Below are 54402 nucleotides of genomic sequence, written 5' to 3'. Positions count from 1 at the left end.
CTCGACATGAGTTTGATCGGGCAGCACCAGCCCGTCGCGCGGCTCGACAATATCATTGAAGATCAGGCTGAGACGCTTGGCATCGGAAGGCAGGGAAGGCACATCGGCACTTGTCAGCGTCACGATATGGCTGGGCCGGTGCTGCCCGATCTGCTCGGCCAGTTGCGAAAGCGGGCTGACGACGATATGCGGCATATCTAACCTTTGCGCGCCCTTTCCAGTTGCGAAAACCGCGCCAGAAACTCTTCCTGTATTTCCTGCGTCGGGCGCGGTTTAAGCGAAAGCCCTTCCGGATCGAACCCGCGCGGACGACCAAAATATTTGACCGCTTCGCTTTCCGTGAAGCCTGCAAGTTTTGTGGCTTCAAAATAGGCGGCGATCCGGTCGGCACGCTTGATAAGCTTTTTCAATATTGCGGTGGGCGTGGGCGGGAGCGAAAAACGCAGATGAATGGCGCTTTCAAGCCGCGCTTCGATCAGTTTGTAATTGCCGCCCATTACCGCCTTGAACGGCGAAATCATGTCGCCGATCACATATTCCGGCGCATCGTGCAGCAATGTCAGCATCTGCCATTCTTTGCTGGCATCAGGAACGAGCCGGTTGAAAATCTGCTCGACCAGCAGCGAATGCTGCGCCACGCTATAAGCGTGTTCGCCCACCGTCTGCCCGTTCCAGCGCGCAACCCGCGCAAGCCCATGGGCAATATCCTCGATCTCGATGTCGAGCGGCGAGGGGTCGAGCAGGTCCAGCCTGCGACCGGACAGCATACGCTGCCAGGCGCGTTCCTTGCCCGATGAACGGTCGATTGCGGCCATCAGGCGTTTCCCGTATCCGTTTCAGGAAATCCGAAGCCGACATGCGGCGGCAGGCTAAGCGTGATTGCGCTGTCACCAGCCATGATCGGCGTGCCGGAATCAAGTGCATCCTTCACCCGGTCGATGCGCACCAGAGCCAGACCGAGACCATCCGCTGAACTGCCGAGCGTGCCGATCTCGCGCTCGCCCACCTTGACCGGCGTGCCCATGGCGGGCAGGGCGCTTTGCGCTTTCGCCACCAGAACGCGGCGCCGCGCCGTGCCGCGATGTTGCATCCGCGAGACGACTTCCTGCCCGACAAAGCAGCCTTTGGGAAATGTCACCCCGCCGGTCTGGTCGAAATTTACATCATGCGGAAAGACATCATTATAGGCGAAATCGGCTTCGCCTTCGGCAATGCCATATTCGGCGCGCAGCCTGATCCATGCGCTTTCATCGCTGGTCCCATCAGCCCGGCCATAGATGCGCAAGACATTCAGCTCTTGCGGAAAGCGCGAATCACGCTTGATTGAATCATCTTGTGAAGGGACGGAATCATTTTGCCAGCAAACGCTCACAAGTGATTCCGGCAATTGAGTAATTTCGGCCTTGGCGCGCAGGCGATAGAGCGTCATGCGCTTGATGAAATCGCTGGCAATGCTTGCGGGCATATCAAAACGCAGCCCGTTTTCGATGCGCGATACCAGAAAGTCGAACAGGATTTTCCCCTGCGGTGCCAGCAACGCGCCGGGTTTGAGTTCATCGGGGCCAAGCTTGTCGAGATTGGTGGTGATCACGGCTTGCAGGAATTTTTCCGCATCTTCGCCCGTGATATGAACCAGCGCTCTGTTGGAAAGATTTACCGTTCCGGCTACCATTGTCATTGCTTCTTCCTTGCCTTTGCCGCCATCGTTACGTAAGCCGCATCGAAGAGGCTCGCAAGTCCCAACAAGCCAGCAGGAGACCACAATGGCTGAAACGTTCGATACGATCCTGAAAGGTGCAACCCTCGTCAATCATGACGGCACAGGCCAGCGCGACATCGGTATTCGTAACGGACGCATAGAGGCGATAGGTTCTCTGGGCTCAGCATCCGCCGGTGAAGTTATCGATTGCACCGGCCTTCACATCCTGCCCGGCGTGGTCGATAGTCAGGTTCATTTCCGCGAGCCGGGGCTGGAGCATAAGGAAGACCTCGAAACCGGCTCCCTTGCCGCTGTTCTGGGCGGCGTGACGGCGGTTTTTGAAATGCCCAACACCAAGCCGCTGACCACTTCCGCCGAGACGCTTGAAGACAAGATTGCGCGCGCTCGTCATCGCATGCATTGCGATTTCGCCTTCTGGGTCGGCGGAACCCGCGACAATGCGAAGGATGTGGCGGAACTCGAACGCCTGCCGGGTGCCGCCGGTATTAAGGTGTTCATGGGCTCATCGACCGGTGATCTGCTGGTCGAGGACGATGACGGCGTTCGTTCCATTCTCGAAAATACCCGCCGCCGTGCCGCCTTCCATTCGGAAGACGAATTCCGCCTGAAAGAGCGCGAGGGCCTGCGCGTTGCGGGCGATCCGTCCAGCCATCCGGTCTGGCGTGATGAGGTGGCCGCACTCCAATGCACGCAGCGCCTGGTGCGCATCGCGCGCGAAACCGGCGCGCGCATTCATGTGCTGCATATTTCAACGGCAGAAGAAATCGACTTCTTGCAGGCGCACAAGGATATGGCGACCTGCGAGGCCACCCCGCATCACCTCACATTGTCGGCGGATGATTATGCGACGCTGGGCAATCTCATCCAGATGAACCCGCCGGTGCGCGACAAGCGCCACCGCGATGGGGTCTGGAAAGGTATCGATCAGGGTATTGTCGATGTGCTTGGTTCCGACCATGCGCCGCATACGCTGGAAGAAAAGCAGAAAACCTATCCGGCTTCACCGTCCGGCATGACGGGCGTGCAGACGCTGGTGCCGATCATGCTCGATCATGTGAATGCGGGAAAACTGTCGCTTGAGCGCTTTGTCGATTTGTCGAGCCATGGCCCCAACCGTATTTTCGGCATGGCGCGCAAGGGCCGTATTGCGGTGGGCTATGATGCCGATCTCACCATCGTCGATATGAAACGCCGCGAAACCATCACGCATGAGCAGGCAGGCTCAAAGGCAGGCTGGACGCCTTATCATGGCAAGAGCGTCACCGGCTGGCCGGTGGGCACTTTCGTGCGCGGTATCAAGGTGATGTGGGAAGCGGAAATCGTCAATCCGCATCAGGGCGAGCCGGTCGAGTTTCTGGAGGCTCTACTGTGCAGGTGATCTACTGAAGAATACGTTCAGGCAGCAAGGTTCCGGCGATGATCTGCTCGCGCATTTTCTCGATCAGTTCGAGCGCGCAATCTTCGCCTGCCTCGCGCATAAGCTCGGTCAGAGCCGTGGTGAAAGCAGCTTCGGCCAATATTTCAGGCTCGATACCGTCTGAAATTCCGTCGGCCCAGGCTTCGTTCTGATATTCGATCGCGACCAGCTTTTTTTCGCGGGCAATCATTTCGTCCAGATCGGCTGGCATATGTTCCATCGACTTCATGCTGTCTAATGTCTTTCTGCTGCGCGGCCCGTTTCTCGCTTTTTATGAGAGATGAAAGCGTCGCAGCCAATGTCAGTTTAAGAGAGTGTTAACAGAATAAAGCGGATTTGGATGATTTAATTCGCGTCAATCCGCACAAGAGTTATGAATTGGTTAATTGCCATAACGCGAGATGATCTCGTTCGACAAGCTTTCTCCCTCTTTCATATAGCGATCAATCGCCGCAAGGGCAGAGGGGGTGCAGCGGGTATAATTGTCGCTGAAAACGCGATAGCCGTAGTTGAAACTCGAAACAAGCTGCAACTTTTCCGCTTCGGATGGATTTTCGGCAGCGATGATCGCATCCATCCGGTCGCGCCATTCGCTGCCGGTTTCCCCACAAAGATTGCGCAGATAATGCAGCGAGCCCAGAACCTCGGCGACCCGGAGCAACTTTCCGTCATAGGGCGCATCCTGTGCGGACAGGGCCGGGTACACCGTCCCCAGCCACATTCCAACCGCCAACAGGGAAAGCCAGTTGCCTTTCAAGTGTTACCCTCTCGCTCTTCCGGTTTGTTGCGCAGAATAGAGGCTGCTTCATGGCGTGAGAAGGCTGAAACTATCATGGCCCGTCTTCGCGTTCGGCAACGCAACGCGCCACATCCAGCGTACTCTCGGTCACATTCACCTTCGCCATTTCTTCAATTGTCAGCCAGTGAATCGAAACGGCGTCGTCACCCGCCTGCTCAATGCCTGAAAGATCAAAGGCGCGAAAGACGGACAGATAATAGCTTTTTTCATAAGCCTTGCCCTCAAGCGCCAGATCGACGGTGATGAGATGCGCCAGCGAACCCGCATCAAGCGCCGTTTCTTCCTTCAATTCGCGAAGGGCTGCTTCTTCGGCGGTTTCCCCGGCTTCGACGCTGCCGCCCGGAAAAGCAAGCCAGTCCTTCCACGGTTCCTTGCCGCGCCTGACGAGCAGAAAGCGCCTGTCGCGACGGCAGACAAGCGAGACGCCATGGATTTGCAAAGGAAGCGGAGAAAGCGGAACGGTAATCATGATCCAGCTATGATCGCGCTGCACGGATTTTGCAATACGACCATGGCTTGACCCATGAGGAAAAAGCCTGAACATGAGCGCCATGTGTGGACGTTTTTCTTTAACTGCAAGCCGGGAAGAGGTTGAAGCCTTGCTCGGCGCGATGATCGCGGAGGATTTTCCTCCGCGTTACAATATTGCGCCTACCCAGCCGATCCTCTCCATTCTGGCTGGTGAAACCCCGCCGCCCGGCAGCAATCGCCCCGACAGGGCAGGGCTGCTGGTGCGCTGGGGCTTTGTGCCCTCATGGGTGAAGAACCCCAATGACTGGCCGCTTGTGTTCAATATTCGCTCGGAAACGGCTGCGGAAAAGAACTCTTTCCGGGCTGCTCTCAATCATCGTCGTGCACTTGTGCCTGCTTCCGGCTTTTATGAGTGGCGGCGCGTGGGCAAGAACAAATCGCAGCCCTACTGGATCAGGCCGCGCAATGGCGGCATCGTGGCTTTTGGCGCGCTGGTGGAAACATGGAGCAGTGCCGATGGATCGCAGATCGATACGGCGGGTCTTTTGACCACGAGTGCCAATAATTTGCTGCGCCCGATTCATGCGCGCATGCCGGTGGTGGTGCAGCCGGAAGATTTTGCGCGCTGGCTCGATTGTAAAAATTTTCTGCCAAAGGAAGTGGCCGACATCATGCGGCCCGTTCAGGATGACTTTTTCGAGGTCATTCCGGTGTCCGATAAGGTCAACAACGTGGCCAATACGTCACCGGATTTGCAGGCTCGCGTGGAAGAAGACTTGACGGCGGAACCCGCGCAGCCAAAAAGAAAGAAAAGCTCTGAACCTGAGGCGGATTCGGGCGACCAGCTTTCCATGTTCTGATTTCACTTTTATTTTCGGGGAATGTCCGTGTATTCAGCCGCCCTGTCCGGGTTTCTTCTTGGTGCGTCGCTCATCATCGCCATCGGCGCGCAAAATGCGTTCATCTTGCGTCAGGGATTGTTGCGCCAGCATGTCTTCATTCTGTGCCTGATCTGCGCATTATCCGACGCCCTGCTGATCGCAGCCGGTGTCGCGGGGCTTGGCACGCTGATTGCGCAATCGCCGCAGCTTATTGCATTTGTCACTCTGGCGGGTGCGGCTTTTTTGTTCTGGTATGCTTCGGTGGCCTTTCGCCGCGCATTCCACCCCGAAGCCATGCAGGTCAGATCGAATGGCAGTGTAAGCCTGAAAGCCGCAATCGCGACCTGTCTGGCGCTGACTTTCCTCAACCCGCATGTCTATCTCGACACGGTGGTGCTGCTCGGCAGCCTGTCGGCCCGTTTTGAGGGCCTTGCCCGCGCTGCCTATGCTGCGGGCGCGGCCATTGCATCATTCGTGTGGTTTTTCTCGCTTGGCTACGGCGCGCGGCTATTGCAGCCCGTCTTCGCCAGGCCTGCCGCCTGGCGTGTGCTTGATTGCATCATCGGCGCGGTGATGGCGCTGATCGCTATCAGCCTTTTAACCCGGTTTTTTAACGGCTAGGATCGAGCGGCGATGATTGTCGTTGCGCGCTTCTTCCTTGCTCTCCGCCTTGTTCAACAGGGCGGCAACCAGAACGGCAGGTCCGATTTCGCGGTACTGGTCGATCAACTGGTCTTGCCGCGGCTGCGGCTCACTTTTACGCATTGGTCCATCCTCATCCAAACTACTCCTCACTATTTTGTGATGGATTGAGACGGAATGAAGGCTGATTGAGGCCGGTTTTACGGTATTCGAGTTAACGCTTCGCAAGATTTGGAAGGGTTGCTAAAATACCACAGGACGATTGGGGGCAATGCTGCCATTTTGAGGGCGTTTTCTAAAAGTCCTTGACGTAAGCCGATGGCGCAGGGATAAGTGTCTGCATGAAAACGCTGACCGCAATCATTTGTACTGGTTCGATTATTATTGGCTAGCAGCTTGCTGGCCCGGCCGTTTTCGTCTCCCCTTGCATTAACAGGATGATAACGCCCCGGCCAGTCGGCTGCGGTTTTTCGTACCCGTATTTCAGGTCTTTTGGGGAATTAGAATGGCTGATGCGCCGCAACTTCGCCTCTATAATACGCTGACCCGCACGAAGGAGGATTTTGTCCCCCTCGAAGCGAATAATGTGCGCATGTATGTCTGCGGACCGACCGTCTATGACCATGCCCATATCGGCAATGCAAGGCCGGTAATCGTTTTCGACGTGCTGTTTCGCCTGCTGCGTCATGTCTATGGTGCGGAGCACGTCACCTATGCACGCAACATCACGGACGTCGATGACAAGATCAATGCGCGCGCCGCGCGTGATTACCCCGGTCTGCCCTTCAATGAGGCGATCCGCAAGGTTACAGAAAGCACCAATGCGCAGTTTCAGGCCGATGTGAGTGCGCTTGGAAATTTGCAGCCCACCGTGCAGCCGCGTGCGACCGAGCATATGGACGAAATGCGCGCGCTCATCGACCGGCTCGTGCAGCGCGGTGTCGCCTATGTCGCGGAAGACCATGTGCTGTTTTCTCCATCGACGATGAATACGCTCAAGGGACCGCGTTATGGCGCGCTTGCGCGCCGTTCGCTCGATGAAATGCTGGCGGGCGCGCGGGTGGATGTGGCGTCTTACAAGCGCGACGAAATGGATTTCGTGCTGTGGAAGCCGTCCAGAGAGGGCGAACCGGGCTGGCCGTCGCCTGCGGGAATCCAGACATTTGGCCGCCCCGGCTGGCATATAGAATGCTCGGCCATGTCGATGGCAAAGCTTCTGGAGCCATTTGGCGGCGGTCTGAAATGCGACGACCCGGAAAAAAACCAGTTCGACATTCATGGCGGCGGCATCGATCTGGTCTTCCCGCATCATGAAAACGAGATCGCCCAGTCCTGCTGCGCTTTTGGCACCGAACGCATGGCAAGCGTGTGGATGCATAACGGCTTTTTGCAGGTCGAAGGGCAGAAAATGTCGAAATCACTCGGCAATTTCATCACCATTCGCGATGTCCTCGACAGCGGCCTGCCGCACTTAGGCGATTGGGACGACAAGAATATCCGTGATCGCTGGGTGGGGCTGGCCGCGCGCCTGTCCATGCTGCAAACCCATTATCGCGAGCCGATCAACTGGACGGCGCAACGTCTGGCGGAATCTGCCGAGGAGCTTCATCGCTGGTATGGCCTGCTGCGCAGCGAAGGTTTTGCTTCGCCACAGCAGGTTTGCGCAGACCATGAAGCTGTCGCGGCATTGGCGGACGATCTCAACACATGGGCTGCGATTACGGCCCTGCGCAAAGCCTTCAAGACGAAGGATGCGGCGGCACTGGGCGAGGGCATGGCGCTGATGGGGCTGCTCGATATGCATTTCGTAACGGCCTCGGACCTGCCGATTTTTGCAGGAGCGAATGTGGATGCGGCCTCAATCGAAGCGCGTATCGGCGAGCGCCTGCGCTTGATCGCAGAGAAGAATTGGGCGGAAGCAGATCGCATCCGTGACGAACTTCTTGGCGAGGGTGTGCAGTTGAAGGACGGCAAGGACCCTTCTACCGGCGAACGCATCACGACATGGGATGTGGTAAGCTGACCGGATCATGGAAAAGGAGGAGACCATGACGCTCGATAACAAACCGTTTTATAGCGGCGGATGCCAGTGCGGCGCGGTGCGCTTTCATATTGAAGGTGCGCTCGAATCTGCTTCCATTTGCCATTGCCGCATGTGCCAGAAGGCGTTCGGCAGCTTCTACGCGCCGCTCGCCTCCATTGGTGAAGCAAAGCTCACATGGACGCGCGATGAGCCGAAGCGCTTTCAATCGTCCAACCATGTCAGCCGTGGTTTTTGTTCCGAATGCGGAACGCCTTTGACCTATGAAGCACCGGACGGCGTGGGACTGGCAATCGGCGCTTTTGACAATCCCGAAGAGGTCGTGCCGCTCGTGCAATGGGGCATCGAAAAGAAGCTGTCCTATGTTGATGGCCTTGCAAATCTGCCCGGTAAGGAAACCGAGCACGATCCGAAAAGCATCGAATTTGTAAGGACCATGGTGTCCTACCAGCATCCCGATCACGATACGGACAACAATTAAAAGCATGACCCACCGACAGGCAGGCAACATGGCACGCGAACGCCTCTATATCTACGACACGACCTTGCGGGATGGGCAGCAAACACCCGGCATCGATTTCTCGGTCGAGGACAAGAAAGCCATTGTCGCGCTGCTGGAAGAACTCGGCGTCGATTATGTCGAAGGCGGCTATCCCGGTGCCAATCCCACCGATACGGCATTCTTCAAAAAGCGGCAGACCAGGCGCGCGAAGTTTGCAGCCTTCGGCATGACCAAGCGGGCGGGAATCTCCGCTTCGAACGATCCGGGACTTGCGACCTTGTTGCAGGCGTCGAGCGATGCCATCTGTTTCGTCGCCAAAAGCTGGGATTATCATGTGCGGCTCGCGCTTGGTTGCACCAATGAGGAAAATCTCGAATCGATCACCGCCTCGGTAATGGCCGCGCGCATGGCGGGACGCGAGGCGCTGGTCGATTGCGAACATTTTTTCGACGGCTACAAGGCAAATCCGGAATATGCGCTGGCCTGCGTGAGTGCGGCCTATGCCGCAGGCGCGCGCTGGGTGGTGCTGTGCGACACCAATGGCGGCACGCAGCCTTCCGAAGTCGCCAGTATCGTCAAGGCGGTCTGTGCTGTCGTGCCGGGCGAAAGCCTTGGCATTCATGCGCATAATGATACGGAACAGGCGGTTGCCGTTTCGCTTGCCGCCATTGATGCGGGTGTGCGGCATGTGCAGGGAACGCTCAATGGAATTGGCGAACGATGCGGCAATGCCAATCTCATCTCCCTGATCCCCACTCTGGCGTTGAAACCTTATTGGGCCGATCGTTTTGAACTGGGCGTCACGCCGGAAGCCTTGAAGGCGATTACGCGGATTTCGCGCGCTTTCGACGATATTCTCAATCGCGCGCCTGCTGAACAGGCGCCCTATGCAGGCACATCGGCCTTCGCCACCAAGGCAGGCATTCATGCCTCGGCGCTTCTCAAGGAGCCGCAGACTTACGAACATATTCCGCCGGAAACAGTCGGCAATCGCCGCCGCGTCATGGTATCCGATCAGGGCGGCAAGTCGAACTTTATTGCAGAGCTTGAGCGGCGCGGCATTCATGTCGCAAAAGACGACGCCCGCCTCGATATGCTGATCTCGCTGGTCAAGGAACGCGAAGCGGAAGGTTACGCCTATGAAGGGGCCGATGCGAGTTTCGAGCTTCTGGCGCGTAACATGCTCAATCCACAGCCGGAATTCTTCAAGGTGGATTCCTTTCGCTGTCTGGTCGAGCGCCGTTTTGATGCCAATGGCGCGTTGAAGACCGTTTCGGAAGCGGTGGTCAAGGTCGAGGTGGATGGCGAAACGCATATGTCGGTTGCGGAGGGGCACGGCCCGGTCAATGCGCTCGATATTGCCTTGCGCAAGGATCTAGGCCGCTATCAGGAAGAAATCGCCGATCTCGAACTGGTCGATTTCAAGGTGCGCATTCTCAATGGCGGCACGGCGGCGATCACGCGGGTACTGATCGAATCGGGCGACGCCACCGGCGCACGCTGGCGCACGGTGGGCGTTTCCGACAATATTATCGATGCTTCTTTTCAGGCCTTGATGGATTCCATCAATTACAAGCTGATGAAAAACCGCGCACTCGCCGGAATGATAGCAGCGGAATAGATGGTTCGATCAGCTTGATTGATGTATCAATCAGTTTAATTGAATGGATTTTATCAATCATTGGGCGCATAGCATGCTCAACAGGTTTCTCGAAATTGCGGCATCCCAAGAGCCGGACCCAGCGCGGAGATTGAAATGACCGACCAGACCATGTCCGGGACCCGCCTTTCGGACGGGACGCGGGGCTTTCTCATGGCTCTGGCTGCCTATGGACTTTGGGGCGCATTGCCCTTCTATCTCAAGGCGCTTTCTCATGTGCCCGCGCTTGAAGTCGTGGCGCATCGCATCGTCTGGTCCGTGCCTGTCGCGCTGCTGCTTCTGGTGCTGATGGGCCAGTTCAAGGATATTTTTGCAACCCTGCGCCAGCCGCGTATGCTGGCCATGGCGGCGCTGACGGCAACGCTCGTCTCGGGCAACTGGACGGTGTATATCTGGGCAGTCGCGCATGACCAGGTTATGGCGACGGCGCTCGGTTATTATATCGGCCCGCTGGTCAACGTGGTTCTGGGCGGTCTTTTCCTCGGAGAGCGCTTGAACAGGACGCAATATATCGCGGTCGGCTTCGCCTTTGCGGCGGTGATGCTTCTGACGATCGAGGCCGGGGGGCTGCCCTGGATTTCGATCATCCTGCCCGTGACGTTCGGCCTTTACGGGTTTTTCCGCAAGTCCCTGCCGATGCCCGCCTTGCAGGGCTTCACGCTTGAAGTGCTGATCCTTGGTGTTCCTGCGCTCGGCTATATTCTGTGGCTCGGTATGAACGGGCAGGATCATTTCGTCGCCGGTTCGTCATCCGACATTTCGCTGCTGCTGCTGGCTGGTCCCCTCACGGCCATTCCGCTCATCCTCTATGCAGGCGGCGCGAAACTGCTGCGCTATACGACGCTGGGGCTGATGCAATATATGACGCCGACGATGCTGTTTCTGTTTGCGATCTTCATTTTCAACGAGCCGTTCTCGACGGCGCAACTCGGCGCATTCGTACTGATCTGGACGGGGCTTGCGCTCTATACATGGTCGATGGTGCGCGAGCATCGCCGTAACCGCATACGGGTAGAGCAATAGGTTTCACGCGCCCGGACGGCTTCTGAAACCTATACAGTAGCCAGCGCCACGAATTCCTCGACGCTGAGCGTCTCCGCACGGCGCGTTCCGTCGATGCCGGTTTTTTCCAGCAATTGCGCGCCGCCAACCGGCTTGAGGCTCTGCCGCAGCATCTTGCGGCGCTGGCCGAAGGCGGCTTGCGTTATCTGGCCCAGCCTTGCAGCACTGCATGGCAGAGGCTCCTCGCGCGGTACGATATGCACGACCGACGAAGTTACTTTTGGCGGCGGCGTGAAAGCCTGCGGAGGAACGTCGAAGGCGATTTTCGCCTGTGTTCGCCAGCCGGCGAGGACACCGAGCCGTCCGTAATGATCGCCATTGGGCAAAGCCACAATACGTTCGGCGACCTCACGCTGAAACATCAGCGTCATCGAAGAATAAAAGGGTGGCCATGGTTCGGCCAGCAGCCAGTTGAGCAGCAATTGCGTGCCGACATTATAGGGCAGATTGGCGACGATACGCGGTTTCGGCCCATCGGGGAACAGGGTCGTGAAATCCTGTTCAAGCGCATCGCCTGAAATGATCCGCAATCGCCCCGGATAATGCGCCTCGATCTCAGCAAGCGCAGCAAGGCAGCGTTCATCGCGCTCGATTGCGGTCACGTAAGCGCCTTGTGCAAGAAGCGCGCGGGTAAGCCCGCCCGGCCCGGGACCGACTTCGATCACCGGCTGGCCTTCGAGATTGCCCGCTTGGCGTGCGATTTTCGAGGTCAGGTTCAGATCGAAAAGAAAGTTCTGGCCCAGTGATTTTTTGGGCATCAGGTCGTGCCGCTCAATGACTTCGCGCAGCGGTGGCAGATTATCGATGCTCATGATTCAACCCCGCTGCATTCTCGGCCTGTTGATGCGCAAGACGGATAGCGGCGATGAGACTGTCGGGACGTGCGACGCCCTTTCCGGCAATGTCGAAAGCAGTGCCGTGATCGGGCGAAGTGCGGATGAAAGGCAGGCCGAGCGTCACATTGACCGTTTCGTCAAAGGCCAGCGCCTTGGCGGGGATCAGTGCCTGATCATGATACATGCAGATCGCAGCGTCATACGTCGCGCGCGCTGGCGCATGAAACATGGTATCCGCAGGCAGCGGACCCCGGGCATTGATGCCTTCGCGCTGCAATTCTTCAATCGCCGGGCGGATGATGGCGTCATCTTCCTTGCCGAGCGCACCGCCTTCGCCTGCATGCGGATTAAGCCCGGAAATGGCAAGGCGAGGGGAAGCGATGCCAAAGCGTTCTTCCAGCTCCCGCGCAGTGATATGCGAGATCTCGATGATGTCTTTCTTTGTCAGCGCGATCGGCACCTGCGCCAGCGGTATATGGATTGTCACAGGCACGGCGCGCAATTGCGGCCCTGCAAGCATCATGACCGGCGTGACATTGCGGCCCAGATGACGGCTGGCCAGTTCGGCGAGGAATTCCGTATGGCCGGGGTGGCGGAAACCCGCTTCATAAAGTGGCTTCTTGGCGATCGGACAGGTGACGATGGCGGAAGCTTCGCCGCCCAATGTGAGCGCGACTGCCCGTTCGATTGCCTCTATGGTTCCCGCCGCGTTTTCCGGCAATGGCGTGCCGGGGTTTTCTTTGTGGCTGTTTGCCAGTGGCAGAACGGGAAGTTGCTGCGTGAAAATGGCGGCGGCTTGCGATGCAGAGCTTATCACAGCAATGCAAATATCGAGACCGAGATGACGCGCGCGCGCCGCAAGCTGCTCAGGATCGGCAATGAGCATGAAGGGGGGCAATGCGAATTCGGCACGCCTGAGCCATGCCGCAAGTGCAATATCCGGCCCGATGCCGGAAGGGTCGCCAATGCTGACGGCGAGCGGAAGAACAGGCTGCTTGCTCATTTCCAGAGCATTTCCTGTTTTGCTTCAATCATGGGAAATGCTCTGCCTATCTGTTGCGACGCGCATCTTGTTCCGAAAACCGTTTCACACTTTTCGGATCAGCTATATTAGCGGTTTACGATCTTGGCGTCCTTGCGCAATTCCTCAAGATATTTGCTGCTCATCTCTTCAGCTTTCTTTTCCTGCCCTGCGGCGGAATCGACCCCTTCCATGGAGAAGACAAGCTGGGCAACGCGGTCATCCGATACCTGACGGGTTGCGCAAACGGCTAGGAACTCGACGCCTTTTTCCGTATCATGCGGTGGCGTGGTGCGATTGACGCCGGTGGCCTTGATGTCCTTGGCCCATTCCGGCGGAAGCTGCTGCTCGATGATGCGGCCAAGATCGCGCACGGTCACATCGATTATGCCTTTGGCCTGCTGACGGGTGGTGTCGCAGGTCTGGAAACGTGAACGCACAGCATTTGCATCCTGCCTGCGCTTGGCAAGGGCTGCGGGCGAGCGCTTGGAATTGGGTACGACAAAGATCACTTGCTGCAAGTGATATTCCGTGGCGACTGGCTTCTTGCCGCCATCCTTGAGCATCCGCTGTACGGCGTCCTGCTCACTGATCATTCCATCGGAACGAAAACGTGCGCTTACCAGCCGTCCCCAGCCCATCTGGACCATGATGAATTTCTTGAAGTGGTCGGGCGTGATTCCCGCCTGATTCATCAGCTGGTTAAGCTGCGTCACGCTCATCTTGTTGCGGGTCGCAAAGCCCGCATAGGCCTGATCCACTTCCTGATCGGAAATATTGATCCCGCGCGTTTTCATCTCCACGCGCTTGAGCATGTCATCGGTCAGTTCCTGACGGGCGATCTGGTTGAGATTACCGCCCTTGCGCTGCAACTTCAGAAAAGCCACGCGACGCTGAATGTCGCCGCTGGTAATGGCATTGCCCGAAACGATGATCTTGACCTCTGTTCCACCGCTGGCAGCGAAGGCCGGATCAAGCGTCACGGCTGTTCCAAGTGCCGTCAGACATACCGCAGCACCCAGTATGGAGGCAAAAAGAGGTCTTGCAAACATCATCGTTCTGTCCCGATTCCTTCAGGTCGGCAATGCGACGCCTTACCGGATGTACTTAATTCTGATTAGTCCATGCCGCATTTACTATAGGGCAGGCATGCCGAAAACCAATCCTGTTCCGACTTCTGTATAGAATAGGCAGTGCGGCGAAACAATGACCTTTGGCATGCAGCAGCAACGGAAAGACCGGTAAATGAACTATATCCGGTCTTAGAATGTCTGGCTGCCGCTGCCTATATCGCCAAGCGTGCGGAACGATATATTAAACCCTATACTATGCGAAGCCTTGTCTTCACCGGGATTGCGCGTCTGCACATAGGCCATTGAATAGGTGAAGCATTCATCGTCATAGGCAAGGCCCGACGAAGCACGCACCAGAGTATCGGACACCAGATCGTAAGTCCCTGAACCGAACACGCTCCAATTGGTATTGATGCGCGCTGTCGCAGATCCCTTGATTTCCTGCCTGACTTCCGAATAGCCATAAGCGGGCTGCGGCGCGATATAGGCATATTGGGCCGAAACAGTCAGGCGCTTGAAGCTTTGCTGTGCTTCCAGCTCGCCACGCTTGATGTCGAGATCATCCTTGTCGAACCGTCCGCGCGCTGCCAGCGAAAGCCCGGTCGAATTGGCAGTGCCGATCATTGCGACATAGTCGGAGCGCGCATCTTCCAAACCGGAATCGGCACCTACATTGACGAAGTCGCTGGTGCCGAACGAATTGACGCCGCCCAACTGGAATGACTGACCGGCAAGGGCATAAAGCGCCCAGTCGCTATTGTCGAAGTTGCCCGAATAGCGCAGTCCCAGATTGGCGCGTGTGCCGCCCTCGACGCGATCATAGCCGGAGAACTTGTCGCGTGAAAACAGATTGGTCGCGTCAAAGACGAAGCTTTGCGCATCTTCATTGGGAAGCTCGCCCGCATAGCGTTCATTATTGCGCATGAAGACCTGCGCGATGGGCTCCAGAATATGCGTGGAGCTGGTGCTTGAGAAGAGGATCGGCCAGCGCAGTTCCAGTCCCGCCGTGGCCATGGCGCGGAATGCTTCCGAGCGCACCGAATCTGCGGCAAAACCGGCAAGTGTCGGATCAAAATTCGTATTGGCGCCGATTGCATCGCCGCGCAATGCAAGAAGCGGCGTAATGATGAGCCCGGCGGGTGTGATGAAGGTGCGCTTCCACTCCGCTTCCTGGGTCAGCCGCATATTGGTGCCGCTGAAACCGGGAATGCGGGGATATGCAACATTGTCCGGTGTATGATTGGCGTTCTTGCGGTAGAGCACCTGCAAATTCGTATTGAAGTTCAGCTCGCCGCCATAGACGGAGTCGGGCAGGGTGTAGGAATAGTCGAGACTCGGGAAAACCCATGGCTGCCTGGAATGCATCTCATTGGGATTATCCGGCAGAATCGATTCCTGCACATTGAAGCGATAGAAATTCAGATCGAAATAATTGCGGTTATTAACACCGGTCAGATAGATTTTCGAAACCTGTGTCGCGCTGGAATAACCTTCAATATCATAGGTGCGGCTGAAATTGCGGTCGGTCTGCGCCATCACGTCCCAGCCGAAACGCCAGCGCGAATTGATCGCGAAGTCGCCCTTTGATGACACCATGCCGCGATTGTCTTCTTCACGGTCGATAGTCCTCAGGTCGAATTCTTCAGGCTTGTTCTGGTGAATGCCCGCAATACGCAGATTGTAGGTGCCGTTTTCCAGGCGATGACGCCATTCCGCTTCCGTCAGGAAGCCCTGCTTGGTGTAAGCGGTGGTGGAAAGGGTCACATCATAATTGGGTGCAAGCGCCCAGAAGTAGGAATTCTTGATGCCGAAGCCCAGATCTTCCTTGTATTTGAAACCGGGGAACAGGAAGCCGCTTTTGCGCTTGACGGTGGGGTCGGCCATTTCAAAGGCCGGAAAATAGGCCAGAGGCATGCCGAAAAGCTCAAAGCGCCCGCGCTCGAAGCGAACCGTCTTCGTCGTGCTGTTCCAGATGATCTTGCGGGCCTTGATCTGCCAGAGAACCGGCTTGTCCGGGTTCTTTTCGCAGGCCTCGCAGGCCGTGTAGACGCCATTGTTGAAGGCCGTGATCTCGCCATTGCTGCGCTCGGCGCTTTCAGCAGCAAATCGCGTATTGTCGGTCGTCTCGACGCGCAGGCCATTGACGAAGCCGTCGCGGAAACTGTCCGTCACATCGATATGGTCGGAATAGATACGGTTGCCGTCGCGCTCGATGATTTCGACATTGCCCGATGCCGTCATGCGCCGCGTCTGCTGGTTATAGGTCACCTGATCCGCAACGAGACGGTTGCCGTCATATTCGATGCGCACCTTGCCCTGTGCCGTGACGACACTCACATCGCGATCATAGACGAGTTCATCCGCCTGCAGGAGCATGCGTGCATTCGGATCGGTCTGATACTCGGTGCCAAGCGCTTCCTGCGCCTGGGCAGAAGAAGGAAGGACAGCAGCAGAAACAAAGGGGAGTGCAAGGGCGCACATCAACGCCGTCCCGCGCGCAAGACGCGAGAACGAATGAGGCAACACCATGCGGGCATTACTCAAACCCACTAACCATCCTCCTTATGCAGCAAAAAGGAGACACCAAAGAACGTCGCGATGACAACCGGAACCCAGGCAGCCACGAACGGCGGAACGAATCCCGCATTCCCGAATGCCTTCACCAGCACCGAAACGACATAAAGCATGAAGCCGGCAACAACGCCACCCAGAATCATTGCTCCTGACTGACCAAATCGCACAAATTTCAGCGACACTGTTGCCGCGATGAGCGTCATCGCCATCAGAAGCGCAGGCAATGCCAGAAGTGACTGGTATTGCATGTCAAATGCATTGGCGGAATAGCCGAAGGAACGGGCTACTTCGATCTTGTGACGCAATTGCGTGAAGGGAATCGTATCGGGCGAGGCGAGTTTTTCTTCCACATATTCCGGCCGCAGCTGCGTGGGAATATTCAGGCTTTCAAGCCTGACCGGCTCCTGCCCATAGGAAAAGCGCGTGACATCGCTCAGTTCCCAATGGCCTTGCCTGAGCCGGGCCACGCGCGCATCATAGCGTTGCCTGATCTGCTTCTTGCCGTCGAACTGAATGAATGTCGCATCGGCGAGGGTGGCCCCGCGATCCAGAATGCTCTTGGCGCCGATGATCGTCTCGCCTTCGTCCGTCTTCTGGCGCAGCCAGGGATCACGCAGGGCGGAGACATCCGTGACCTTGCCGCTCTTCCATGTGGCGGCGATTTCTTCCGCCTTGGAAAAACCATAGGCGGCGAAGGGATTGAGGATGAAGATCGTTGCAAGGCCGAACAGCAGCGCGCCGAAACAGGCGGGCAGCAGGAATTGCCAGGCTGAAACGCCGACCGAGCGCGCGACCACAAGTTCATAGCGGCGATTGAGTGAGATAAGCGTGGCCATAGCCGAGAACAGGGCAACGAATGGGATCATCTGCTGCATGATGAAAGGAACGCGCATGGCGGAAATGCCCAGCGCGGCCCAAACCGAATATCCGGGCAGATTGGCAAGCTTGCTTGCATTTTCCGTGAAGTCGAGCAGCAGCGCCAGCGCGAAAATTCCGAGCAGGAAGTAGAAGGTGATCTGCACATAACGCAGGAAGAAATAGCGGCCAAGCGTCCAACCGATCATGCCCGGCCTCCTGCATCACCGCGAAATCGTCCTGTCAGGCGATTGTAAAGATCGGAGAAACCACGCCGCAGACGATCGAACCCATCGAGAAGCCGGTCATTCCACTTGTCTGGAAGTCCTATTCGTCGGCCTGTCGCCAGAGTGAAACCGGTCACAAGAATAACGCCGAGCGGCACCAGATACATCACCGCGATATAGGTTTCGTCCTTGTCCGCCCTGTCGGCTGCAAAATAACCGGCCCAATAGACCAGAAGCGCCGTGCTGATTGCCGAGAACGATGCCGATATGCGTGCTTCGCGATGCGAACGCGAATCGCCTGCAAAGGCGAGGGCGATCAGCGCAAAGACAACGGGATAGAGCCACTCGGTCAGCCGCCGATGCAGCTCCGCCTTGTAGCGCAATGGCCGCGTTTGCAGGATCGGGTCGTTGGGATCGGGATTGATCAGATAGGACAGCGGGCGGTCTTTTGCGTAAATGACCATTTCATCGCCCGCAGAGGTAAACTGGCTCAGGTCGAACGCATAGGAATTGAACTTGATGAGCGAAACGGTGCCGTCTGAAACGTCGCGGCGCTGGACTTCGCCGTTCTGCATCAAAAGCATGTCGCCTGCAGGCGTGCTCGCGATAGCGCCGTCAGATGCATAATAGATCAGATCGAGCGACGGATCACGCGAATCGGCGATGAACAGCCCGCCAATGCTGCCATCGGGCTGGCGTTCGGCGATCTGGATATAAAGATTGTCGGCGAGCTTGCGAAAGCTGCCTTCCTGAATCACCACATTGAGCAGATCGGCGCTGGCATTGGCGATCATGGCGCGCATGTTCATGCGGGAATAGGGATCGACATAATTGGCGATAAGAAACGAAACCACGGCAATGACGGCGGCAAGCAGCAGGATCGGGCGCATGACGGCGCTGCGCGGTGCTCCCGACGCATTGATGACCACCAGTTCCGAATCCTGATTCATGGTCGAAAGCGTCTGCGTGATCGCGATAATCAATGCAAACGGCATGACCAGTGGAATGGCGGAAGGGATCAGCAGCGAGCTGAACTGCACGATGGTCTGGAAGGATTGGCCGCTGGTGGTGAGAAAGTCGATGCGCTGAAGCACCTGCACCGTCCACGTAATGCCCACTGCGGCCCCCAGCACCGCAAAGAACATGATGGCCACGCGGCGCAGGATGTACAACTCGATCAATCTCATAGGTGGAGTCTACATCCCGGTTTCGTTGAAGGGCCTGCCTGAAAAAACAGTGCCGATAATCTAGCGTATATTCTAATTGCGGTTGGCTAAAATTAACCCAACAAACGCGGTTAACAGATTACTAAATATTCTCCGCCGGAGCCAGCTTTGAAGAATGTTAAAGGGATCGGGCGAATTGGAGCAACCTGTTTTTGTTCGGGATGGGAGATGTAGAACATATTCAGTGAGACCTCGCGCCAGTTAACGCAAACTTGAATTTGATGCTGCGGCGCTCTTGCCGTTTCGCCATATTCATTTCACATGAGTAAGGAAAAGTCGCGACACATTCGTGTCATCTCATTGTCTGGTTCCAGTCTGGAGTTGTTATGTCCAAACGTCCTTCCATTTCTTTTAGTGAATTTTCCGCACCGCAAAAAGGCGTAAGCATCGTTCTGGTCGCCAAAGGCGGGGGCTTCACGGATGAGGCGGCGCAAGCGGCGGGCGGCGCAGATAAAATCCGGCGCATAATCGAAGTTTCAGGCTTTTCCGGTGCGCTGGGCAAAACTGCCGAGGCAATAGAAACATCTGGCGACGATGTGGAAAAGATCGTTCTTGTTGGCGTCGGCGAACCGGGCAAGCTTGGCAATGATGACTGGATCAGGATCGGCGGCGCGGCTTTTTCGCGAATCGGTAAATCCACGCGCGCGACCGTGACGCTGGCTCTGCCTGAAACCACGATTGCCGGTGACGAAGCCGCCGATGTGGCACTCGGCATGATTCTGCGCTCTTATGATTTCAATCGCTACAAGACCCGCAAGGATGAAGAAAACGGTGAGCCGAAACATGCGGCCAAGATCAGCCTTTGCGTGGCGGATACCGCAAGCGCCAAAAAGGCGCTCGAAGTCGCGGAAGCGGTTGCCGATGGCGTGCTGAAAGCGCGCGATCTGGTCAATGAACCGGCCAATATTCTTGGGCCTGTTGAATTTGCCGAAGAAGCGGAAAAGCTCGAAAAACTTGGCGTGAAGGTCGAGGTTCTGGGCGAAAAGGAAATGAAGAAGCTCGGAATGGGCTCGCTCCTTGGTGTTGCGCAGGGTTCTGTGCGCCCGCCACGCCTTGTGGTGATGGAATGGCAGGGGGCCAAAGGCAAGGATCAGCCGGTGGCCTTTGTCGGCAAGGGCGTGGTTTTCGATACGGGCGGCATCTCCATCAAGCCCGCATCCGGCATGGAAGAAATGAAGGGCGATATGGGCGGTGCCGCAGCCGTGACCGGCCTGATGCGCGCGCTTGCAGGACGCAAGGCGAAGGTCAACGCCATCGGCGTGATCGGCCTTGTTGAAAATATGCCCGACGGCAATGCGCAGCGTCCCGGCGACATTGTAACTTCCATGTCAGGCCAGACCATTGAGATCATCAATACGGATGCGGAAGGCCGTCTGGTTCTGGCCGATGCGCTCCATTACACCAATGACCGCTTCAAGCCGCGTTTCATCATCAATCTTGCAACGCTTACCGGCGCGATCATGGTGGCGCTGGGTACGCATCATGCGGGCCTCTTCTCCAATGACGATGAACTGGCCGACCAGCTTTATGATGCCGGGCAATCAACGGGCGAGAAGGTGTGGCGCATGCCGCTTGGAAGCGAATATGACAAGATGATCGATTCCAAGTTTGCCGATATGAAAAACAGTTCGGGCCGTTACGCTGGCTCGATCACGGCGGCGCAGTTTCTCAAGCGCTTTGTCGGCGAAACGCCATGGGCGCATCTGGATGTTGCAGGCACGGCGATGGGCTCGCCTGCCAATGAATACAACCGGTCATGGGCTTCGGGCTATGGCGTGCGCCTTCTCGACCGCCTCGTGCGCGATCATTTTGAAAGCTGAAATCGATTCAGGAACAACAGGTTGGAGCGGGGAAGTGAATCACTTTCTTCGCTCCGCTTTATCCTGTACGGATAGGCATGGCTGAAATCCTCTTTTATCATCTGACCGAATCCACTCTCGATGAGGCCCTGCCGGGCCTTGTCGAGCGTTCGCTGGCGCGCGGCTGGCGGGTGGTGATTCAGGCGGTCAGCGAGGAGCGACGCGATGCTCTCGACAGCCTGCTCTGGACCTTTTCCGACACATCCTTTGTGGCGCATGGCACTGACAAGGAGCCTCATCCCGAGCATCAGCCCGTATTGCTCACCACATCGCAGGCCAATCCCAATGGCGCGACGGTCCGCTTTCTTGTCGAAGGAGCGGCGCTGGAGCAGGCAGGGGATTATGAACGGCTCGTCGTCATGTTCGACGGTCACGATCAGGACCAGCTTGAGCAGGCGCGCGCGCAATGGAAAGCCTTCAAGGCGGAAAGCCACGATTTGACCTATTGGCAGCAGACACCGGACCGTCGCTGGGAGAGAAAAGCCTGATGCGCGCAATTTTTGTTGCCATGATCATTGCGGGATTCGGCCTCGCGCTGGGCTATCCATGGTATATGCGCCATTTTACCGGCAGCGAAATCGGTCGCTGGACCATCCTTGAAAGCCGTGGCAGCGGTTTTAAAACGCAGGAAATACGCCTCTCCGAAACCGACGCGCCGGTGCGTATTTTTATAGATGCCACGCCGCTGCCCGGTTACATCCCGGCCGAACGCCGCTCGGCACTGACGATTGCTGTCAGCCGTGATGGTTTTCCGATTCTGTCCAAAGGGCTGGATTTCGCCTCGACCAGCAGTTCGATCAATTCGGATCGCCCGCAGGACGGTTCCATATTGCGCCAGAGCGCGGGCGACATCGATCCGGTCCTGCCGGGGCTTTATGCTTTCCGCGCCGTGCAAGGCAATACGGATGGCCTGCAACTTTCAAAGGCTGATCTGGTCCTGCGCCGTGGGGCACAGGAAGCTGATGAAACCTATACGACGATTGGCCTCGTGCTCGGAGTGCTCGGCGTCTATGCTTTGATGCGGACGCGCCTGCGTCGGCCTCGCGGCTGATTCAATCGGCCATAGCCTCTTCATATTCGGATGACATTTCCAGCCATGCATCTTCTGCCTGTGCAAGACTGGTTTTGGCGTCGCTCATCTCCTTGTTGATCCGGATCGCTTTCTGCGGTTCCTTCTCATAGAGCGCAGGGTCTTCGAGTTGTGCGGCGAAGCCCTGAATCTGTTTCTGCAATTTCTGGATCAAGCTCTCGGTTTCCTTGATCTTTTTTTGCAAGGGCGCCAGCGTTTCGCGCTTTTGTGCGGCCTGCTTGCGCTGCTCCGCCTTGGTAAGCTTCGGCCCTTCGTCGCGTTGCCCCGCAGGCTCTCCTCTGGAGTCGGACAACACGATCTGGCGATATTCATCAAGATCGCCGTCAAAAGGCTGCACGCCGCCTTCGCGCACCAGCCAGAGGCGCTCCATGGTCGCTTCGATCAGATGCCGGTCATGGGCAATCAGGATCACCGCGCCATTGAAATCATTGAGCGCGTGAACCAGTTCTTCGCGGCTGTCTATGTCGAGATGGTTGGTCGGCTCGTCAAGGATCAGCAGGTTGGGACCATGGAAGGTAGCCAGCCCCATGAGAAGCCGTGCCTTTTCGCCGCCCGATAAATCCCTGGCCGGTGTCAGCATTTTTTCGGTCGAAAGCCCCATTTGGGCAACACGCGCGCGCACTTTCGCCTCCGGCTCGGTGGGCATCAGTTTGCGCACATGCTCGATGGCGTTGTCTTCCGGTATCAGATCGTCAAGCTGATGCTGGGCGAAAAAGGCAACTTTGAGATTGGGCGAAAGCGTCAGCTTGCCTTTTTCCGGGGACAAGCGCCCGGCGATCAGCTTGGCCAGTGTCGACTTGCCGTTGCCGTTGGAGCCAAGCAGCGCGATGCGGTCATCATTGTCGATACGCAAGGTGAGATCGCGCAAGACCGGCTTGTCCGGCACATAGCCGACATCTGCATTATCGAGCGCGATAATCGGCGATGCGGTCTTCTTTTCGGCATCGGGAAAGCGGAATGGCTGCACATTGCTTTCGACGTAAAGATCGATGGGCTTGAGCTTTTGCAATGCCTTCAGGCGTGATTGCGCCTGCCGGGCCTTGGTCGCCTTGGCCCGGAAGCGCTCGACAAAGGATTCCATATGCTTGCGATGGGCTTCCTGCTTGGCATGGGCCTTTTGCTGGAGTTCGAGCATTTCATGCCTTTGCCGCTCGAACTGATCGTAATTGCCGCGCCAGAAGCTGATCTTCTTCTGATCGAGATGCATGATCGACGAGGTGGCCGAATTAAGCAGATCGCGATCATGGCTGATGATGATGACCGTATGCGGATAGCGCTTCACATAATCGACGAGCCATAACACGCCTTCAAGGTCGAGATAGTTTGTCGGTTCGTCAAGTAACAACAGGTCGGGCTGGGCAAACAGCACTGCCGCCAGCGCAACGCGCATACGCCAGCCGCCGGAAAAGGCCGAAGCCGGCTGCCGCTGCGCCTGTGCATTGAAACCGAGACCCGAAAGGATCGCGCCTGCGCGCGCCTCCGCCGAATGAGCGTCAATATCGGCAAGGCGCGTATGAATTTCCGCGATCCGGTGCGGGTCGGTCGCAGTCTCGGCTTCTTCGAGCAGCGCCGTGCGCTCCTTGTCAGCCTTCATCACGATTTCAATGAGTGCTTCTTCCGTGCCCGGCGCTTCCTGCGCCACCTGACCGATGCGGGTGTTTTTAGGCAGCGAAATGCTGCCCGTTTCGGGCGCAAGATCGCTGGTGATCACGCGGAACAGGGTGGATTTGCCCGTGCCGTTTCGCCCGACGAAGCCGGTCTTGGACCCCGCTGGCAGCGTCACGCTGGCGTGGTCGATAAGGAGGCGCCCGGCTATGCGAACGGATATGTCATCAAGAATAAGCATGGTGAGGCTCTATCGCATGGCTTTCGATAATTTCGCAAGGGAGGGCGCGAGTCACGACGCGCAATTTTCATAAAGACGGGTACTTCCTGCAAGAGTGCCGTGCCGAAGCACTTGGCAACCGGGCCTATCGACGGTATAGAGCCTCATTTCCTCCTTTTCCCATCAAAGGTATCATAATGGCAATCGAACGTACCTTCTCCATGATCAAGCCCGACGCGACCCGCCGCAATCTGACCGGCGCAATCACCGCCAAGCTCGAAGAGGCTGGCTTGCGCGTCGTCGCTTCCAAGCGCGTCTGGATGAGCCTGCGTGAAGCTGAAGGCTTCTACGCTGTTCACAAGGAACGCCCTTTCTTTGGCGAACTGACCGAATTCATGTCTTCCGGCCCGACCATTGTTCAGGTTCTCGAAGGCGAAAATGCGATTGCCAAGAACCGTGAAGTCATGGGCGCAACCAATCCCGCCGATGCTGCTGAAGGCACCATCCGCAAGGAATTCGCCCTGTCGATCGGTGAAAACTCGGTCCACGGCTCCGATGCTCCGGAAACCGCTGCCGAAGAAATCGCCTACTGGTTCTCGGGAACCGAAATCGTCGGCTGATCATACGATATTGATAAAAAAGCCCGGATTGATCCGGGCTTTTTTGTGTCAATTTATGTTTTGAATCAAAGGCTTTGGGCGAGGGTGGCGAGTTCTTCACCATTCTCATCCACAAGCACGAGCTTGCCGGTTTCCATTTTATAGGAACGGGTCTTGCTGAGAGCATCGAGGAACCTGCGCTCCTGGTTCATGAGGGCAGGCGGGCATTGCATATAGGTCGAACCGATTTCGGCAAAAGAAATATTCCTGCCCGATATGGCGGTCTTGCTGAAATAGCGGTTGCAGCCGCCCGATCCACTGGCCGCGCCATCGGCGGTGACTGTCAACGTGGTTTCCGCATCGTCTATGACGCCGCCCCCCAGAATATCCTCGGCCAGCCAGTCCTTGCCTTCAATGCTGACGGCAGCGACATTTTCTGCGCTCTTGCGCACCATCACCACTTTGATGTCAACCGGAAGCGTCGGCTTCCCGGGGTCGATGGTGTATCGCTCGTCACTGACAAACCAGAGCGTATCCCCGGCAGAAATACGCGCCTGAAGCGCATAGGTATGACCCGGCTCTATCTGGCTGGTGTCAAAATTGATGGCAAAGGGGATCGGGGAACCCTGAACAGAAGCCAGATGGGTTTCGGCAATCATTTCTGCCGGTGCGTCGGCAAGGGACACGTCATTGAGCTGAACCACGAGATGAGCTTCAGGCGGCAGGGCAATACGCTCAAGATACATGACCTTGCCGCTGATGGTCTTCTCCGCCGCAATGCTGGCTGTCGGCATCGATGTCGTGACGAAAAGCGCCGTGCCGCCCAGCACGCCAATGCCGAGAGCGATCGCCGCCGCGATTGAAAAGGTTTTCGTTAGTCCTTTTGACATTGCCAGATTCCGAAACTTCCGTTCCCTTGCATTTTATTAACCGACAATAATCCAAGTTTCTTGTGAAAATTGTGGCAGTGCAACGGATGGCACCTGAAATTCTCCCTTATTTTAGGGGGTTAAATGGTTAATTCACAGTTAAAAATCAGCACAGCCTCATGGAAAGAAATGCGGCATTCATGCTTTTTGCCAGCGTTCCCGATTTTGTTCGTCTTCTTCTTTTGCCGCAATCCATTCGCCGGGAGTTTCATCCACCAGATGCTCGCGCTTCCAGAAGGGCGCATTCGTTTTCATGTAATCCATGAGAAATGACGCGGCTTCAAATGCGCCATTGCGATGCGCGGAAGCGGTGACGACAAGCACGATATTCTCACCGGGCCTGATAAGGCCATAGCGATGAATGATGGAAACACCCGACAAAGGCCAGCGCCCGATTGCATCGCGGGCAATGCGGGTAATTTCGGCTTCCGCCATTCCCGGATAGTGCTGGAGTTCGAGTGCTGCCAGCCTGCCGTTTTCGTCACGGCACAGGCCGGTAAAGCTGACGATTGCGCCGATATTCCTGCGACCATCGCCAAGCTTGCGGATTTCTTCCGCAATATCAAAATCCGCAGCGCGAACGCTGACGAAAAGAGGGCAGTTTTCTTGCCCGTCCATCTCAGCCTCCGGTCATCGGTGGAAAAAGCGCCACTTCGCTGCCGTCTTCCACCAATGCATCGTGATCGGCATGCTCGTGGTTGATCGCAGCGCGAATGATATTCTCATGTTCGAAAGCGGCTGCATATTCGCCGCTGCGAGACTTGAGATGGGTAATCAGTTCGCCGACGCTCATCCGGGGGGAGGGAAGCTCGATTACTTCCTCATCTTTACCGATTTTCTCCCGCACCCAGGCGAAATAGACGAGTTTTATGCTCACCAGCAACTGCCCTCGAATCAATCCATGACATGTTTGAGTCCTGCGCGGAAATAATCCCATCCTGTATATAGGGTGAGAAGCGCGGAAACCCAAAGCAGAAGGATGCCCATTTCGGTCGTATAGGGCAGCACCTTGTCTCCGGCAGGGCCAGCCAGCAGGAAAGCAAGGGCCACCATCTGCGCGGTGGTTTTCCATTTCGCAAGCCGCGAAACGGGAACGCTGACTTTCAGTTCTGCGAGATATTCACGCAGGCCCGCGATAAGAATTTCACGGCAGAGAATGATGATCGCCGCCCATAGCGTCCAACCGGCTATGGTCCCGTCGGCGGCCAGCAGCAGAAGGCAGGCGGAAACCAGCAGCTTGTCGGCGATCGGATCAAGCATGCGGCCGATGTTCGAGGTCTGTTTCCAGATACGCGCCAGATAGCCATCGAGAAAATCGGTGATGCTGGCGACGACAAAAATCCCCAAGGCGGTCCAGCGGGCGAAATCGCTCGATTGCAGACGGCCTTCTATGAAGAAGCATAGAACGACTATCGGCACGGCAATTATGCGACCGTAAGTCAGCATGTTGGGCAAAGAGAGAGTATGGTTTTTCTTCATTGTACCGCCGCATCGTTTATTAGCATCCATCATCATCAGGGATGGCAGAGAAAATCAACACCTTCGCCCTTGTTCTGGCGGGGCGTAATGCCGCCTGTGGAGTATTTGCGGGTGTGCGAAGACAATTTTCCGTTACCGGTCGTGAAAATGGCTGTGAATGGTGCGCGCCATGGCTTCCGATATGCCTTCAATCTGCATGAGATCTTCCACCGCCGCGCGTGAAACGGCTTTCGCGGTGCCGAAATGATGCAGCAGGGCACGTTTGCGCATCGGTCCGATTCCTGCAATTTCATCGAGAGGATTGGCGACCATCTCCTTCTTGCGACGTGCCCGATGCGTGCCGATGGCAAAGCGGTGGGCTTCGTCGCGCAGGCGCTGGACGAAATACAGAACCGGATCGCGCGGCGGCAAGGTGAAGGGCTGCTTGCCCTCGACAAAAAACCGCTCTCGTCCGGCCTCGCGATCGACACCCTTGGCGATGCCGATGGCGGTAACCAGCTGGCCGATTCCCATCTCAGCGAGAATCTGGCGCACCGCGCCAACCTGCCCCTGTCCGCCATCGATGAGAATGACATCGGGCCATGCGGGGAAATGATCGTCTGCTTCGTCGCCATTTGGCGGCTTGGGCATGTTGCCGCCCTCATCATGCTCCCCGCCGTGCTCCCGGCCGTGCTCTTTGACGAGACGTGAAAAGCGGCGTGCGATCACCTCACGCATCATGCCGAAATCGTCGCCCGGCGTGATGTCCGTCGAGCGGATATTGAATTTACGATATTGGTTCTTGATGAACCCCTCTGCTCCGGCGACGATCATGCCGCCGACCGCATTGGTGCCCATGATATGCGAATTGTCATAGACTTCGATGCGGCGCGGAATGTGGGGCAGTTCGAATGTTTCGGAAAAACCCTTGAGCAACCGTGCCTGCGAGGATGTTTCGGCCAGCCTGCGTCCCAGCGCTTCGCGCGCATTGGTGAGGGCATGATCGACCAGCTCCTTTTTCTCCCCGCGTTGCGGCACATTGACCTGCACCCGTCGCTCGGCGCGTGAGGAAAGAGCCTCTGCGATCAGCGACTGGTCGTCGACCGTCTCGGAAAGAAGGACGAGGCGCGGAATGGGCTTGCCGTCATAAAATTGCGACAGGAAGGCGCCCAGCACTTCGGCCCCGCCAAGCGAGCTATCGGCTCTGGGGAAGTAGGCGCGATTGCCCCAGTTCTGGCCGGTGCGGAAGAAAAAGACCTGAATACAGGTCATGCCGCCATCCTGGTAAATGGCAAAAACATCCGCTTCTTCAAGTGTTTGCGGATTGATTCCCTGATGCGATTGCACATGCGACAGCGCCGAGAGCCTGTCGCGATAAATGGCGGCATGCTCGAAATCGAGTTCGTCCGATGCCGCCTGCATGGCCGCGGCAAGATGATCCTTCACCTTCTGGCTTTTGCCGGAAAGAAAGGCTTTCGCCTCGCTCACCAGTTCCGCATAATCCTCGTCGCTGATCTCATGGGTGCAGGGGCCGGAGCAGCGTTTGATCTGATAGAGCAGGCAGGGGCGCGTCCGGCTTTCAAACACCGAATCGGTGCATGTGCGCAGCAAAAATGCACGTTGCAGGGCATTGATCGTGCGCGTGACGGCTCCGCCGGAGGCAAAAGGCCCGAAATATTCGCCCGCACGGCTGCGCGCGCCGCGATGCTTGAAAATGCCGGGTGCGCGGTGAGCACCGCTCAGCAGAATATATGGAAATGATTTGTCGTCGCGCAGCAGCACATTGAAGCGGGGCCGCAACCGTTTGATAAGATTGGCCTCCAGCAGCAGCGCTTCGGTCTCGGTGCGCGTGACCACGAATTCCATGGTTACGGTTTCATGGATCATGCGCGTAATGCGGTTGGAATGACCAACGCCGCGCGCATAATTGGAAACCCGCTTCTTGAGGCTCCGTGCCTTGCCGACATACAGAACATCGCCATCGCTGTTGAACATGCGATAGACGCCGGGGCTGTTTGGCAGATGCCTGACGAAAGCATTGATGATGTCGGGACCGCTCAATCCCTTGGTATCGGGAAGACCGTCGGATGAATCCCATTGAATGAGTTCAACAGCGGAAGGAGCGGCTGGCGCGATCTCTTCGAGCGCGTCATTGTCCTCGTCTGGTTCGTCATCCCCCGCGATGATCCCCGCGACCGCCATCTCATCGCCGGGATCGATGGATGGAGCGGGATCATCATTGATTTTACTGCGGCCGGTCATTCTGTAATTCCTGCTATATCCGGCGTTTCCCACGCCAGATGCTGTCCGCCGTCCAGCGCGATCATCTGCCCGGTGACGGAGCGGTTTTCCCAGAAATAACGAACAGTACGACCAAATTCCGACAGATCGGGGGCGCGCTGCAAGGGCAGGTGGCTTACCTGCAGCTCGAAATCCGCCATCTTCTGCCGTTCGCTCGGCAAAGTGGGGCCGGGTGCTATGGCATTGACGCGAATACGCGGCGCAAGGGCTTGCGCAAGCGTCTTGGTGGCATTCCACAAGGCTGCTTTGGAAAGCGTATAGGAGAAGAAATTCGGGTTCAGCTTCCATACGCGCTGATCGATAATATTGACGATAAGAGCGCTTGCTGCCCCGGGCAATGTCTTCGCCATTTCTTCCGCAAGAACGACGGGGGTCTTGAGATGAAGGGCGAAATGACGGTCCCAAAGCTGCATGTCGAGAGCGCCGATATTGTCGTCTTCAAACAGCGAGGCATTGTTGACCAGCAATCGAATGGGGCCGATCTCGCTGGCGGCTTTATGCAGAAGGCCGCGTACTTCGCCCTCGTTTGTCAGATCGGCCTGCACGAGGCTGGCCTTGCCGCCGCGTCCGTTGATCGCAGCGGCCAGCATATGGCCTTCATCGAGCGAATGATTGCAATGGATAGCCACGGGAAAGCCCTGCGCCGCCAGATCTTCGACGATGGCTTTTCCAATGCGCCGTGCTCCGCCGGTGACCAATACGGGGCAATCTACAAGCGGATGGGCATCGGGATTATCCAACACGGTAAATACTTTCTTATCGTGATTCATCGCTTCAATTCATGCCATTTTGCCAGATAAAATACAGGGAAAATAGCGCGCTATTTTGTTTTAGTTGATAAAAACCCAATTAAATCAAGGGTTTTGATGCAGATTGCCGATCAGGGCCCAGCCTCATGGCGTCGATATGCTTTCATATAGGTGAGCATGCAGAGCGTTGCGAGAATGCAACATCGTATTTTTGCCACCTTCTCGTCAGCTTCTCTTCACAGAAGCGGTCAGATCATGCCGCATTTACCCACGATATATCTGTCCGGTTAGCGCGGCATAGGCGGTTCACTCCCGAAATCGCCTGCCCGATAAGGGACCGCGCCACAGTAATTAATAAGGAGAATGCCATGCGCACTCTTAAATCACTTGTAATCGCTTCGGCTGCGCTGCTGCCGTTCTCTGCAACCGCTTTTGCTGCTGACGCCATCATGGAACAGCCACCTGTTCCTGCGCCGGTTGAAATTGCTCCGCAGTCGAGCTGGGCTGGCGGTTATACCGGTCTTTATCTCGGCTATGGCTGGAACAAGGTCAAGACCAACACCGACGGCACCATCAAGCCGGACGATCTGAAGGCTGGCGCCTATGCCGGCTGGAACTTCCAGCAGGATCAGTTCGTATATGGTGTTGAAGGTGACGCCGGTTATTCCTGGGCCAAGAAGTCCAAGAATGGTCTGGAAGCCAAGCAGGGCTTTGAAGGCTCGCTGCGTGGCCGTCTGGGCTACGACCTGAACCCCGTCATGCCATACGTCACCGCTGGTGTTGCTGGCGCACAGGTCAAGCTTGACAACGGCATTGAAGACGAAAGCAAGTTCCGCGTCGGCTGGACTGCTGGTGCCGGTCTTGAAGCCAAGTTGACCGAAAACATTCTGGGCCGCGTTGAATACCGCTACACCCAGTTCGGCAACAAGACCTATGATTTGGGCACCGAGTCGGTGCGTAACAAGCTCGACACCCACGACATTCGTGTAGGCGTTGGCTACAAGTTCTGATTGCTATCAGTCGAACGAAAGAAGCCGGGCAATTTGCCCGGCTTTTTTATTGTTGCTGGGAATGGTCTAGAGCATGTCGCCCGAAAGTGGGAACCGGTTTCGGGATAACGACATGCGTAAAAACAACAACTTAAAGCGCAAGGAGCGAATCTGAAAGATCGCGACACGCTTTAACGCGAAGCGGGCATGAGAACCGAGCGGCTGCGGCAGGCATTGGCGTCAACCTGCTTGCAGCTGCGAAAATCCAGATCCTTGCTCATGCAGATGCGCACTTCCTGAAGATGATTTCTCTGGCAGGAAACCGAAATGCCGCCCGCCTTCATGCCCGGATTGGCTGCGATGAAAGCCTTTTCGATCAGCATCGGATCGACCCGCCGTCCGGTGGCAAGATTGCGCAGGCTGGGCGGGATGTTCACCTGTTCGTGCGCCTGTCGCATGGTTGCAAAATAATCGCGCTGGCCAAGGCCCGAGCAGCTTCCATGTTTGCGCCATTGATAGGCTGCAAGCCCGGTGGAGGGCATGATGTCGGATAGACCCGACAAAACCTGGCGGGGGACATAGCTGCCGCGATTGCCGCTGCCGTCCAGCGAGCAATTGGCGGGATAGCCCCATTCATTCTGGGGCCACAAGCCATGCACGACAAAACCGAATGGCCTGCCGGAGCCGCATTGCTGCCTGTTGGCCCTTGGGCCTTCCAGTGCGCAATAGCTGGGCGACCACGACAGGGCGAGCACGTAAAAATCGAAATCGCCGGGGCGGCTGTTGCCCATCTCCTGCGCCGTGCCGGAAGGCGCGGCCAGAGCAGATGCGACAAGTAGAGCTGGAATCACCGCCAGCTTGCGCAGCATTAGCGCAGAACGCGGCAATTGGCATCATAGACGTTCCAGCGGTCGAAGCCGTCGACGCAGAATTCGACATTCTGCCCGACGCCCGCAAACCCCTGACCTTCCTCGACCATATACCACACGGAACGATATTGACCGTCGCTCAGCACCGCCGTTGCCTTGCAATAGGTGCGCTCGATTTCCGCAGGATTGGTCTTGGGTTCATAGCGCGTCAGCCGCACATCGCTCATGGCGGAAATGGCGACCTGCGGAAGATTGGGTACATGGCGTACCTGATAGCCGAAATCGGCCACCACGCTGCGCAGCACGCTCTGCTGGCTGCACAGTCCGGCATCGCTGACGCCTGCGGGAGCGGGTGCAACATAGTCCGCCGCGCTTGCGGGCAGGGAGGCAATCGTCAGGGGAAGAATGGAAGCGGCCAGAAAAGCAGCCTTCGAAAACTGTCCGATGCGGTTCAACTTGCGTTGCATGTCTTTTTCCTGTCCTGCAATCCGGGGCTAATTCTTTGCAAGCAGTTTCTTTCAGCAATCCACGCGGGTCAAGAGCGATCCGTCTCGCTGCGTATCCATTGCATACGGAAATTGCTTCCCTTTTCTTCACTCAGCAATCGATTAAGGCAGGGAAGCAGAATTTGCATCTCACTTTCGAGTGTATAGGGCGGATTGACGATAATCATGCCCGTACCGTCAAGGCGCGGCTCCGGCGAAGCGCCGCGAATCGCAAGCTCTATCTGCAGGATCTTGGCAATGCCCGTTTCCCGCAGGCGCCTTGTGAAGCGCTCCACTTGCCCGCGATCCTTGACGGGATACCAGAACGCATAGATGCCGCCCGAAAAGCGCCGATGCGCTTTGACAAGCCCGTCAACAAGACGATCAAACTCGCCTTCCTTTTCAAAAGGCGGGTCGACCAGAATCAGCCCGCGCTTTTCCTTGGGCGGCAGATGCGCGCCAAGCGACAGCCAGCCATCCAGTTCGATGACACGCACCTGAATGTCCCCGGCAAAGAGCCTCGCAAGTCTGGCCGCGTCCTGCGGATGCAGTTCGAGTGCCGAAAGACGATCCTGCCTGCGCAGTAAATGGCGTGTCAGCAAGGGTGAACCGGGATAGTGTCGCAGCCCGCCTTGCGGGTTGACCGCGCGAACGGCTTCAAGATAGGGCGTGAGCAGTTCGACAGCCTGCGGCTCGATCCGCCCGTTTTTTTCTGCATCGACCACCCGCCCGATGCCGCCGTTCCACTCGCCGGTTTTCTCCGCTTCGGTTGCATGGAGATCGTAAAGCCCGATCCCCGCATGGGTATCGATGACGCGGAAGGCCTGATCCTTATGTTTGAGATATTCGATGATGCGCGAAAGGATGACGTGCTTGACGACGTCGGCAAAGTTTCCAGCATGATAGGCGTGGCGGTAATTCATGATTGCGCTTGTTTCATGCCTTGCCTCTTTCAGCAATATACGCAGTCGTTTTATTGTGACATAAAATCGTCGTCCATCCTTCACGGTACGCCGCCGCAGAAATCTGTTTGCGGGGCTGCGGGCCTGCGGTAAGGAAATAGCATGAGCCAAATATCCACCAGAGCGAATATCACAATCGGCCATTCCGCCTGTCCGCATGATTGCCCGTCCACCTGCGCGCTCGACATCGAGTTGCTGGACGAACGCACCATTGGCCGCGTGCGCGGCGCAAAGGACAACAGCTATACCGCTGGCGTCATCTGCGCCAAGGTCGCGCGCTATGCCGAGCGCGCCCATCATCCCGACCGGCTGAAATATCCGCTGCTGCGCGCAGGCCGCAAGGGCGGGGGCGAATGGAAGCGGGCATCATGGGAAGCAGCGCTTGATCTTGTCGCAGAGCGCTTTGAGAAGGCCGAGCAGGATTTCGGCAGCGAGAGCGTCTGGCCCTTTTATTATGCCGGCACGATGGGGCTGGTGCAGCGTGATTCCATTCACCGCCTGCGTCATGCCAAGGGCTATTCGAACCAGTTTGACAGCTATTGCACCAATACTGCCTGGACCGGCTATTTTGCCGGAACCGGCAGCCTGACGGGGCCTGACCCGCGCGAAATGGCCAAAGCCGATGTGGTGGTTATCTGGGGCACCAATGCCGCAGCCACGCAGGTCAATGTCATGACCCATGCGGTGCGGGCGCGTAAAGAGCGCGGCGCAAAGATCGTCGTCATCGACATCTACGCCAATGCAACCGTGCGGCAGGCCGATATGGGCATCGTACTCAAACCCGGCACCGATGGAGCCTTTGCCTGCGCGGTGATGCATGTGCTGTTTCGCGACGGCCTTGCCGACCGGGATTATCTTGAGCGCTATACCGACGACCCGAAGGGGCTTGAAGCGCATTTGCAAACCCGCACCCCGCAATGGGCTGCGGGAATTACCGGACTGTCGGTTGCGGAAATTGAGGCTTTCGCCCATCTTGTCGGCAAGACGAAGCGCACCTTCTTCCGCCTTGGCTATGGCTTTACCCGCCAGCGCAACGGCGCGGTCAATATGCACGCTGCGGCTTCCATCGCCTGCGTGACCGGGGCCTTCCAATATGAGGGAGGCGGCGCGTTTCATTCCAATTCCGACATTTTCCGCATGGACAAGCGCGAGATCGAAGGCCGCGCTTTCCAGAAGAACGGAATTCGCTATCTCGACCAGTCGAAGATTGGCCGAATTCTGACCGGCGACCGTGAGGCGCTTTACGACGGCCCGCCTGTCAAGGCGCTGCTCATCCAGAACACCAATCCGATGAATGTGACGCCCGAACAGCGTCTGGTGCGTGAAGGCTTTGCGCGCAAAGACCTTTTTACCGTGGTGCATGAGCAGTTCATGACCGATACGGCGAAAATGGCCGATGTCGTCCTGCCCGCCACCACCTTTCTTGAGCATGACGATATTTATCGTGGCGGCGGCCAGCAGCATGTGGTGCTGGGGCCGAAGCTGATCGAAGCTCATGCCGAAGCGCAGCCGAATCTCTATGTCATCAATGAACTGGCGAAACGGCTGGGGGTGGGGCATTTGCCCGGTTTCGATCTCGATGAACGCACGCTGATCGACAATATGAACGCCAAAAGCGATCTGCCGCATTTTGACGAATTGAAGCAAAAGCGCTTCGTGGATATACAGCCGCCCTTTGAGGAAGCGCATTATATCCATGGCTTCAAATGGCCGGACGGCAAGTTCCGCTTCCGCCCCGACTGGCTGGGAAGCCTTGCGCCAAACAGGCCTCCGCAATCAATGGGATTGCAGGGGCCTTATCAGATGATGCCGCAATTTCCTGACCATTGGGAAGTGATCGAAGCAGCCGATGAGGAGCATCCTTTCCGCCTTGCGACATCGCCTGCCCATAATTTCCTCAATTCGACTTTCGCCGAAACGCCGACTTCTTCCGTCAAGGAAATGCGTCCGCAATTGCTCATCCATCCTGAAGATGCAGCAAGACTTGGCATTGCCGATGGCGAGCGGATTGAAATCGGCAACCATCGCGGTGAAGTCGTGCTTCATGCCTGTATTCGTGCGGGTCACAAGCGCGGTGTGGTTATTTCAGAGGGGATTTTTCCCAATTCCGCCTTCGAGCGCGGCGAGGGGATCAACACGCTGACCGGAGCCGATGCGCCCGCGCCTTATGGCGGACTTGCGGTTCACGATACAAAGATCTGGATCAGAAAAGCCCCCGCGCCGTAAATATTGGGGCGCGGGGTTAGGTTAGAAATCAGCCTACATAGTTCAGCTTGAGCTTGGAAAGGCCAACGGCTGCATTGAGGCCCTTCTGGCCCTGCACCGAAATCGGTTGCAGCGAGATCGTTTTCCAGGAACCGCCGGTCAGAATATTCGTGCCTGCCCCGATCCCGATCGCGGCATTGGCGGACGCGCCGACATAGCGGCCCTTGAGCGCGCCTTGCGGGCGAACCGTGGGTGCCCATACGGCCCAGGCGACCGTGCCGCCATTGATGAAGCCGACATCGACGCCCAGCTTGGTGATATTACCGGTATAATATTCAACCGGACCATGGCCGCGTATGGGCTTGAACACGCAGTCCACATCCTGTTGGCTGCCGATGATCACGCCGATTGCCGGTGAGATGTCGCAGGTCAATGTGCCAACTTCCGAGCGCGGCTGGGTGCGCCCGGATGTGGGCGGCGGAACCATATCCGCAGCGATTGCCGGAACGGTCAGCGCCACGCCGGAAATGACAGCCATGGCGGACAGGAAGGAAGTCGAAAAGCGGAGAGACATGATATTTGTCCTCTTCTATTAAGCATATTGAATGAGGCGGCGACGCCTCTGATGAAAAGCCCTATACAGCTTCCCAACGTCTGACTTAGGGCGCTCGTTCCCGAATTAAAGTTTTGGCGCGCAAAAATCATGAGGCGATGCGCTGGCGCCACACAGCTTACAGGCTGATGATCATTGCATCTTGCTGTGCTGCATTGCCCGGGGCTTCTCCGGCGGCGAATTGACGCAAGGCCCGTGCGTAAATGCTGTGTTCCGCCTTCAATACACGCGCGGCAAGCGTTTCGCTGGTGTCGCCGGAGCAGACAGGAACCGCAGCCTGCGCCAGAATAGGGCCTTCATCCATGGCTTCGGTCACCAGATGCACGGTGCAGCCCGCAAGCTTCATGCCGGAGTCGAGCGCGCGCTGATGCGTGTTCAGTCCGGGAAAAAGCGGCAGGAGAGAAGGGTGGATATTGAGAATACGCCCTTCATAAAGCGTGATGAAGCGCGCCGATAAAAGCCGCATATAACCTGCCAGACATATGATGTCGGGCCTGATCTCTGAGAGAGCGGCGAGGATCGCCTCTTCATGCGCGTCTTTGGATGCATAATCCTTGCGCGTGAAAACCTGCGTGGCAATGCCCGCTGCCTGTGCCTTGGCAAGCCCGCCCGCATCCGCCTTGTCGGAAAAGACCGCTACAATTTCAGCCGGATAATCGGTTGCCTGCGTGGCAGCGATCAGCGCCTCCATATTGGAGCCGCCGCCTGAAATAAAAATGACGACCCGTTTGCGGCTCATAGAGCAAGCGCACCCTGATAGACGACACCATCACCTTCGCGCTTGACCATGCGGCCCAGCGTGATTGCCTTTTCACCTTCGGCAGCAAGGGCTGCGACGACTTCGTCTGCCTTGTCCGGACTTACGACCACGATCATGCCGATGCCGCAATTGAATGTGCGCAGCATTTCAAGCGCTTCCACGCTGCCGGTTTTGGCAAGCCATGAGAAGACCGGCGGAACGGCGATTGCCTCGAGATTGATTTCTGCGGCAAGTCCTTGTGGCAGGACGCGCGGAATATTATCGGGGAAGCCGCCGCCGGTGATATGCGCCAGCGCCTTGATGCCATCGGATGCGCGGATCGCCGCCAGCAAGGGCTTCACATATATGCGCGTCGGGGTGAGCAATGCTTCACCGAGCGTTGAACCGGGCTGGAATGGCGCTTCGGATTTCCAGCCAAGGCCCGACATTTCCACGATGCGCCGCACCAGCGAAAAACCGTTGGAATGAACGCCCGAAGAGGGGAGCCCGAAAATGATGTCGCCCTCGCCAACATCGCCGCGCGGCAAAAGACGGTTGCGTTCTGCGGCACCCACGGCAAAGCCCGCAAGATCATAATCACCATCGCGATACATGCCGGGCATTTCCGCCGTTTCGCCGCCGATCAGCGCGCATCCGGCCTGAAGACAGCCTTCGGCAATGCCCGAAACGATGGCCACGCCCTGATCGGGCGAGAGTTTGCCGGTGGCAAAATAATCGAGAAAGAACAGCGGCTCCGCACCCTGCACGACGAGATCGTTGACGCACATGGCGACCAGATCGATACCGACCGTGTCGTGCTTGTCGGCATCGATTGCGATCTTGAGCTTGGTGCCCACACCATCATTGGCGGCGACCAGAACCGGATCGGTGAAACCGGCAGCTTTCAAATCGAACAGGCCGCCGAAACCGCCGATCTCGCCATCCGCGCCGGGGCGGCGTGTGGATCGCACCAGCGGTTTGATCTTGTCGACCATCAGGTTCCCGGCATCAATATCGACGCCAGCCTGCGCATAGGTAAGCCCTGTCTTGCTATCGGTCTGGCTGGCAGGGTTGTTTTCCACGGTCATGACATGCTCCTGAAACTCGGCGCTATGCGCGGGGGAACCTTTACGCGCGCAATGGCACGAGATTGCGTGGCCTGCAAGACCGGCGGGCAGGAAAAGCACAAAACAGCGCGATAATCTGTCGAAACTTCTCAATATGGGAGGCTTGCACCAATGTCCGCACGCTTCTTCGCTCTCGCCGCTTTCTTCCGCCAGGCCATTGCGATAAAAGTAACCCGGTCCTGTTATAGCACAGCCCGGAACTGCATTTGCAGAGAATGGATCCACATGGTGAAAAAACCAGCGCCAGCGCGCGGGAGCGTAAACAAAACGATACCGCAATCGGACGCCACGGCGCGCGATGGCGACATTCATGTCAATGTGGAGGTGGGCGGCGGTTTGACGGGCACGACCATCCGCCGTCAGGCGGTCTTCTGGTTTGCCGCGATGGCCGTATTCGTGCTGTTCCTCGTCGTTTTCAGCTCGGTGCTGCTGCCTTTCGTGGCGGGTATGGCGCTGGCCTATTTTCTCGATCCGGTGGCCGACCGGCTGGAGCGATGGGGGCTTTCGCGACTGGCCGCTACTGTCCTCATCCTGCTGGCCTTTCTGGCGACGCTGGTTGTCGGCCTGATGATCGTCATCCCGATTCTCGCCACCCAGCTTGTCGATTTCATCTCCAAGCTGCCTGACTATGTTTCACAGGTACAGTCGCTGCTCGCCAATGAGAATTCGTACTGGCTCAAGCGTTATATCGGCATCGATAGCTCCGTCATTCGCGAAAATCTCAGCGCATTGCTTCAGCAGAGCGCCGGATTTTTATCGACGCTGCTCGAGTCGCTGTGGAATTCGGGGAAATCCCTCATCGATATTGCGGGACTTTTCGTCGTCACGCCCGTGGTCGCATTCTATATGCTGCTCGACTGGGACCATATGGTTGCAAGGATCGATTCCTGGGTGCCGCGCTCCCAGCTTTATACGGTTCGGCGCATTGCACGCGAAATGGATGCGGCTGTCGCAGGCTTCATCCGCGGGCAGGGAACCCTGTGCCTTATTCTGGGCACCTATTATGCCATCGGTCTTACCCTGACCGGCCTCAACTTTGGCCTGCTGATCGGCTTTTTTGCCGGACTTATCAGCTTTATTCCTTATGTCGGCTCCTTTATCGGCCTGACTCTCGCCATGGGTGTGGCACTGATGCAGTTCTGGCCTGACTGGTTCATGATCGTGGTGGTTGCTGCGGTATTTCTTTTCGGCCAGTTTGTGGAAGGCAATATTCTTCAGCCCAAGCTCGTCGGTTCTTCCGTCGGGCTGCATCCGGTGTGGTTGATGTTCGCATTATTTGCCTTCGGTTCCCTGTTCGGGTTCACGGGAATGCTGGTCGCTGTCCCCGCTGCCGCAGCCGTTGCGGTCCTTGTACGCTTTGCCCTGAACCGCTATCTGCATTCCCCGATGTACGATCCGCTCAATAAGCCACCCGATTCCGAGGCGGGGCCGCTTATCGAGGTTGGCGAGAATACGGGCGAGAAGCAATGAGACTGAAGAATGACCGGGCGGGAAATGCAGGAGGCAGCGATGATTGACGCACCGCGCCAGATTCCGCTTAATCTTGAGCATCAGCCCGCCTATCATCGCGACGATCTTATCGTCACCGCATCCAATCATACGGCAGTGGAACTTATCGACCGCTGGCCGAACTGGCTGACACCGGTGGCAGTCCTTGCCGGACCCACTGGCGCAGGCAAGACGCATCTTGCGGAAATCTGGCGCGCGACGACCGGCGCGCTTTTGCTCGATCCGAAATCCATCACGCAGGAAGCCGTCGCAATTGCTGCCGAGCGGCCGATTCTGATTGATAATATCGGCGACGAACCCTTTGATGAAACAGGTCTTTTTCATCTGATCAACAGCGTCCGGCTGAATGCGGCGCAGGGGCCGGGACCATCGCTGCTGATGACATCACGCCATCGTCCTATCAACTGGAATGTGGCCTTGCCCGATCTTGCTTCCCGGCTGAAAGCTGCCACTGTCGTCGAAATCGCCGAGCCGGACGATCTTCTGCTTTCGGGGGTCGTCTATAAACTGTTCGCCGACCGGCAGGTCAGCGTCGAGCCGCATGTCGTGAGCTATCTCGTCAGCCGCATGGAGCGCTCGCTTCTCTCGGCCATCCGCCTTGTCGAGCGGCTCGACCGCGCCGCGCTGGAGCAGAAAACCCGCATCACCCGCACGCTGGCCGCGCATGTGCTTTCGAAAACCGGTGAGAACGGAGGATGAGGGTCGCCGTTACCGGAGCCGGTGGTTTTATCGGAAGCGCACTTTCACGCCATCTGGAAGAATCGGGACATGAGGTCCGGCGGCTCTCGCGCTCCGCGCTTTCCGACCCCGATTTTTCGAGTGTCGAAACCGTCATTCATTGCGCCGCCCTTGCCCATCGCACAGGCAGTGCGCGCCCGCAGGCGGATGAATTCGACGCCATAAACCATCGCCTGACAGTCGATCTGGCGCAAAAAGCCCGGCAGGCGGGGGTGCAGCGCTTCATCTTCGTTTCAACCATCTACACGGTTGCGGGCAATCCATCCCCGCTGACACCGGATATGAAACTGGCCCCGCGGCCCGGCGATGATTATGGCCGGGCCAAGGCGCAGGCCGAGGCTGCGCTTGTTGCGCTGGATGGTATCGAGATCGTCATTGCCCGTCCTGTGCTGGTCTATGGGCCAGATGCGCGCGCCAATTTGCGGGCGCTGGTCAGGCTCTGCGATAGTCCGCTGCCTCTACCGTTCGGTCTGGCGAACAATCAGCGCAGTCTGGTATCGCTGGAGAATGTCGTACGGGCTTTGGCCTTTCTGGCCGAAGCCCCGGCAGAAAAAGCAGCGGGGAAAATTTTCCATCTGGCCGAGCCGCAGCCACGCTCGACCCGTGAACTTGTAATCAAGATCCGCGTGGCGCAGGACCGGCCATCGCGATTGGTGCCGGTTCCTGCCATCTTGATGAAGTGGCTTCTGACCGCTTTGGGGCGAAAGGCGCTCTACGATCAGCTTTATGGCGATCTCATTGCCGATTCATCGTCGCTGATGGCGGCGGGCTTTACCTATCTCCCCGGCGATCCGCATCTTGCCGCCATGACGAGAGCTGCGTCCAAGCGAAATTGAGGCGCTGCCTCCACATTTATTTGGACTGTACCCCGGTCGCAAAATGCTCCAAACTCATTTCGTTGACAGCCCGTGCCTGTGTTTTGAGGAGATTGAAATGGCTCAGAAAATGAAGGCGGCGATCTTTGCTGAAAAAGGCCGGATCGTTCTGGATGAAAAACCTGTTCCCGAAATCGGTCCGCTTGATGCTCTCGTCAGAATAACGACCACGACAATTTGCGGAACCGATATTCATATTCTCAAGGGAGAATATCCGGTCGAAAAAGGCCTCACCATCGGCCACGAACCGGTCGGCATCATTGAAAAGCTTGGTTCCGGCGTAACCGGCTTTGAGGAAGGGCAGCGCGTCATTGCCGGCGCGATCACGCCGTCCGGCTGGAGCCATGCATGCCTGTGCGGATGCGGGGCGCAGGATGGAGCCGGCACCAAACATGGCTGGAAGGCCATGGGCGGCTGGCGGCTCGGCAACACCATCGATGGCTGTCAGGCGGAATATGTGCGCATTCCCGACGCGATGGCCAATCTCGCGCCGATCCATGACGATGTGACTGACGAACAGGTATTGATGTGCCCCGACATCATGTCGACGGGATTTTCCGGTGCGGAAACCGGAAAAATCAGGATCGGGGATACGGTGGCGGTTTTTGCGCAAGGGCCGATCGGATTATGCGCCACGGCTGGCGCGCGGCTGATGGGCGCCACCCGCATCATCGCGGTCGATACGGTTCCCGCCCGTCTGGAAATGGCCAGGCGCATGGGCGCGGATGTCGTCGTAGACTTCAAACAGGAAGACCCGGTGGAAGCGATCATGCGCATCACGGACGGACGTGGCGTCGATGTGGCCATTGAAGCGCTCGGCACGCAATCGACCTTCGAGGCGGCGCTGCGGGTTCTTCGTCCCGGCGGGGTGCTTTCCAGTCTTGGCGTTTATTCGACCGACCTTAAAATCCCGCTCGACGCCTTCTCCGCGGGACTTGGCGATAAATCGATTCTCACCACCCTTTGTCCGGGCGGCAAGGAACGTATGCGCAGGATGCAGGAAGTGGTGGCGACGGGCAGGGCGGATCTTTCGGGGCTGGTCACCCATCGCTTCAGCCTCGACCAGATTGAAGAGGCCTATGACCTCTTCGCCAATCAGAGGGACGGCGTGCTCAAGGTTGCAATAACACCGTAACCGGTGCTGCATTTCCTAATTTTTGGGGCCGACCGCCAATGGCGGCTGGATGCGGGATTTGTGTTGCGATTGGAAAGGAACCGGCGCCGCGGGCTGCGGTTTCCTGGCAATCGATCCGGTAATCGTTCTCCCGCTGTCCGGTTTGCTGCGTCCGCCGACCAGTTGATTTTCATGCACCCAGCCGATCATGTTGGTCGAAGGGACCACGACACGATGCCAGCGGCCTGTCTTGCCGTAGGAACGCATCTCGCGGCCCTTTTCGACCGTGCCGATGGCGGGCGATTTATCCCATGCATTTTTGTGAATGGTAAGCTTAACTTTTGCAAAGATGACGGAAGGCGAATGGGCAGGTGTATTGGTGCCACGCGGAGGTGCGGGCAACCTGGCTGTGAGAACAGCGCTTTGTTCCGGCGGCTTCGGCCGGGCTGGCGCTACCGCCGCAGCCGGACGCGGAACGGGTCCAACGGCTTTGGCAAAATCTTTCGTCTCCTGCTTCGGCTGCGCTTTCCGTTCCGCAACAGCCTTTCTGGCTTCGGCCCTTTGTTCGGTCTTCACCGGGGCCGGGGGAGCAGGACGAGAGGCAGGGCGCTGGAACAAGGCCGTGAATGCGGCATGCGGGTCTTTATGCTGCGCAGTAGCCCAAAGGCTGAAAGCGCCAAGACCTAAAATAACACCCAGCGCCAGCAAAGGCGCGCTTGAACCCGATCCACTCTTGCGCTTGGTGGAGCGCTTGCGCGTGCGGGAGCTTCGTTTCTTTGCAGCCATTTGTTCAGTTCCTGTCCGAATCGCGACAGGAAGAGCCTAGCGGTTCTTCCTTCGCAATTGGTTACCGGCATGGCTGGCTGTTTATAAGCGGATTAGGAGGCGCTTAAACGGCTATTGTCAGGCCGCTAAGGTAGCGGCTGCCATCGAAATCCCAAGTCAATTTTTTCGAATATGCGACGGACTACCCTTCCGATGGCAATAAAAAACGCCGCGGAAGCGGCGTTTTTTAGGTAGTGATTGACTGGCTCATTCCTGCTCGGCAGTCTTGCTTTCCAGAACCGTTTCTCCCGAAGCGTGATCATTCCGCTTCTGGTTCAGTTCGTTTTGCTCGACCGCATTTCGAAATTCAGCCCATTCACGCTCATGACGACGGTGTAGCGCATCTGAAGTCTGGATAGCCATTTCGATCCTCCGTTTCTTGATAGTCCCATAACACAGAGGCGCGGAAAAAGTTTAATCACAATCCATAAGCGCTTGAAATCTAAATCGGTTTATATGTTTATAACTTTGATTTAAGTTAATTTTCCTCAATGGAAATACCATCTTCCCCGATTTTCATTTCGATGCCAGCGGGCTTTGTCTCTTCCCGATATACGTAAAACGCCAAGCCGGCGACCACGACAATAAGAGCGCCGACAATCAGATAAAGGCCATTTCGATTCATACTGGAAACTCTCCGAAACATGTTTGCCAGATTGAAACGCCGCAAATTGCATATGGTTCCGTCGAGCCTTGGAGCACCGATAACGGCTTGTTGTCTGCCTGGACATGGACAAATTCGATAGTTGCATTTCTATCGTGGGCTTTAGGCTCGCAGCCCGCCGCTTTTTTGTTGACCGATCCGGTTTGTTACTTCAGTCTTCTCACCCGAGGAGGACAGCATGGGGAGAATACTTATTCCATCGATCATTGCCGCCGCCCTTTTAGCCGGTTGTGGTGTGAGCGCATCCACTTACGCCACCGGCCAGCAAGCCTTGAAGGGAAGTCCTGCCGTAAGAAGCGATTTCATCAGGAATTGCACGCAGAAGATCAGAAACAAGCCTCTTAAAACGCGTCAGGCGATAGCGAAAGTTGCAAATACATCCGTGAAGGCGATGCCCGGCGTTTATTGTACCCGGCTCACACGAGGCATTGCTTCTGGTCGGCTTACCCATGCCGATGTAAACGCTGCTTCGCGAGGGCAGGTGACTCCGAACACGATCAAGGTCCTGCAAGGCGGATGATTGTGAGCGGTCTTTGACGAGTTTGGCGGCTTGTGCTGTCGGGTTTATTCCGTTCGTTCCATTATTTGGCTTTTGATTGAAAATAGCTCTTGCTTTGTCATGGCGAATTCTCTAGGGAAATCAGCGTCCGAATGGGCGACGGAGCGTAGCGCAGCCTGGTAGCGCACCTGATTTGGGATCAGGGGGTCGGAGGTTCGAATCCTCTCGCTCCGACCATTTTTTCAGAAGGCTTTTCAAGGGGTTAGCCCAAGCCTTCATTCCCAATCACCCCAAAAGCCTTGTTGCATCGTGTTGCAGTCGCTCTCCATTTATTTCAATGGGTTACACTGAGTCGCGGCAGCTAGACGCAACATGCCATGCGACATGGATTGACGACTCGCGTCCTCTTTGCCAGCTTGTGGATAACAAGGGGGGGGAGATATGGGGTTATTGGGCTGGCTGTTTGGGCGGAAGCGAGTCGACGCCTCCCCGCAGAGCGTCAATGTGCCCGGTCATCTGGTCGGACGATTTGCCAAGGATCGGCATAAGCCCGAGGGCAAGTGGGTCCAAACAACGATGATGATCAAGGCAGCGGGCGTGGCACATCGAAAGCAAGCGGCCTTGGAATTTGCTCAAGCAGCCAAAAGCGCTAGCGATGCGGGACAGCGATACGGCGTCACTGTCACCCCGGATCGTAACAATGCCCATGACCAGAATGCAATAGCGGTGCACGGCTTTGTGGGAAGCAGATCATGGCATGTCGGCTATCTGGATCGAAATACGGCAGCGGAGCTACACCATGACCTGTTGTCGAAGAAGATACCAATAGCAGGGGAACTGTATGAAATTTATGTGGGCTCGGACAGCTACATGGAGATCAAGCTGATTATCCTTGCACCTCCCGGCCACAGCATGAAAGCTCGCATTAAAGCGCATCATTAAGCCGCCCTCTCCATTGTTACCCGCAGGCCCTGATTGATCGCGATCCAGTCAAACCGCTGAGGGGTTATCGAACTTGTTCGGCAGTTGTTCACGGGATGGGTAAGCACATAGTCGAAGATCGGCGGGGTTAAACGCTTCGGAACGTTCTTTCCCGTGCGCAGTCGGCTTGCTGTAAGCTGACATGAGTTGCTGCAATAGAATGCACCACTCTGACGGCCCATGAACGGCTTATCGCAGAACCGGCATACACTTGGGAACTTGGTGAACTCTTCTGTCTTCCGATATTTGAAGTAGCAGGCTTGTGAACAAAACTGGCGCGGGTCCTTGTCACCATCGTGCATAAACGACTTGCCGCAGCACAGGCATTGACGGCGGTCGTTTTTTGCCCGTCGCAACACTCGTGTGGCGCTCCGATAGATTTGAGTGTCCCTGCGAAACTCATTTGCTTGTCTATCGACGGCAAAAGCGCGTCCACATTCAACTGTGCAAAACCTTCCCCCTACAGCCGGATCACGCTCGCCACCGCACCACGCACAGTTCTCGATAGGGGTTGTGTATTCCCTTTGCCCCTGTTCCCATGACGGGCGCTCGACTTCCATCCTCTTAAAGCCGCCAGCGACAACCAGCGATGCTTCCAGATCAGACCGATCCCAACGATGACCTTTAAGGCACAGTGAAGCACGAACGCCAGCGCGAACCGATCCTTCGTTTTCAAACGGAGATAAGCGCCAGTCTGAGAGAACATCCATCACACTGTCAATTAAGCTCGCCCTGTCCTTTTCCTTGTAAATAGGTGCAAGCGGCAGCGGGCGCGCTTTCTGTCCATCTCTATACAGCTTGAGCTGCTTGCGTGGATTTACGCCGTAATTTGCATGCCAGTCCGAAAGCTTACGCCGTTTCTTGCTCATCCGAACACCGCATCAAACAGGTCAGCGCTAAGCTCCCCGGTTGGCTGGCGACTGACATTTTCCTCGGACTTGTTTTCACGCTGTGAATAGAAGTACTCGACATAGGCCGCATCCATGGCACGCAGGATCGCTACATGGTGCGGCTGGATGCTCCAGCGGTTAATTTGTCCATAAGACACAATATCGGCGTAACTGATCGGGTTCGGGCCGTTCATGTGCCATGTACGCACGGCATTCAGGTCCATGAACCATTCCCAAAGCAGATTGCCACCGGGAGGCACTAGAACCGATTTACGGGATGCCAGCGCCTGTTTGAGTGCTGACACCATTGCCTTTTCCATACGGTCGATCGCGGTCATCGCAGCATACCTCGCTTCTTGGCATCACGCACGGCCATCACAGTTCGCGCCTTAAAATCCTGACTGCCCGCAAACTTATTGACGGTCTTCTGTGCAGCCTGCGCGGATTGAGCGACCACATACGCCTGAAGGTTGCCGTCCTTATCGACAGACACGCGAACATCAGACTGAACATTGACGTTCTGGCTCCGGCCTCCTGCCCCCTCTTTACCCAGCATGTGATTTGGTGTGACCTGTGATCCACGCGGAAGGTGAACCAGTTCCGGACCTTGCTCGCCGACAAGCGCCGTGCCTCCGGGGGTGAAGGTGCTGCCCCTTGCGTAGAGTCCGATCCCTCCACCAGCGAAGGCACCGGCAAGCTGCCCACTGAATGCAAAAGGTGATCCACCGCCACCGAATAAACCAAGGATTTGACCAAAAATCCCACCGCTGCCAGCCTGATTTACCTTGAATATAGCATCGAGAACATCGTCGAGTAGGCGGTCTGCGACACGGCCCAGAGCATTTGCAAGGGCGTCGGAGGCGCTTTCGCCGTTAAGCATTCCCTGAATGATGCTGCCGGTGGCTTCGCGAGCACTATTGTTGATGTCCATCAACCGTTGCTGCGATGCTTCCCATGCCTCGTTCTGGCGATAGGTGCTTTCAATCAGGGCCTCAATCTGCTCCTTTTCCTTCGCAGTTGCCGCCGCACCAGCTTGGCGAAGCGCAATCATCTTCTCTTTCTCAAGTGCAGTTTTACCGACCAGAGACGCTTCGAACTGCAATTCTGCGATGAGACTTTCAACGGCCAGCCGCTCCCGTTCCGCAGCCTTTGCCGTTCTGTCACGCTCCCGTTCAGCATCTGATTTCTTGCTGCCGCCTTTACCGGGCTTTTCAGGTGGTATGTAGGGCGCAACAGGTGGCTGCTCTGGTGTCGTGACGATGATATTCTTGCGGCGGTCCAACTCATCATTGAGGAGCTTTTCACGGGCGATAATTGCCGCAAGCTGGCTTTCGCGATCCTTGCCAAAGATACCAGCAATGCGATCTTGAATGCCGCCAGCGGCTTGGGTGGTATTCAGACGCTCACGTCCTTGGCGTAGAATTTCAAGCTCGGCTTTAATGCCAGACACGCTCTTTTCATTCAGCGCGTTCCACTGGCTGATAAAACCTTGCAGCGCCGTCACAGCATCCACGATGGCCGCTTTGAGCGTCGAGCCGATGGTAGTGGCAATCTGGTTGAACTTCTTATCGACTTCCTCGGCCTTCTTGATGAAGTTTTCATCCATCACAGCGCCCATCTTGTCGGCTTCATTGAGCGTTGCTGTGATGCCTTCGCGGCCCTGTTCAATCAGACGCACGAACTGCTCGCCGCCAGAACCGCCCAGAAGTTCGTCAAAGATGCGGACACCGGCAGCGGTATCCTTGAGCCTGCGGGTTCGATCAATCAATTCCAGCATGAACTTGCTGGGGTCTTTGATCCGTTCCTTGACCTCATCTGGCGACATACCGAGGCGCTGAAATGATTCAGCGGCAGAGCCTTTGCCGGTCTGGATATATTCATCGGCGCGAAGGTTCAGCTCCTTGAAGCCGTCGATCATCGCATCGATACCGATTTTGTTCTGATCGGCCACATAGCGCCAGCGTTGGAAGTCCTCGACATTGATGCCAGCGGTCTTGGCTTCATAGGATAGTTCGGCAAAGCTTGCCGCTACACCGCGAACTGCGGCGGTGACACCGGCCAAGCCGCCTGCTGCAATCCCGCCCCACACCCCACCAGCAAAAGCCTTGCTGTATCCTCCGACCTTTGTGCCGATGGTTGCGAATGCCTGATTGACCCGGCTTGCGGATCGTGTCGCATCCTGCTCCATCTGCCGGGTCGCGCGGGATGAGTTTTGCCGCAGTTGCTGGAATGTGCGACTGCCGGTGCGCTCGGCGCGTTTCCATTCCTTTTCAAACTGATTGACACGCGCTTCAAGAGCCACAAACAAGCGTTCGGTATCGTCTGCCATCAGATCCAATCCTCTATATTGCCGTCAAAAGTGTCGTAACTGGATCGTCCGCTGTCACCGGCTGCACAGCGGGCAACGGCCATGGCGGAAGCCACAGCACCGTCGATCGACATCCAGAGCTTGGGTTTTGTGAACTTGGCGACGTGGCCGTGATCATTCCGCTTCACCACGACATTCGAGAAGCAATGGCGAAGGACAGGGTGACCGCCGTGCCGGAACTCACCGGCCAGAATAGCGCGCTCAAGCTCATGAATGGCGGGCATCATCAGGGATGGCACCTGCCGCATGTCTACGACCGGCAGACCCATTTCCAGCAATTTCGGCTGCACCTGACGCGCCATGAACGGATCGAAGGCTATTTCCCTCACGTCGAAATCTTCACACAGTTCTACGATCTTGTTTTCAATCGGCTGGAAAGCGATGGTTGAACCTTCCGTGGCAGTGATCAGTTCATCGTCCACCCACTGACGATAGGAACCGCCCGACATGTCTTCCCGATCATCAATGTTGTCTTCCGGGCAGAAAAACCACGGATGCACGACATAGCCATCAGCATCGCGCCAGCAGGCCACGATGACCGAAAGGTCAACGGTTGAAGATAGATCGACGGCCAGCCAGCAAGGTTCATTCCGCAAGCTATCGAGATCAATCCGACCCTTGCCAGCATCATAAATATCCATGTCCACGAATGGATCGGTGGCAGCATCCAGCCAGATATTGAGCTTCAATTGTCGCAGGGACTGGCGCTCGCCTACGCTGCGCTCTGCCCGCTTGGCATGACGGCGGAAGCCATCAAGGGAGGGATAGCCATGGCGCAGGCCGGGATTGACCTCATGCCAGACATTCTCATCGCGCCAGTCATCGTTCCGGTCGGCTTCAAATATGATCGGCAGAATGGACGGATCATCGACCTCGCCGCGCGCTACCTTGCGGGCATCCTCGACCACATCCCACGCAAGATTGTCTTGTCCCCGTCCTGCCGTGGTGGCGACAACCAGCAGGGGATTATCGGTTTTATCCAGACCAGTTGTCAGGGCTTCCCAAAGATAACGGTTCGGCCAGATATGGATTTCGTCAGCAAGGACGAATGCCGGGGTGCGGCCATGCTGTGTTCCTGCATCACCTGAAATGACTTCGAGAAATGAGCCCTCTTTCGGATAAACAATCTTCTTGGCGCTGTTGTGCGCGTCATAAGCACGGGTTGCGGCCACCACACGCTTGTCGGCGCGAATGATGCCCAGAGCTTCCTTGAAGGCGATCCCGGCCTGTTTGCGGTCAGCAGCGGCAAAGATGGCTTCGCCTTCCGGCACTCGCTCCGGCCCGATTGTGTGCAGCAGCGCCAAGGCAGCGGCCAGACTGGTCTTTCGATTACCACGAGGAAGCAACAGCACCACAGTCTTGACGATACGCGAACCGTCCTCATGACGTGGGCCATAGATGCGCCTGACAATCCGCTCCTGCCATTCGTCAAGCTGGAAGGCGTTCTTCGGAAGGATCGACTTCGGATGGCGCAGGGCGCGCAGAAAACGCACGGCTCTGTCACCATGCCCGAAAGGATCATCGATCTCGGAGCCGTCATATATCCAGTGGGGATAAGTCTTCGTCACCATCTGACGCTTTCCTCACTGCTGGCCGCGAGCGCGACACAGGTGTTAATCCGAGTTCAGCCGCAAGCTGGCGGGCCGTTGTCATCGCCTTATCCTGCGCCCGGAACAGCACTGCATCGAAATCACCCTGCAACTTGTCTTCAAGCTGGCGGACCCGGCCCATTGCCGTGCAATAGTTTTCGAGAGAACCAAGATCACCATTGGTCAGAATGCGCCGCTCGATCAGGCCGGGCATGACACGACGCCATTCCGCCTTGGCTTCCTTCGAGAGCCATGCCGGAGGCGCGGGAACACGGTCCATGGCATCATTGTCGATCACGAGACGCGGCTTTGCTCCCTTCATGGTCGGCTCACACACCTGATTTCCAAGCCCTGCTTGCGACCGAGTTCCTTAGTCTCCTTGATGTCGAACTCCAAACCGGCATAGATGATCTGGTCTTCGTTCTTCACACCGGGGAAATACCGGGTGCGGAAGATAATCACCGTGTCATCGCTCGCGCCGTAAGAGCGGATATATTCTTCGGTGCTGGCCTGAACGATCTGGGCGCGCAAGTCTGCCAGCTTCGCCCATGCGGGTGTCTGGTTGCCCATGCCATCGTCAACGTACGAGGCGCGCTGAATGGTAATGAGGCGATCAAGCTTACCGGCTCTCATGAAACCTCCTGAGTGATTGCCCGCACAGTGACGATGCCGTGGCTGAAATCGCCCTCTGGATCGCGAAGAAAGCGGGTGCGGTACACGTGGCAGTCAGCGAAGTGAAAGCCGTCCACGGTCTGAAATCGGGCCTTTCTGACGGCTTTGGTTATCGCTGCCGCGATATACTTGCCCCCGGCGAGACCGGCCTCCTTCTTCCAGATATGCAGATCGTGGAAAACTATGGTCACGTCGCGAGCCAGATACTCGGCGTCGTCAGTCTGATCGGTGCCAAGATTGATCGACGGATCGACTACGGGACGCGCATTCGTGTCGTGAATATTCAGCGCTGGCACCAACGCGATGACACCCGCGTCGTTGCGCAGGCGCTCGATCAATGCCTTCTGGAGTGCGATTTCCGGGCTGCTCATAGAATGGTTCTCCGTTGCAGCCAAACGCGATGTGCATGGCCGGGAGACTTGCGAGCCTTGCGCATGATGCGGCGAACCTGAAGCGTCCACATGAAGCCGCGCAGGCGATGAATGAGTGCTGTCATTTCTTGCCCCACTGGTCTCGGATTGCTTTGCGCATGGCTCGCTTGATGCGGTCACGAGCGCGCTTGTTCTGGGTGCGGACTGTCGGCCAGAAGAACGGCTGTTCCTTCGCTTTCGTGGTTCCGTACTCGACCAGATGCGCGTACCGCACGTCACGATTGCCAGCCGTGATTACGGCCTCGTTCTCCTTGGTCTGATAGCTGCCGCCGGGTTGGGAATACGGTGGCGTCTGCTGACCGGGGCCGGTCACCTGAATGCTGTCGATCAGCGCGCCGGTGTCGCGAGAGGTTTCGGCAAGGCGCTTCATGCCGGTCGCCATTTCATCAGCCGATTTGACCAGCGCAGGCTTCACGGCCTCACGCACCGCTTTCGGGATAGCGTTCATGCGCCGCTGGAACCGGGACAGTCCACCATCATCAGCCATCAGAACACGTACCTCCGGAATTCATTCACGATAGGCCAGACGCCGAACGGAAGGTCTTGCGCATTGACACCGACAAGAACAGCTTCACGATTTTCATACCAATGTGCTGCCGTCTGATAGATTGCCTCAACAAGTGCTGCCGGAACTTCCTCTTGGTCCGCGCCGCCATAGGTTTCCTCCAACTTGAAGCCAAGCAGGCTCTCGATATAGTTCTGTGCCGCCTTGAGCTTTCGAGACAGGAGCGCGTCATCGTTCACGCCCTGATCAGCAGTGAAATTCAACTGATCTTTAAGCTCTTGCAGGGTCACGATTTCAGCCATTTCCGAAAACTCCAATTATGTCCTGTCTTGCGCGAAGTCCCCCGCGCCGGTCCCCGTGAGGGGTCAAAAGTTGAAGACCACCCCCGGTCATGCTGACCTCGCGATGTTGGATTGCAGGAGAAGGCCGAAAGACCAGCACACCACGCTGTTGGCCTCGTCCATGATTTCTCCGGCGGACATGACGTGAGCGATGAACTGGCGACTGCTGCCATTGGCGAAGGTGAGCATGAATGCGTGGGGATTGACGCTGTTCTCTGCGGACAGCATGAGCAACTGGCCTGCGTCTGCATCATTCTGTGCAGTCACCACCTCCATCGTCTGCGCAGGCCGTGCGATCTTCTGATGATCTGGGATAGGTGGATTGTCTGGATCACAGGGATCAGGCAGCATGGTGGCGTTGGTCTGCCACTCACCACTGATCTGACCAAGGCTGTATAATCCATTGACCTGTGTCCACGCCTCGCCGGTGAAGTCAGATGCACTCACCTGTCGAGCGGTCCAGTCCTGCCGAACCGCTCCTATATGCAGGGATGTGCCTGACGTGGCGAAGAACATAGATTAAGCCTCCGTCGCGTTGACGCGCACGATATTGGAATTGATGCCAAGGGTTGAGTTGAGCTTCATCACGTTGTTGGCCGTATCGAGTGCTTCTGCTGCGCTCATAACCTTGGCGATGAACATGCGCTGTGAAGGCGTTCCGCCTGCTGGAGCGTCGTTGAACTCGATCTTGAAGGCATAGTCATGGATGGCCTTCTCGGCAGCGAGCAAGGCGATCTGGCCAGCGTCGGCATAATCGATGCCACAGACCATCTCCATATTACCGGCGTTGCGAGTGCCCTTGAGCTTCTGGGTACGGTTCTTGCCGATATCGTCAAAGGTGATCTCGGTTGCCGTGTCGCCAAAGGTGCCGATGCTTTCCAAATTGTTCACCTGGGTCCACGTCTGGCTTGTGAAGTCAGCGGCCACGAAGTCGGCAGGCTTTGCATCAAGCACACCTCCGATGAATACCTTCGCGCCAGCAGTTGCGAAAATGGGCATGGTTTAACCCTCGTTCTGATTGCGCCGCTCTTCCGATTGCTTGGCGCGGGAATGACAGGGAGTGCAAAGGGGCTGCCAGTTGGCACGATCCCAGAACAGTGTCTGGTCGCCCTTATGAGCTTTGCGGTGATCGACCAGCGTGGCAGGCTGTCCACAACGGGCGCAGGAGGAATAGACGGCAAGGTATTCCTTGCGGGCCTTCTCCCATTCGGCTGTGTAGCCACGCTGGCGGGCTGTTGGGCGCTTCTTGTCGAAGCGGGCTTTGCGCTCCTTCTCAAGCCGCTGCACAGTGATGCATGGCTCTTTACGGGTGTGAGCCTTGCCGCAATGACTGCATATGGAAGGAGCGCGCATCGTCATATCAGGCCACCGGCGCGATGTTCGGATGACCGAGGATGGCGACCACACCGGCGGCGATGCTCGTGCCGCCTGCCTTGGTGGCAACGGCGCGGACATAGCGCTTGCGCTTCGAACCGATATAGCCGATCCGATAGGCCGCATTGGCTGCAAGGGTCGCCGGTACGCTGCCGAGAAGGTCAGCAGCGTCAACATCCGTCCAGCCGCTCGTTCCCGTGTCGCTTTCCTGAAGCTTCACAGTGAAGTCGCCTGCCGCGTCGATTGCGCCGGTGTTGATGACGAACAGCGCGCTATCGAAACCCTTGAGGTCGATGGATACGCCGTTCGTGTTAGCGGTCAGCACTGCCGGAGCAATCGCCTGAACCGCCTTGTTATCGTGGAAGGTGTCTTTCATGGCTTGGCCTCCTTAGCTCGCAGCGATCTTGAGGAACTTGATCGCATTGAAGTCACCGGCACCGCCGCCTACGCGCTTGTAAACGTCGAAGACGATACGGCCCTTCTGGGTGAGTTCATCGCGGTTGATGCGAACGCCCTGACGGTCAACAATGACGTAGCCCTGACGGAAGTCACCGAAGGCGATAGGCAGGGTATTGGCCCCGATGTCCGGCATGGTTTCATCGATCTCGACACGCTGGCCGAGAAGCGGATGCTCAATGCCTTCGATCAGATTGCCCGTGGGTGCCCACAGATAGCGGTCGTTGGCGTCCTTGATCTGGCGCAGGCGGATTGCCGTGTTGCTGTTCATCAGGAACGTTGCATTGCCCTTGTATGGGCGGCGCAGCGTGGCAACGAGCTTGATCAGGGCATCGGCCAGTTGAATGTCGGTCGGCGTTGCACCGGCGGCGACATACTGGAAATTGCCCCACGCACGGGTGAAATCCTTCTCCGGTGCTGTCGGATAGGTCAGCAGGCCAGTCGGGGAATTATCCACACCATCGCCGGTCATGAATGCTTCGCCCTCGGTTTCGCTGAAATCGTGGGTGGCATTGTTGATCAGCCATGAAGCAATATCAGTGGCCGCATCATCGAGCAGGTGACGGGTGGCGACGGGAGCGGCATAGAGTTCGGCCACGCCATACGAATGCTTGATGAGTTCCGGGCGAGCCGTATCCTGCGGACGGTCTTCGCGTTCCGAAACCCACTTCGCACCGCGCTTGCCCATCGAATAGAAGCGCTCGTACTTGTCGGTCGAAATGCTGACGACTTCCGCAAGCCCACGCATGGGAGACAGATCAGTCA

The 54402-nt window shown here is 57.0% G+C and carries 62 protein-coding genes, 1 tRNA gene and 1 pseudogene (2 of these 64 cut by a window edge); 20 read left to right on the top strand and 44 right to left on the bottom strand.

The window, feature by feature from the left end; genetic code table 11:
* The 3 genes in view from DKP76_RS10805 to ygfZ are tightly spaced (at most 2 nt apart) and all read right to left on the bottom strand, a layout consistent with a single transcriptional unit that may run on beyond the window.
* A protein-coding gene (locus tag DKP76_RS10805; RefSeq protein ID WP_109706453.1) for a tyrosine phosphatase family protein crosses the window boundary here: on the bottom strand, positions 1-195 show its beginning. It extends 312 nt beyond the left edge of the window; 195 of the gene's 507 nt are visible here — the first part of the coding sequence; the start codon lies at positions 193-195; its stop codon lies off the left edge, out of view.
* Between the two features lie 2 nt (positions 196-197).
* Positions 198-815 carry a YfbR-like 5'-deoxynucleotidase gene (locus DKP76_RS10800; RefSeq protein ID WP_109706451.1) on the bottom strand — a complete coding sequence of 206 codons (618 nt, stop codon included), beginning with the start codon at positions 813-815 and terminating at the stop codon, positions 198-200.
* Positions 815-1678: a CAF17-like 4Fe-4S cluster assembly/insertion protein YgfZ gene (gene ygfZ, locus DKP76_RS10795; protein ID WP_109706450.1), complete on the bottom strand. Its 864-nt coding sequence runs from the start codon at positions 1676-1678 to the stop codon at positions 815-817. The genes DKP76_RS10800 and ygfZ overlap by 1 nt, the downstream gene beginning before the upstream one ends.
* An 85-nt stretch (positions 1679-1763) precedes the next feature.
* Here ygfZ and DKP76_RS10790 point away from each other — a divergent pair, with 85 nt between their 5' ends.
* A complete protein-coding gene (locus DKP76_RS10790) occupies positions 1764-3098 on the top strand; it encodes a dihydroorotase (RefSeq protein WP_109706448.1) in 1335 nt (444 codons plus the stop codon).
* Position 3099: 1 nt separating this feature from the next.
* Here DKP76_RS10790 and DKP76_RS10785 read toward each other — a convergent pair whose 3' ends face one another.
* From DKP76_RS10785 to DKP76_RS10775, 3 genes are all read right to left on the bottom strand, one after another.
* Positions 3100-3366 (bottom strand): hypothetical protein, encoded by a 267-nt coding sequence (locus tag DKP76_RS10785; protein WP_109706446.1) that lies wholly within the window; start codon positions 3364-3366, stop codon positions 3100-3102.
* Between the two features lie 153 nt (positions 3367-3519).
* Complete coding sequence (locus DKP76_RS10780; RefSeq protein WP_109706444.1) at positions 3520-3858, bottom strand: TIGR02301 family protein; 339 nt, start codon at positions 3856-3858, stop codon at positions 3520-3522.
* Between the two features lie 109 nt (positions 3859-3967).
* The gene (locus DKP76_RS10775) at positions 3968-4405 is read right to left on the bottom strand and encodes an NUDIX hydrolase (RefSeq protein WP_109706585.1); all 438 of its coding nucleotides are present in this window, start codon (positions 4403-4405) and stop codon (positions 3968-3970) included.
* A gap of 82 nt (positions 4406-4487) precedes the next feature.
* On the opposite strand from DKP76_RS10775, the gene DKP76_RS10770 reads away from it, so the two are divergent.
* Positions 4488-5267 carry an SOS response-associated peptidase gene (locus DKP76_RS10770; RefSeq protein WP_109706442.1) on the top strand — a complete coding sequence of 260 codons (780 nt, stop codon included), beginning with the start codon at positions 4488-4490 and terminating at the stop codon, positions 5265-5267.
* A 27-nt stretch (positions 5268-5294) separates the two neighbouring features.
* Positions 5295-5909 carry a LysE/ArgO family amino acid transporter gene (locus DKP76_RS10765; protein ID WP_199224794.1) on the top strand — a complete coding sequence of 205 codons (615 nt, stop codon included), beginning with the start codon at positions 5295-5297 and terminating at the stop codon, positions 5907-5909.
* On the opposite strand, the gene DKP76_RS10760 is transcribed toward DKP76_RS10765, so the two are convergent.
* A complete protein-coding gene (locus DKP76_RS10760; RefSeq protein ID WP_109706438.1) occupies positions 5886-6053 on the bottom strand; it encodes a hydrolase in 168 nt (55 codons plus the stop codon). The genes DKP76_RS10765 and DKP76_RS10760 overlap by 24 nt on opposite strands.
* A gap of 382 nt (positions 6054-6435) precedes the next feature.
* Between DKP76_RS10760 and cysS the strand changes: the two genes are divergently transcribed.
* The 4 genes from cysS to rarD all read left to right on the top strand — a co-directional run bounded on the left by cysS (position 6436) and on the right by rarD (position 11156).
* A complete protein-coding gene (gene cysS / locus DKP76_RS10755; protein WP_109706437.1) occupies positions 6436-7953 on the top strand; it encodes a cysteine--tRNA ligase in 1518 nt (505 codons plus the stop codon).
* 25 nt (positions 7954-7978) lie between these two features.
* Positions 7979-8452: a GFA family protein gene (locus DKP76_RS10750; protein WP_109706435.1), complete on the top strand. Its 474-nt coding sequence runs from the start codon at positions 7979-7981 to the stop codon at positions 8450-8452.
* 28 nt (positions 8453-8480) lie between these two features.
* Positions 8481-10094 carry a citramalate synthase gene (gene cimA / locus DKP76_RS10745; RefSeq protein ID WP_109706433.1) on the top strand — a complete coding sequence of 538 codons (1614 nt, stop codon included), beginning with the start codon at positions 8481-8483 and terminating at the stop codon, positions 10092-10094.
* A 135-nt stretch (positions 10095-10229) separates the two neighbouring features.
* A complete protein-coding gene (gene rarD / locus DKP76_RS10740; protein WP_109706431.1) occupies positions 10230-11156 on the top strand; it encodes an EamA family transporter RarD in 927 nt (308 codons plus the stop codon).
* 29 nt (positions 11157-11185) lie between these two features.
* On the opposite strand, the gene rsmA is transcribed toward rarD, so the two are convergent.
* The 6 genes from rsmA to lptF form a co-directional block, all read right to left on the bottom strand.
* Entirely contained in the window at positions 11186-12007 is an 822-nt protein-coding gene (gene rsmA / locus DKP76_RS10735) for a 16S rRNA (adenine(1518)-N(6)/adenine(1519)-N(6))-dimethyltransferase RsmA (RefSeq protein WP_109706429.1), read from the bottom strand.
* Entirely contained in the window at positions 11994-13034 is a 1041-nt protein-coding gene (pdxA, locus tag DKP76_RS10730) for a 4-hydroxythreonine-4-phosphate dehydrogenase PdxA (RefSeq protein ID WP_109706427.1), read from the bottom strand. The genes rsmA and pdxA overlap by 14 nt, the downstream gene beginning before the upstream one ends.
* A 107-nt stretch (positions 13035-13141) precedes the next feature.
* Positions 13142-14107, bottom strand: coding sequence for a peptidylprolyl isomerase (locus DKP76_RS10725; protein ID WP_109706425.1), 966 nt, complete (start codon positions 14105-14107; stop codon positions 13142-13144).
* A 207-nt stretch (positions 14108-14314) separates the two neighbouring features.
* A complete protein-coding gene (locus DKP76_RS10720; RefSeq protein WP_109706423.1) occupies positions 14315-16654 on the bottom strand; it encodes an LPS-assembly protein LptD in 2340 nt (779 codons plus the stop codon).
* Positions 16655-16674: 20 nt separating this feature from the next.
* Positions 16675-17763 carry an LPS export ABC transporter permease LptG gene (gene lptG / locus DKP76_RS10715; RefSeq protein ID WP_109706421.1) on the bottom strand — a complete coding sequence of 363 codons (1089 nt, stop codon included), beginning with the start codon at positions 17761-17763 and terminating at the stop codon, positions 16675-16677.
* Positions 17760-18968 (bottom strand): LPS export ABC transporter permease LptF, encoded by a 1209-nt coding sequence (gene lptF / locus DKP76_RS10710; RefSeq protein ID WP_109706419.1) that lies wholly within the window; start codon positions 18966-18968, stop codon positions 17760-17762. Before lptF ends, lptG begins: the two co-directional genes overlap by 4 nt.
* 365 nt (positions 18969-19333) lie before the next feature.
* Here lptF and DKP76_RS10705 point away from each other — a divergent pair, with 365 nt between their 5' ends.
* The 3 genes from DKP76_RS10705 to bspB all read left to right on the top strand — a co-directional run bounded on the left by DKP76_RS10705 (position 19334) and on the right by bspB (position 21917).
* Complete coding sequence (locus DKP76_RS10705) at positions 19334-20827, top strand: leucyl aminopeptidase (RefSeq protein WP_109706417.1); 1494 nt, start codon at positions 19334-19336, stop codon at positions 20825-20827.
* A gap of 77 nt (positions 20828-20904) precedes the next feature.
* On the top strand, positions 20905-21354 hold the full coding sequence (locus tag DKP76_RS10700) for a DNA polymerase III subunit chi (RefSeq protein ID WP_109706416.1): 450 nt from the start codon (positions 20905-20907) through the stop codon (positions 21352-21354).
* The gene (gene bspB, locus DKP76_RS10695; RefSeq protein ID WP_109706414.1) at positions 21354-21917 is read left to right on the top strand and encodes a type IV secretion system effector BspB; all 564 of its coding nucleotides are present in this window, start codon (positions 21354-21356) and stop codon (positions 21915-21917) included. The genes DKP76_RS10700 and bspB overlap by 1 nt, the downstream gene beginning before the upstream one ends.
* A 1-nt stretch (position 21918) precedes the next feature.
* Here bspB and DKP76_RS10690 read toward each other — a convergent pair whose 3' ends face one another.
* On the bottom strand, positions 21919-23802 hold the full coding sequence (locus DKP76_RS10690; RefSeq protein WP_109706412.1) for an ABC-F family ATP-binding cassette domain-containing protein: 1884 nt from the start codon (positions 23800-23802) through the stop codon (positions 21919-21921).
* 176 nt (positions 23803-23978) lie between these two features.
* On the opposite strand from DKP76_RS10690, the gene ndk reads away from it, so the two are divergent.
* On the top strand, positions 23979-24401 hold the full coding sequence (ndk, locus tag DKP76_RS10685) for a nucleoside-diphosphate kinase (RefSeq protein ID WP_109706410.1): 423 nt from the start codon (positions 23979-23981) through the stop codon (positions 24399-24401).
* A gap of 65 nt (positions 24402-24466) precedes the next feature.
* Here ndk and DKP76_RS10680 read toward each other — a convergent pair whose 3' ends face one another.
* The 6 genes and pseudogenes from DKP76_RS10680 to DKP76_RS10655 form a co-directional block, all read right to left on the bottom strand.
* Positions 24467-25270, bottom strand: a complete 804-nt coding sequence (locus DKP76_RS10680; protein ID WP_109706408.1) for an META domain-containing protein — start codon at positions 25268-25270, stop codon at positions 24467-24469.
* Positions 25271-25447: 177 nt separating this feature from the next.
* On the bottom strand, positions 25448-25927 hold the full coding sequence (locus DKP76_RS10675) for a molybdenum cofactor biosynthesis protein MoaE (protein WP_109706407.1): 480 nt from the start codon (positions 25925-25927) through the stop codon (positions 25448-25450).
* Between the two features lies 1 nt (position 25928).
* The gene (gene moaD / locus DKP76_RS10670; RefSeq protein WP_109706405.1) at positions 25929-26186 is read right to left on the bottom strand and encodes a molybdopterin converting factor subunit 1; all 258 of its coding nucleotides are present in this window, start codon (positions 26184-26186) and stop codon (positions 25929-25931) included.
* Positions 26187-26203: 17 nt separating this feature from the next.
* On the bottom strand, positions 26204-26788 hold the full coding sequence (gene pgsA, locus DKP76_RS10665) for a CDP-diacylglycerol--glycerol-3-phosphate 3-phosphatidyltransferase (RefSeq protein WP_109706404.1): 585 nt from the start codon (positions 26786-26788) through the stop codon (positions 26204-26206).
* Between the two features lie 132 nt (positions 26789-26920).
* Positions 26921-28828 (bottom strand): annotated as a pseudogene (gene uvrC, locus DKP76_RS10660) (excinuclease ABC subunit UvrC); the annotation flags it as partial.
* A gap of 197 nt (positions 28829-29025) precedes the next feature.
* The gene (locus DKP76_RS10655) at positions 29026-29838 is read right to left on the bottom strand and encodes an SDR family oxidoreductase (protein ID WP_109706402.1); all 813 of its coding nucleotides are present in this window, start codon (positions 29836-29838) and stop codon (positions 29026-29028) included.
* A gap of 347 nt (positions 29839-30185) precedes the next feature.
* Between DKP76_RS10655 and omp25 the strand changes: the two genes are divergently transcribed.
* Entirely contained in the window at positions 30186-30827 is a 642-nt protein-coding gene (gene omp25 / locus DKP76_RS10650; protein ID WP_109706401.1) for an outer membrane protein Omp25, read from the top strand.
* Between the two features lie 170 nt (positions 30828-30997).
* Here omp25 and DKP76_RS10645 read toward each other — a convergent pair whose 3' ends face one another.
* The 3 genes from DKP76_RS10645 to DKP76_RS10635 all read right to left on the bottom strand — a co-directional run bounded on the left by DKP76_RS10645 (position 30998) and on the right by DKP76_RS10635 (position 33083).
* Positions 30998-31675: a ribonuclease T2 family protein gene (locus DKP76_RS10645; RefSeq protein WP_109706400.1), complete on the bottom strand. Its 678-nt coding sequence runs from the start codon at positions 31673-31675 to the stop codon at positions 30998-31000.
* On the bottom strand, positions 31675-32142 hold the full coding sequence (locus DKP76_RS10640; RefSeq protein ID WP_109706399.1) for a phage portal protein: 468 nt from the start codon (positions 32140-32142) through the stop codon (positions 31675-31677). Before DKP76_RS10640 ends, DKP76_RS10645 begins: the two co-directional genes overlap by 1 nt.
* A gap of 68 nt (positions 32143-32210) precedes the next feature.
* Complete coding sequence (locus DKP76_RS10635; RefSeq protein ID WP_109706398.1) at positions 32211-33083, bottom strand: 23S rRNA (adenine(2030)-N(6))-methyltransferase RlmJ; 873 nt, start codon at positions 33081-33083, stop codon at positions 32211-32213.
* Between the two features lie 141 nt (positions 33084-33224).
* Between DKP76_RS10635 and DKP76_RS10630 the strand changes: the two genes are divergently transcribed.
* The gene (locus tag DKP76_RS10630) at positions 33225-35348 is read left to right on the top strand and encodes a molybdopterin oxidoreductase family protein (protein ID WP_109706397.1); all 2124 of its coding nucleotides are present in this window, start codon (positions 33225-33227) and stop codon (positions 35346-35348) included.
* Positions 35349-35376: 28 nt separating this feature from the next.
* Here the strand turns inward: DKP76_RS10630 and DKP76_RS10625 are convergent, their stop codons facing one another.
* The 3 genes from DKP76_RS10625 to purM all read right to left on the bottom strand — a co-directional run bounded on the left by DKP76_RS10625 (position 35377) and on the right by purM (position 37767).
* The gene (locus DKP76_RS10625) at positions 35377-35901 is read right to left on the bottom strand and encodes a DUF992 domain-containing protein (RefSeq protein WP_109706396.1); all 525 of its coding nucleotides are present in this window, start codon (positions 35899-35901) and stop codon (positions 35377-35379) included.
* 157 nt (positions 35902-36058) lie between these two features.
* Positions 36059-36679: a phosphoribosylglycinamide formyltransferase gene (purN, locus tag DKP76_RS10620; protein ID WP_109706395.1), complete on the bottom strand. Its 621-nt coding sequence runs from the start codon at positions 36677-36679 to the stop codon at positions 36059-36061.
* On the bottom strand, positions 36676-37767 hold the full coding sequence (purM, locus tag DKP76_RS10615) for a phosphoribosylformylglycinamidine cyclo-ligase (protein WP_109706394.1): 1092 nt from the start codon (positions 37765-37767) through the stop codon (positions 36676-36678). Before purM ends, purN begins: the two co-directional genes overlap by 4 nt.
* Positions 37768-38031: 264 nt before the next feature.
* On the opposite strand from purM, the gene DKP76_RS10610 reads away from it, so the two are divergent.
* The 4 genes from DKP76_RS10610 to DKP76_RS10595 all read left to right on the top strand — a co-directional run bounded on the left by DKP76_RS10610 (position 38032) and on the right by DKP76_RS10595 (position 42063).
* Positions 38032-39276, top strand: coding sequence for an AI-2E family transporter (locus DKP76_RS10610; protein ID WP_109706393.1), 1245 nt, complete (start codon positions 38032-38034; stop codon positions 39274-39276).
* Between the two features lie 39 nt (positions 39277-39315).
* Entirely contained in the window at positions 39316-40014 is a 699-nt protein-coding gene (gene hdaA, locus DKP76_RS10605; protein ID WP_109706583.1) for a DnaA regulatory inactivator HdaA, read from the top strand.
* On the top strand, positions 40011-40889 hold the full coding sequence (locus DKP76_RS10600; RefSeq protein WP_109706392.1) for an NAD-dependent epimerase/dehydratase family protein: 879 nt from the start codon (positions 40011-40013) through the stop codon (positions 40887-40889). The genes hdaA and DKP76_RS10600 overlap by 4 nt, the downstream gene beginning before the upstream one ends.
* A 97-nt stretch (positions 40890-40986) precedes the next feature.
* Positions 40987-42063: an NAD(P)-dependent alcohol dehydrogenase gene (locus DKP76_RS10595; RefSeq protein WP_109706391.1), complete on the top strand. Its 1077-nt coding sequence runs from the start codon at positions 40987-40989 to the stop codon at positions 42061-42063.
* A 15-nt stretch (positions 42064-42078) separates the two neighbouring features.
* Here the strand turns inward: DKP76_RS10595 and DKP76_RS10590 are convergent, their stop codons facing one another.
* The 3 genes from DKP76_RS10590 to DKP76_RS19375 form a co-directional block, all read right to left on the bottom strand.
* Positions 42079-42828 carry a hypothetical protein gene (locus tag DKP76_RS10590; RefSeq protein WP_109706390.1) on the bottom strand — a complete coding sequence of 250 codons (750 nt, stop codon included), beginning with the start codon at positions 42826-42828 and terminating at the stop codon, positions 42079-42081.
* A gap of 246 nt (positions 42829-43074) precedes the next feature.
* Positions 43075-43230, bottom strand: coding sequence for a hypothetical protein (locus DKP76_RS19380; protein WP_199224793.1), 156 nt, complete (start codon positions 43228-43230; stop codon positions 43075-43077).
* A 115-nt stretch (positions 43231-43345) separates the two neighbouring features.
* Positions 43346-43492, bottom strand: coding sequence for a hypothetical protein (locus tag DKP76_RS19375; protein WP_199224792.1), 147 nt, complete (start codon positions 43490-43492; stop codon positions 43346-43348).
* 217 nt (positions 43493-43709) lie between these two features.
* Here DKP76_RS19375 and DKP76_RS10585 point away from each other — a divergent pair, with 217 nt between their 5' ends.
* The 3 genes from DKP76_RS10585 to DKP76_RS10575 all read left to right on the top strand — a co-directional run bounded on the left by DKP76_RS10585 (position 43710) and on the right by DKP76_RS10575 (position 44972).
* Positions 43710-44051: a hypothetical protein gene (locus DKP76_RS10585; protein ID WP_109706389.1), complete on the top strand. Its 342-nt coding sequence runs from the start codon at positions 43710-43712 to the stop codon at positions 44049-44051.
* A 139-nt stretch (positions 44052-44190) separates the two neighbouring features.
* Positions 44191-44267 (top strand) — tRNA-Pro (locus DKP76_RS10580).
* 204 nt (positions 44268-44471) lie between these two features.
* A complete protein-coding gene (locus tag DKP76_RS10575) occupies positions 44472-44972 on the top strand; it encodes an HIRAN domain-containing protein (protein ID WP_109706388.1) in 501 nt (166 codons plus the stop codon).
* On the opposite strand, the gene DKP76_RS19025 is transcribed toward DKP76_RS10575, so the two are convergent.
* The 15 genes from DKP76_RS19025 to DKP76_RS10505 all read right to left on the bottom strand — a co-directional run.
* Positions 44969-45880, bottom strand: coding sequence for a hypothetical protein (locus tag DKP76_RS19025; RefSeq protein WP_146198921.1), 912 nt, complete (start codon positions 45878-45880; stop codon positions 44969-44971). The two genes, DKP76_RS10575 and DKP76_RS19025, sit on opposite strands and share 4 nt — an antisense overlap.
* A complete protein-coding gene (locus DKP76_RS10565) occupies positions 45877-46239 on the bottom strand; it encodes a phage tail assembly chaperone (RefSeq protein WP_109706386.1) in 363 nt (120 codons plus the stop codon). The genes DKP76_RS19025 and DKP76_RS10565 overlap by 4 nt, the downstream gene beginning before the upstream one ends.
* Positions 46236-48230: a hypothetical protein gene (locus tag DKP76_RS10560; RefSeq protein ID WP_109706385.1), complete on the bottom strand. Its 1995-nt coding sequence runs from the start codon at positions 48228-48230 to the stop codon at positions 46236-46238. Before DKP76_RS10560 ends, DKP76_RS10565 begins: the two co-directional genes overlap by 4 nt.
* Complete coding sequence (locus DKP76_RS10555) at positions 48230-49840, bottom strand: terminase large subunit (protein WP_109706384.1); 1611 nt, start codon at positions 49838-49840, stop codon at positions 48230-48232. The genes DKP76_RS10560 and DKP76_RS10555 overlap by 1 nt, the downstream gene beginning before the upstream one ends.
* Complete coding sequence (locus tag DKP76_RS10550) at positions 49806-50180, bottom strand: P27 family phage terminase small subunit (protein WP_109706383.1); 375 nt, start codon at positions 50178-50180, stop codon at positions 49806-49808. Before DKP76_RS10550 ends, DKP76_RS10555 begins: the two co-directional genes overlap by 35 nt.
* Positions 50177-50491 (bottom strand): phage head closure protein, encoded by a 315-nt coding sequence (locus DKP76_RS10545; protein WP_109706382.1) that lies wholly within the window; start codon positions 50489-50491, stop codon positions 50177-50179. Before DKP76_RS10545 ends, DKP76_RS10550 begins: the two co-directional genes overlap by 4 nt.
* On the bottom strand, positions 50488-50901 hold the full coding sequence (locus DKP76_RS10540; RefSeq protein WP_109706381.1) for a DUF3168 domain-containing protein: 414 nt from the start codon (positions 50899-50901) through the stop codon (positions 50488-50490). Before DKP76_RS10540 ends, DKP76_RS10545 begins: the two co-directional genes overlap by 4 nt.
* Positions 50898-51026 (bottom strand): hypothetical protein, encoded by a 129-nt coding sequence (locus DKP76_RS19750; RefSeq protein WP_280953523.1) that lies wholly within the window; start codon positions 51024-51026, stop codon positions 50898-50900. The genes DKP76_RS10540 and DKP76_RS19750 overlap by 4 nt, the downstream gene beginning before the upstream one ends.
* Positions 51023-51448, bottom strand: a complete 426-nt coding sequence (locus DKP76_RS10535; RefSeq protein WP_109706380.1) for an HK97-gp10 family putative phage morphogenesis protein — start codon at positions 51446-51448, stop codon at positions 51023-51025. The genes DKP76_RS19750 and DKP76_RS10535 overlap by 4 nt, the downstream gene beginning before the upstream one ends.
* Complete coding sequence (locus tag DKP76_RS10530) at positions 51448-51768, bottom strand: head-tail connector protein (RefSeq protein ID WP_109706379.1); 321 nt, start codon at positions 51766-51768, stop codon at positions 51448-51450. Before DKP76_RS10530 ends, DKP76_RS10535 begins: the two co-directional genes overlap by 1 nt.
* An 87-nt stretch (positions 51769-51855) precedes the next feature.
* Positions 51856-52323 (bottom strand): hypothetical protein, encoded by a 468-nt coding sequence (locus tag DKP76_RS10525; protein WP_109706378.1) that lies wholly within the window; start codon positions 52321-52323, stop codon positions 51856-51858.
* 3 nt (positions 52324-52326) lie between these two features.
* Complete coding sequence (locus tag DKP76_RS10520) at positions 52327-52806, bottom strand: hypothetical protein (protein ID WP_109706377.1); 480 nt, start codon at positions 52804-52806, stop codon at positions 52327-52329.
* 3 nt (positions 52807-52809) lie between these two features.
* Positions 52810-53166, bottom strand: coding sequence for an HNH endonuclease signature motif containing protein (locus tag DKP76_RS10515; RefSeq protein ID WP_109706376.1), 357 nt, complete (start codon positions 53164-53166; stop codon positions 52810-52812).
* 1 nt (position 53167) lies between these two features.
* The gene (locus DKP76_RS10510; protein ID WP_109706375.1) at positions 53168-53557 is read right to left on the bottom strand and encodes a hypothetical protein; all 390 of its coding nucleotides are present in this window, start codon (positions 53555-53557) and stop codon (positions 53168-53170) included.
* A gap of 12 nt (positions 53558-53569) precedes the next feature.
* Positions 53570-54402 carry the 3' portion of a phage major capsid protein gene (locus tag DKP76_RS10505; protein ID WP_109706374.1) on the bottom strand. The gene runs 376 nt beyond the window's last position, so 833 of the gene's 1209 nt are visible here — the last part of the coding sequence; its start codon lies off the right edge, out of view; it ends in the stop codon at positions 53570-53572.

Origin of the sequence: Falsochrobactrum shanghaiense, assembly GCF_003149535.1 — a bacterium.
In the GTDB taxonomy this organism is placed as follows: Bacteria; Pseudomonadota; Alphaproteobacteria; order Rhizobiales; family Rhizobiaceae; genus Brucella; species Brucella shanghaiense.
Note: the sequence above shows the minus strand (reverse complement) of the source record. Positions and strands in the feature narration are given on the sequence as shown.

Bases quoted from the DNA above. Each gene is read 5' to 3' on its own strand.
- DKP76_RS10800 (WP_109706451.1), bottom strand. From the start codon at position 815: ATGGCCGCAATCGACCGTTCATCGGGCAAGGAACGCGCCTGGCAGCGT.
- ygfZ (WP_109706450.1), bottom strand. From the start codon at position 1,678: ATGACAATGGTAGCCGGAACGGTAAATCTTTCCAACAGAGCGCTGGTT.
- DKP76_RS10790 (WP_109706448.1), top strand. From the start codon at position 1,764: ATGGCTGAAACGTTCGATACGATCCTGAAAGGTGCAACCCTCGTCAAT.
- DKP76_RS10785 (WP_109706446.1), bottom strand. From the start codon at position 3,366: ATGAAGTCGATGGAACATATGCCAGCCGATCTGGACGAAATGATTGCC.
- DKP76_RS10780 (WP_109706444.1), bottom strand. From the start codon at position 3,858: ATGTGGCTGGGGACGGTGTACCCGGCCCTGTCCGCACAGGATGCGCCC.
- DKP76_RS10775 (WP_109706585.1), bottom strand. From the start codon at position 4,405: ATGATTACCGTTCCGCTTTCTCCGCTTCCTTTGCAAATCCATGGCGTC.
- DKP76_RS10770 (WP_109706442.1), top strand. From the start codon at position 4,488: ATGTGTGGACGTTTTTCTTTAACTGCAAGCCGGGAAGAGGTTGAAGCC.
- DKP76_RS10760 (WP_109706438.1), bottom strand. From the start codon at position 6,053: ATGCGTAAAAGTGAGCCGCAGCCGCGGCAAGACCAGTTGATCGACCAG.
- cysS (WP_109706437.1), top strand. From the start codon at position 6,436: ATGGCTGATGCGCCGCAACTTCGCCTCTATAATACGCTGACCCGCACG.
- DKP76_RS10750 (WP_109706435.1), top strand. From the start codon at position 7,979: ATGACGCTCGATAACAAACCGTTTTATAGCGGCGGATGCCAGTGCGGC.
- cimA (WP_109706433.1), top strand. From the start codon at position 8,481: ATGGCACGCGAACGCCTCTATATCTACGACACGACCTTGCGGGATGGG.
- rarD (WP_109706431.1), top strand. From the start codon at position 10,230: ATGACCGACCAGACCATGTCCGGGACCCGCCTTTCGGACGGGACGCGG.
- rsmA (WP_109706429.1), bottom strand. From the start codon at position 12,007: ATGAGCATCGATAATCTGCCACCGCTGCGCGAAGTCATTGAGCGGCAC.
- pdxA (WP_109706427.1), bottom strand. From the start codon at position 13,034: ATGAGCAAGCAGCCTGTTCTTCCGCTCGCCGTCAGCATTGGCGACCCT.
- DKP76_RS10725 (WP_109706425.1), bottom strand. From the start codon at position 14,107: ATGATGTTTGCAAGACCTCTTTTTGCCTCCATACTGGGTGCTGCGGTA.
- DKP76_RS10720 (WP_109706423.1), bottom strand. From the start codon at position 16,654: ATGGTGTTGCCTCATTCGTTCTCGCGTCTTGCGCGCGGGACGGCGTTG.
- lptG (WP_109706421.1), bottom strand. From the start codon at position 17,763: ATGATCGGTTGGACGCTTGGCCGCTATTTCTTCCTGCGTTATGTGCAG.
- lptF (WP_109706419.1), bottom strand. From the start codon at position 18,968: ATGAGATTGATCGAGTTGTACATCCTGCGCCGCGTGGCCATCATGTTC.
- DKP76_RS10705 (WP_109706417.1), top strand. From the start codon at position 19,334: ATGTCCAAACGTCCTTCCATTTCTTTTAGTGAATTTTCCGCACCGCAA.
- DKP76_RS10700 (WP_109706416.1), top strand. From the start codon at position 20,905: ATGGCTGAAATCCTCTTTTATCATCTGACCGAATCCACTCTCGATGAG.
- bspB (WP_109706414.1), top strand. From the start codon at position 21,354: ATGCGCGCAATTTTTGTTGCCATGATCATTGCGGGATTCGGCCTCGCG.
- DKP76_RS10690 (WP_109706412.1), bottom strand. From the start codon at position 23,802: ATGCTTATTCTTGATGACATATCCGTTCGCATAGCCGGGCGCCTCCTT.
- ndk (WP_109706410.1), top strand. From the start codon at position 23,979: ATGGCAATCGAACGTACCTTCTCCATGATCAAGCCCGACGCGACCCGC.
- DKP76_RS10680 (WP_109706408.1), bottom strand. From the start codon at position 25,270: ATGTCAAAAGGACTAACGAAAACCTTTTCAATCGCGGCGGCGATCGCT.
- DKP76_RS10675 (WP_109706407.1), bottom strand. From the start codon at position 25,927: ATGGACGGGCAAGAAAACTGCCCTCTTTTCGTCAGCGTTCGCGCTGCG.
- pgsA (WP_109706404.1), bottom strand. From the start codon at position 26,788: ATGAAGAAAAACCATACTCTCTCTTTGCCCAACATGCTGACTTACGGT.
- DKP76_RS10655 (WP_109706402.1), bottom strand. From the start codon at position 29,838: ATGAATCACGATAAGAAAGTATTTACCGTGTTGGATAATCCCGATGCC.
- omp25 (WP_109706401.1), top strand. From the start codon at position 30,186: ATGCGCACTCTTAAATCACTTGTAATCGCTTCGGCTGCGCTGCTGCCG.
- DKP76_RS10645 (WP_109706400.1), bottom strand. From the start codon at position 31,675: ATGCTGCGCAAGCTGGCGGTGATTCCAGCTCTACTTGTCGCATCTGCT.
- DKP76_RS10640 (WP_109706399.1), bottom strand. From the start codon at position 32,142: ATGCAACGCAAGTTGAACCGCATCGGACAGTTTTCGAAGGCTGCTTTT.
- DKP76_RS10635 (WP_109706398.1), bottom strand. From the start codon at position 33,083: ATGAATTACCGCCACGCCTATCATGCTGGAAACTTTGCCGACGTCGTC.
- DKP76_RS10630 (WP_109706397.1), top strand. From the start codon at position 33,225: ATGAGCCAAATATCCACCAGAGCGAATATCACAATCGGCCATTCCGCC.
- DKP76_RS10625 (WP_109706396.1), bottom strand. From the start codon at position 35,901: ATGTCTCTCCGCTTTTCGACTTCCTTCCTGTCCGCCATGGCTGTCATT.
- purN (WP_109706395.1), bottom strand. From the start codon at position 36,679: ATGAGCCGCAAACGGGTCGTCATTTTTATTTCAGGCGGCGGCTCCAAT.
- purM (WP_109706394.1), bottom strand. From the start codon at position 37,767: ATGACCGTGGAAAACAACCCTGCCAGCCAGACCGATAGCAAGACAGGG.
- DKP76_RS10610 (WP_109706393.1), top strand. From the start codon at position 38,032: ATGGTGAAAAAACCAGCGCCAGCGCGCGGGAGCGTAAACAAAACGATA.
- hdaA (WP_109706583.1), top strand. From the start codon at position 39,316: ATGATTGACGCACCGCGCCAGATTCCGCTTAATCTTGAGCATCAGCCC.
- DKP76_RS10600 (WP_109706392.1), top strand. From the start codon at position 40,011: ATGAGGGTCGCCGTTACCGGAGCCGGTGGTTTTATCGGAAGCGCACTT.
- DKP76_RS10595 (WP_109706391.1), top strand. From the start codon at position 40,987: ATGGCTCAGAAAATGAAGGCGGCGATCTTTGCTGAAAAAGGCCGGATC.
- DKP76_RS10590 (WP_109706390.1), bottom strand. From the start codon at position 42,828: ATGGCTGCAAAGAAACGAAGCTCCCGCACGCGCAAGCGCTCCACCAAG.
- DKP76_RS19380 (WP_199224793.1), bottom strand. From the start codon at position 43,230: ATGGCTATCCAGACTTCAGATGCGCTACACCGTCGTCATGAGCGTGAA.
- DKP76_RS19375 (WP_199224792.1), bottom strand. From the start codon at position 43,492: ATGAATCGAAATGGCCTTTATCTGATTGTCGGCGCTCTTATTGTCGTG.
- DKP76_RS10585 (WP_109706389.1), top strand. From the start codon at position 43,710: ATGGGGAGAATACTTATTCCATCGATCATTGCCGCCGCCCTTTTAGCC.
- DKP76_RS10575 (WP_109706388.1), top strand. From the start codon at position 44,472: ATGGGGTTATTGGGCTGGCTGTTTGGGCGGAAGCGAGTCGACGCCTCC.
- DKP76_RS19025 (WP_146198921.1), bottom strand. From the start codon at position 45,880: ATGAGCAAGAAACGGCGTAAGCTTTCGGACTGGCATGCAAATTACGGC.
- DKP76_RS10565 (WP_109706386.1), bottom strand. From the start codon at position 46,239: ATGACCGCGATCGACCGTATGGAAAAGGCAATGGTGTCAGCACTCAAA.
- DKP76_RS10560 (WP_109706385.1), bottom strand. From the start codon at position 48,230: ATGGCAGACGATACCGAACGCTTGTTTGTGGCTCTTGAAGCGCGTGTC.
- DKP76_RS10555 (WP_109706384.1), bottom strand. From the start codon at position 49,840: ATGGTGACGAAGACTTATCCCCACTGGATATATGACGGCTCCGAGATC.
- DKP76_RS10550 (WP_109706383.1), bottom strand. From the start codon at position 50,180: ATGAAGGGAGCAAAGCCGCGTCTCGTGATCGACAATGATGCCATGGAC.
- DKP76_RS10545 (WP_109706382.1), bottom strand. From the start codon at position 50,491: ATGAGAGCCGGTAAGCTTGATCGCCTCATTACCATTCAGCGCGCCTCG.
- DKP76_RS10540 (WP_109706381.1), bottom strand. From the start codon at position 50,901: ATGAGCAGCCCGGAAATCGCACTCCAGAAGGCATTGATCGAGCGCCTG.
- DKP76_RS19750 (WP_280953523.1), bottom strand. From the start codon at position 51,026: ATGACAGCACTCATTCATCGCCTGCGCGGCTTCATGTGGACGCTTCAG.
- DKP76_RS10535 (WP_109706380.1), bottom strand. From the start codon at position 51,448: ATGGCTGATGATGGTGGACTGTCCCGGTTCCAGCGGCGCATGAACGCT.
- DKP76_RS10530 (WP_109706379.1), bottom strand. From the start codon at position 51,768: ATGGCTGAAATCGTGACCCTGCAAGAGCTTAAAGATCAGTTGAATTTC.
- DKP76_RS10525 (WP_109706378.1), bottom strand. From the start codon at position 52,323: ATGTTCTTCGCCACGTCAGGCACATCCCTGCATATAGGAGCGGTTCGG.
- DKP76_RS10520 (WP_109706377.1), bottom strand. From the start codon at position 52,806: ATGCCCATTTTCGCAACTGCTGGCGCGAAGGTATTCATCGGAGGTGTG.
- DKP76_RS10515 (WP_109706376.1), bottom strand. From the start codon at position 53,166: ATGACGATGCGCGCTCCTTCCATATGCAGTCATTGCGGCAAGGCTCAC.
- DKP76_RS10510 (WP_109706375.1), bottom strand. From the start codon at position 53,557: ATGAAAGACACCTTCCACGATAACAAGGCGGTTCAGGCGATTGCTCCG.